The following is a 57671-nucleotide window of genomic DNA, read 5'->3' as shown; positions in this document are numbered from 1 at the left end:
CCGACATCGACGCGCTCGCCGGAACGGTCTCCGGCTGGGTGCGCAGGACGACGGACGCCGCCGATCTGAAGGTGGACGTGACCCTGGCGGTCATCGCCGCCTCGGGCTCGCCGGGCGCCGTCGCGACGCTCATCCTGCCCGCGGACGTGTCCTGGTCGGAGCCGGGGCCGTCCGCGACGGCCATCGCGATGGTGCACGACAGTGGTCCCGGGGCCGTGTCCGCGCAAGCCGTGACGGCCGCGGCCAAAGCGCTGCGGTCGGGCGAGACCGCCGCGATCCTGCTCGGCGGCGCGGCGACCCACGAGGCGGGACTCCGCGCCGCGTCCCGGATCGCGGAGGCCACTGGGGCGAATCTGCTCTGTGAGACCTTCCCGGCGCGGCTGGAACGCGGCGGGGATCTGCCGGAGGTCGAGCGGCTCGGCTATCTCGCCGATTTCGCCAGTGCCCAACTCGACGGCGTCAAGCATCTGATCCTGGCCGGCGCCCGCTCACCGGTGACGTTCTTCGCCTATCCCGGCAAGCGCGGCGACCTGGTGCCGGAGGGCTGCGAGGCACGGGAACTGGCCACCGGTTCCGAGGACGCCGCCGCCGCGCTCGCCCGGCTCGCCGACGAGGTGGCGCCCGGCAGCGTGGCATCCGACAGCGCGACAGGCGAGGTGGCAGCCGACGCCGTGACCCCGGCCGCCGTCACTCGCGCGCCGCGGCCGCAGCGTCCCACCGGATCGCTCACCGCCGAGTCCGCGTCCCAGGCGATCGGGGCGCTGCTGCCCGCCGGCGCCATCGTCGTGGACGAGGCGAACACCTCGGGGCTGTGGCTGCCCGGCGCCACCGCCAACGCGCCCCGGCACGACTGGCTGACCCTGACCGGCGGCGCGATCGGCCAGGGCCTGCCGGTGGCCACCGGCGCCGCGGTGGCCTGCCCCGGCAGGCCCGTGGTGTGCCTGGAGGCCGACGGCAGCGCCATGTACACGTTCCAGGCGCTGTGGACCCAGGCGCGCGAGGGGCTCGACGTGACCACTGTCGTGTTCAACAACAGCTCCTACGCGATCCTCAATCTGGAACTCCAGCAGGTCGGCGCCTCCGCGGCGGGCGAGCGGGCCCGGCAGCTGCTCGACCTGTCCCGGCCCGGCCTGGACTTCGTGGCCCTGGCCACCGGCATGGGCGTACCGGCTACCCGGGCCACCACCGCCGAGGAGTTCACCGCCCAGTTCGAGCGGGCGCTGGCCGAGCCCGGACCGCATCTGATCGACTGCGTCGTGCCGCCGATCTTCTAGGGCCGGACAGGCCCCAGCCGTTCCGGCTCTCCCGGCCCGCGTGCCGTCGGTGGCCGGGTACGTGCCGTCGCGCTCACCGGTGGTACGGGCCGGTGGTCAGCCGCGGTGGGCGCGCAGCCGTTCGTGGACGGCGTAGTCGGCGCCGTTCCCGGTTCCGGCGGCGGGCTCCGTGATGTGGGCGGCGCGTACCCGGGTACCGCCGTCGACCACGAGATCCGTACCGGTGATCCAGGAGGCGGCGCCGGAAACCAGCCACAGGACGGCGCGCGCGATGTCGTCCGGCTCGCCGATCCGGCCCATGGGCAGCCCGGCGGCGATCTGCGGCTCGGCGTTCTCCCAGACGAAGCGCGCCATCTCGGTGCGGACCAGGCCGGGGGAGACGGAGTTGACCCGTACGGTGGGGGCGAGCTCGCCGGCGAGCTGCCGGGTGAGATGGAGCAGAGCCGCCTTGCTGGTGCCGTAGGCGCCGATGTTGGGGCCGACGCCCTGGGCGCCCTCGGTGCAGATGTTCACCACCGTGCCGCCGTGCGCACGCATCCACGCGCGCCACGCGCACTGGACGAACCGCAGCGGGCCGTCGACATTGACGGCGAAGGCGTCCCGCCAGGCGTCCGGATCGATGTCGACGAGCGGGCCGAACGGGGTGTTGGCGGCGGCGTTGTTGACCAGGATGTCCACCCCGCCGAGCTCCTTGACCGTCAGCGCCACGCACGCCTCGATGTGCGCGGCGTCGCCGGCGGATCCCGCGTGGCCGGTGATCCGGCCGCGGAGGCCGCCCAGGCCGCGCAACTCCCCGACGGCGGCGCGCATTCCCCCTGGGTCGCGGGCCGTCAGACAGACCGAGGCACCGGCCTCCACCAGACCGCGCGCGACGGCCAGGCCGATACCCCGGGAGGCGCCGGTGACGATGGCCGTCCGGCCGAGGAGCGGGGGAGACGAGGGAGTCGGGGCCGGTGTGGTCATGGCCGCACCGTCTCATGATGATGCGTCAGTTCGTAAGGCCGCCGGCGGCGCGGAAGCGGCCGTTCCTGTGCGAAGTCTTGACGTGTCCAAGTCGCACGAGTTAACTCACGCCTCGAACTAAGCAGTAAATCAAGGTCTGAATTAAGTAGCGCGACTCCGAAACGCGCCTCCGTAGCGCACCTACGCGACGCACCTCCGTAACGCACCAGGGCAAGTGCCGTAGAAAGGCAACCGGACCCATGCGCTCACCCACCCGTCCCCACACGGGAAGTACCGGATTCCGCCGCACCGGATTCCGCCGTACCGTCACCGGCCTGCTGGCCGCGGCCGTCGCCGTTGTCACCCCCATGCTGGCCACGCCGCTCACCGCGCACGCGGCGGGCGAGAGCGTGCAGGTATGGCTGACCACCACCTCGGACTCGGGCGGCCGCAACGTCGTCAAGGGCCTGGAACAGCAGGCGCCGCTCGCCTTCACCTCCGGCAGTGGATCCGGCCAGTCGGTCACCGTCGATGAGAACACCCGCTACCAGCAGTTCGAGGGCGCCGGCGCGTCCTTCACCGACACCGCCGCCTGGCTCATGAACTCCAGCGGCGCGCTCACCGGAGCCACCCGCGACGCGGTGATGAAGAAGCTCTTCGACCCGGTGAACGGCATCGGCATCGACTTCCTGCGCAACCCCATGGGCGCCTCCGACCTGGCCCGCTTCAACTACACCTACGACGACCTCCCCAGCGGGCAGACCGACGCGAGCCTCGCCCACTTCTCGATCGCCCACGACCTCGCCGACGTGGTCCCCCTCACCAAGCAGGCCCGCCAGCTCAACCCCGCCGTCAAGGTGATGGGTGTGCCGTGGAGCGCCCCGGCCTGGATGAAGGACAACGGCAGCATGAGCCAGGGCTGGCTCCAGTCGCAGTTCTACGGCGCCTACGCCCAGTACTTCGCCAAGTATCTGCAGGCGTACCAGTCGGCCGGCGTCCCCGTCGACTACGTCTCGGCGCAGAACGAACCCACCTGCTGCGGCGGCTACCCGTCCATGCAGTGGAACGGCGCGGGGCTGGCGTCCTTCACCAAGAACAACCTGCTGCCCGCCCTGCACACGGCGGGGCTGTCCACCAAGGTCCTCGCCCTGGACTGGAACTGGGACCAGTACGACGCCTTCGCCGCCCCGACCCTCGACGACGCGGCCATCCGCAACGACCCGAACTTCGGCGGCATGGCCTGGCACGGCTACGGCGGCGACGTCGCCCAGCAGACGGCCGTCCACAACAAGTACCCGGGCGTGAACGCCTACGACACCGAGCACTCCGGCGGCACGTGGATCGCCAACCAGCAGAAGGAGGACATGCACAATCTGATCGACTACACCCGCAACTGGGGCCAGAGCTGGGTCAAGTGGAGCCTGGCCGTCGACCAGAACATGGGCCCGCACAACGGCGGCTGTGGTACCTGCACCGGCCTGGTCACCGTGCACAACGGCGACAGCCGCACCGGACAGGTCGACTACACCGTCGAGTACTACACGATGGGCCACCTCACCAAGTTCGTGAAGCCCGGCGCCTACCGGATCGCCTCCACCGCCAACACCTCGGTGCCCAACGTCGCCTGGCGCAACCCGGACGGCTCCAAGGCCCTCATCGCCTACAACGACACCGGCAGCGCCCAGAGCGTCCGCGTCAACTGGGGCAACCAGTCCTTCGCCTACACCCTGCCCGCCGGCGCCTCGGCCACCTTCACCTGGGCTGGCACTCCGGGATCCGGTGGAGGAAGCGGCGCCACCGGGCCGATCACCGGTATCGGCGGCAAGTGCGCGGACGTCGCCGCGGGCAGCAGCGCGAACGGCACCGCCGTACAGCTCTACGACTGCAACGGCAGCGCCGCCCAGCAGTGGACCGCCGCCTCCGGCACCTTCCAGGCACTGGGCAAGTGCCTGGACCTGGCCGCCGGCGGCACCGCCAACGGCACCAAGGCCCAGCTCTACGACTGCAACGGCACCGGCGCCCAGCAATGGCAGCCCGGCAGCGGCGGCACACTGGTGAACCCGGTGTCCGGCAGATGCCTGGACGCCACTGGGGTCAGCTCCGCCAACGGCACCCGGCTGCAGATCTGGGACTGCTCCGGCGGCGCCAACCAGAAGTGGACCGTCCCCACCGGCTGACCTGCACGTAGGCTTCCGGGTGTCACCACACACCCAGCAGGAGGAGGCCGCACCGTGTTCGCTCTGCATGCCCTGTGGAGAGCGGATCAGCGCCTCGCCCTGTGGGCCGAGGACTCCCGGCAGCCGCCTGTCCCCGCACCCGGGCACCCGCAGGCCGCCCCGGCTCCCGCCGTCGCCGAGCTGCTCGGCGACGGCGGATCCGCGCTCGGCTGGCTGGCGGGCCGAGCCCGCGAGGGCCGGACCGGTCTGCTGCTCCCCACCCGGAACGGCGCACCGCTGCCCTCCCCGGAACTCGGCGGTCCCACCACCGCCCCGGGTGCGCCCGTCATGCCGTGGAGCGTCACCTGCCTGCTCTTCGAGCCCGCGGAGGCCGCCCAGCTGCTCGGCGAGCTGTCCGCCGCCGGTCTGCCCGAGGCGCCCTACGGCGTCTCGCTGCGCTGGCTGATCGCGGCCCACGACCTGGCGTGGCGCACGGTCGGGTGCGGCCGCCTGCTTCCCGTGCTCGTCCGTGAGGACGGACAGCCGCACGCCCGCTGGCGTCCGGTCCGGGACGACGCGGGCTGGCAGGAGGCCGGCGTGCTCGCCGCCGCCGCACCGCCCGACTGCCGCTGCGAGCACCACGACGGACAGCCCGACGGCCGCACCGCCGCCACGATCCTCACCGGTCTGCTCGACGTCCTCACCGACCGTGAGGCACGCGCGATCCTGGACGACGAGCCCGAGCTGCTGCGCACCGCGCGCGGCCGCCGCCCCGCCACGACCGCCACCGAACTGTGGCTGCGGGCCCTCACCTCACCGACCGGACGCGTCGAGGCCGCCGACCCCGGTGAGCTGGCGGAGCTGGAGGACCGGCTCACGGCCTGGCACCGTTCCGAGCCGCCGGTCCACGGCCCCCTGCGCGTCTGCTTCCGGCTCGTCGAGCCGCTCGGCCCGGACCCCGCCGACCCGCGCGGTCATCCCTCCGACGACAACTGGCGGCTGGACTTCCTGCTCCAGGCCGCCGACGAGCCGTCACTGACGGTCCACGCCGACGACGTATGGAACCAGGGCCCCGCCCTCAGCGCCCTGGAACGCAAGACCGCGCGCCCCCAGGAAGCACTGCTGGCCGGCCTGGACCGGGCAGGACGCGCCTATCCCGAGCTGCTCCGCACCCTGCGCGGCAACCGGCCCGCCGCTCTGGACCTCGACCGCGCCGGAGCTCTGGGCTTCCTCCGGGACGCCGCCCCCGCACTGGCCGACGCGGGATTCGGCGTGCTGCTCCCCACCTGGTGGCAGCGCCCCCAGAAACTCGGCATGGCCCTGACCGCGCGCACCGCCCAGCCCGGCGCCGTGGACGTCCGCAGCCTGGCCGACCAGGACGCCATCGTGGCCTTCCGCTGGCAGGCCGCGATCGGCGACCAGCCGCTGACACCCGTCGAACTCGCCGAACTGGCCGCGGCCAAACAGCCCCTGGTGCGGATCCGGGGCCAGTGGACCGAGGTCGACCCGGACCGGATCGCCGCCGCTCTCGCCTTCCTCGAACGCGACGGCAGCGGCACGATGGCATCCGGCCGGATGCTGCGCATCGCGCTCGATCCGGACGCCACGGCGGGCGGACTGCCGGTCTCCGCCGTCAGCGCCGACGGCCGGCTCGGCGAACTGCTCTCCGGCCGCGCCGACCAGTGGCTGCGTCCGGTCCCGGTGCCCGCCGGCTTCGGCGCGACCCTGCGCCCCTACCAGGAACGCGGCCTGGCCTGGCTGATGTTCCTGACCGAGCTGGGGCTCGGGGCGGTCCTCGCCGACGACATGGGGCTCGGCAAGACCGCACAGGCGCTGGCGCTGCTCGCCGTGGAGCACACGGAACACGCGAAGCGCGCGGAACACACCAAGCGCGGGGAGGACACCAAGCGCGGGGAGGACGGCCCGGCGCGCCCCACCCTGCTGGTCTGCCCGATGTCGCTGGTCGGCAACTGGCAGCGCGAGACCGCCAAGTTCGCCCCGATGCTGCGGGTGTACGTCCACCACGGCGCCGGACGGCTGACCGGTGCGCAGCTGCGGCAGGCCGTCGCCGGCGCCGATCTGGTGATCACCACCTACGGGCTGGTGCAGCGCGACACCGAGGCGCTGGCCGAGACCGGCTGGCGGCGGATCATCATCGACGAGGCGCAGCACGTCAAGAACTCCGCCACCCGTCAGTACCGTGCGGTCAGGGAACTGACCGCCGACCACCGCATCGCACTCACCGGCACCCCGGTGGAGAACCGGCTGGCCGAACTGCACGCGATCCTGGACTTCGCCAATCCTGGTCTGTTCGGTTCGGCGACGCGCTTCAAGGAGCGCTATGCCGTGCCCATCGAGCGCGACGGCAGCGAGGCCGCCGCACTGGCACTCCAGCAGCGCACCCGGCCGTTCATCCTGCGGCGCCTCAAGAGCGACCCGGCCATCGCGCAGGACCTGCCGGAAAAGCAGGAGATGACCGTGCTGTGCAACCTCACCGCAGAACAGGCCGGCCTCTACCAGGCGGTCGTCACCGATCTGCTGGAACAGATCAAGGAGAGCCGCGGCATCGAGCGCAAGGGCTTGGTGCTGGCGTCGCTCAGCAAGCTCAAGCAGGTGTGCAACCACCCCGCGCAGTTCGCGCACGACGGCTCACCGCTGGCGGGCCGCTCGGGCAAGGTCGCCCGGCTGGAGGAGACGCTGGAGGAGGCCCTCGCCGAGGGCGACAAGACGCTCTGTTTCACGCAGTTCGCCGAGTTCGGCTCCATGCTCCAGGGCCATCTGGCCCGGCGGCTGGACACCGAGGTCCTCTTCCTGCACGGCGGCGTCTCCCAGCGGGCCCGCGACGAGATGATCGAACGCTTCCAGGACCCGGTAGGCCCTTCGGTGTTCCTGCTCTCCCTCAAGGCCGGCGGCACCGGGCTCAACCTGACCGCCGCCAACCAGGTCATCCATGTCGACCGGTGGTGGAACCCGGCGGTCGAGGAGCAGGCCACCGACCGGGCGTTCCGGATCGGCCAGCGCAGGAACGTCCAGGTCCGCAAATTCGTGTGCGTGGGCACCGTGGAGGAACGGATCGACGCCATGATCGAAGCGAAGCGGACGCTGGCCCGGGCGGCCGTCGGTTCCGGCGAGAGCTGGCTGACGGAGCTGTCCACCGAAGCGCTGTACGACCTGGTCGGCCTCGGCGCCGACGCGGTGAGCGAGTGAGCGAGTGAGCGAATGACGAGGATGCCGGGGGTACCGGGAATGCCCGGGATGGCACGTTCATGGTCCCAGCGGTTCGCCGACCGGCTGGACTCCTTCGGCACGGCCGTCCCGGCGGGCCCGCCCGCCGAGGGTGTTTCCGGGCTCGACGTGGAGCCAGGCGCCGTCACCGCCCGGGTCAGGGGAGAACGGCAGGCGCGCTACGACGTACGGATCGGACTGCCGGAGTTCTCTCCGGCCCAGTGGACCCGCGCCCAGCGGGCCATGGCCGCCGACCCCGACTGCCGTGCGCGGCTGCTCGACAACGAACTAGCCCCCGACACTGAGGACTTGTTCGCCCGGGCCGGTCTCCGGCTGTTTCCCGCACGGACCGGGGATCTCGTGATGGAGTGCTCATGCCCCGACTGGGCGCTGCCCTGCGCCCATCTCGCCGCGGTGCTGCGGAGCCTGGCCGACGCCTTCGACGCCGATCCGTATCTCGTACTGGTCTGGCGCGGGCGCACCCGCGATGAGCTGCTGGACCAGCTGCCGCCCGCCGTGCCCCGCCGCGAGCCCCCCGATTCCGCTCTGCTGCGGCTCGGCCGGCCCGGGATCACCGTCCGCGGCCGCGACCTGACGGAAGTGCTGGGGCCGGCCTATGAGGCGTTCACCGACTGGTGACGATCGGACACCGGCTGATAGGCCACGGCCACGGCCACAGGCTTTCGAGCATCGGCCGTCGAGCGTCGGCCTTAGCCCATCGGATATCCGATGTCCCGCTGCGCCTGCGGCTATTGGCCGCTGATCGAGCGGCCGTCCTAGAGTCGGATCATGGCATTCGAGATCGTCAAGGAACACATCAGCGTCCCCGTCGGTGACGGCTCCATGGGCGCGTATCTGGCCCGCCCGCAGGCTCCCGGCAGCTTCCCGGGAGTGGTCGTCGCCTTCGAGATCTTCGGGCTGACCGGCCACATCCGCGACGTCGCGGAGCGGATCGCCCGCCTCGGTTACACCGTCATCGCCCCGGACTTCTACCACCGGACGCGGCCCGGCATCGACTTCACCGCCGACCCCGACGGCCGCGTCAAGGGACTCGAACTGAGCGCGGGGCTGGTCCGCGAGGAGACCCTCGAGGACGTCCGCGCCGCCGTGGACCACCTGCGGGGCGCGGACCACGCCGCCCCGTCCGTCGGCATGATCGGCTTCAGCTTCGGCGGCCACATCGCCTATCTGGCCGCCACCCAGCTCGACCTGGCCGCGACCGCGGCCTTCTACCCCGGCTGGCTCAACAGCACCGACATCGGGCTCGGCCGCCCGGAACCGACGCTCCAGCTCACCGAGGGCATCGCCAAGCACCACGGCCGCCTCGCCGTCTTCGTCGGCGACGAGGACCACGCCGTCTCCGAGCAGGACCGCACCGCCCTCGCCACCCGGCTCGCGGAGACCGGAGTCCGCCACGAGATCACTGTCTACCCCGGGATCCCGCACGGCTTCTTCTGCGACGTCCGGGACACCTACCGCAAGGAGGCGGCGGACGACGCCTGGACCCGCGTCCAGGAACTCTTCGCGGCCGAGCTCGCACCGGCGCCGTAGGGCCTGTCCGGCGGATCACCGGTGCGGACGTGTTCCCTTGCCAACCGACGTGATCGCTTGCCCGACGGGCCTGGTCTCTGGCCCCAGCGGACGTGGTCCCTTGCCCAACGTGAGGGCGGCAGGCGAGACTTCAGGATCAGACGGGTGATCTTTCGGACGAGGGGGAGTCATGGGGCAGTCCGCACTGGTGCGCGCGGGGGAGACGGAGTTCTTCGTTGAAATCGCGGAGGGCAGCGGTCCGCAGACCGTCGGTATCGCGGACGCGCTGTCCTTCGACGGGGTCCGCGCCACCGTGGAAGCCATCGGCGATCAGCTCTCCGCCGCGTGGGACAGGGTGCGCCCGGATGAGGCGACCGTGGAATTCGGGCTGAACCTCACGGCGAAGACCGGGAAACTGACCGGAATGCTCATCGAGGGCGGGGGCGATGCGGCCCTGAAGATCACTCTCACCTGGAAGGCCGGCAACCGGCCCTGACCGGCTTGGACTCCGTGATGTACACACGAGTCGAGTCCCGGGAACTGCGCCGCTGCGTCGTCAGGATCGATACCGTGGACGGGCTGTTGTGCGGGACGGGATTCTTCGTCGCACCGGGCTGGGTGCTGACCTGCGCGCACGTGGTCAAGGACCAGCCGGCCGTCAGCGTGGTCCCGGACGCCGGTATCTGCGACGGCCCGCTGCGGGGGACGGTCGAGGCCCGTTCCGCGCCCAAGGGCGCCGGCGCGCTGTGGCCCTTCCCCGATCTCGCGCTGATCCGGCTCGACACCGAACTCGATCACCCGTGTGTCCTGCTCGACGCCAATGACCCGCTCGGCGAACAGGAGTGCCGGACCTGGGGATACCCGCCCCGGGAACACGGCCTGGACCCGCCCGGCTCCCCGGCCGGCTTCCGCTTCGAGGGAGTGGAGGGCGACGGCTATCTCCGGCTGAAGGCGGGTCAGGCCAAGCCCGGGCTGTCCGGAGCCCCGCTGCTGTGCCCCGCGCGCCGGGCGGTGGTCGGTGTCGTATCGGCCTCCAGGAACATCGACACGGATCTCGGCGGCTGGGCCTCCCCGGTGTCCGCGCTCTTCGACGGCGGCCCCGGAGTCCCGCTGGAACTGGTCGCCCTCGGCAGGAGGATCCGGCACCTCAACCGGGCCGCCGTCCTCGCCGACCGGACCGCCTGGCACCGCGTTCTGCCGGTCGAGGGCTCCGGGGCGGCGCTCGAACAGCCCTGGGCGCCCTTCGCACGCGGTCCCCGGTCCAGCCCCGCGGACCTGCTGCGTACGGACTTCGGCGTGGTCCCCTACCTGTTCCGCGACATGGAACTGCGGGCCATGGACGCCTGGTGCGCGGAGGAACGCCCGATGGCGGTGGTCCAGGTGGCGGCACGCGGCGGCGCGGGCAAGACCCGGTTCGGGCTCGAAGTGGCCGCCCGGCTGGCGGAGCGCGGCTGGGTCAGCGGGCTGTGGGACCACGAGGCCGGACACGCGACCCTCGCCGAACTGCCGGTGCCCCGCTTCGTGGTGATCGATTACGTCGAGTGGGTGGACACGCAGAAGCTCCGGCGGCTCCTGGAAGCCCTGCGCACCTCCGCCACCGACCTCGCGCCGGTCCGCGTCCTGCTGCTTACGAGAACGGGTACCGGCCCCTCCGCCGATCCGCTGATCCTGCTCGGTGAGGACGCGTCCGCGGCGTTGAAGACCATCCTGGACAAGGCCACCGACGGCGCGGACGCCGCAGGACACCTCACCCTCGGCCGTCGCCACACCCTCTTCACCGCGGCCGTCGCCGCGTTCACCCATGCGTGGTCCGCCCAGGACCGCCCGATGCCGTCCCCCGACCTCGGTGACGCACGGTACGCCCTGCCCCTGGAGGTGCTCTTCGAAGCCTTCGACCACGTACTGCGCGGCGACGCCGGACCGGATGCTCCGGACCTGCCGCCGGTGGAGCGGGTGCTGCGCCACGAACAGCGCTACTGGTCCGCCACCGCTCCCGCACTGCCCTGGCTCGACGACACCCTCCGCCGACGGTTCGTGGCAGCGGCGACGCTGGCGGGGGCGGCCGACGTCACACAGGCGCATGCCCTGATCGCCGCGGCCGCACCGGAGCGGGCCGGGACCCACGCGGAACGCCTCCCGGTCACGGCGTGGCTCGCCGGGCTCTACGACGGGCCGGGACATCTCACCCCGCTGCGCCCCGACCGGCTGGGCGAATCCCTGGTGGCCGCCGTACTCCGGGACGACCCGCACGGCACGCTTCTCGATGGCGTGCTCGGCCTGTCCGCCGACGGCCAGGTCGTCCACGCTCTCGACGTCATCGAGCGCCTGGGCACGGCGGACAGCGGGATCAACGCCACGGTGGCCCACGTCTTCGCCGTCCGTCTTCCCGCCCTCGCCGACCGGGCCGGGGACGCCGCCCGCGGGACGCAGGACCGGACCGCCGACCTCTCCCTGCTGCACGGTCTGCTGCGCCTGCTCACCGCCGGCCTGCTGGAGCGGGTGTCCACGGCCGCCCGGCACACCGCCGGCCACCGCCTGCCGGAACTCGCCGCGGCCTGCCTCCGGTTGGGTGATCTCGCGCGGGCGAGCGGACGTGGCGAGGAGGCCGGCCGGCTGTACCACCAGAGCGCGGCCCTCGGCCGGGATCTGACCCGCGCGGCACCGGAGAACGCCGCGTACCGCCGCGATCTGGGTGTCGCCTACAACCGTCTGGGCGACACCTCCCGGGCCAGAGGGGACCTGAACGAAGCCGCCGGCCGGCACCAGCAGGCCACGGCCATCGCCGAGGAACTGGTCCTGCGGACGCCTGCCAGCTCCCTCTACCGGCGGGACCTGGCCGTCTGCTACGACCGGCTCGGTGAACTCGCCCGGCTGGACGAGCGGTGGCCGGACGCCGAGCGGTTGTACCGCAAAGCGCTCGCCACGGCGCGGAAGCTCGCGCGTGCGGAGCCCGTCGACGCCGCGTACCAGCGTGATCTGCTGATCGCCTACAACCGGCTCGGGGATCTGCTCTCGGACACCGAACGGCCGCGCCAGGCAGCCGAGATGTACGAACACGCGGTCATGATCGGAGCGGAGCTGGCGCGGCGCGCACCCCACAGCACCGTGCATCTGCGGGATCTGGCGGTCTCCTACAACCGGCTGGGCGATCTGGCCCGCGAGAAGGGCGGTCTTGACGCTGCCGCCGCCCACTTCCGCCATTCCCTCGAGATCCGGGAGGAACTGGCGCGTGCCGAACCCGGAAGCGCCACCTGCCGCCGTGATCTGGGGCTGTGCTACGCGCGGTTGGGGGATATCGCGCATGCCGCGCGGGACGGCGGGGAGGCGGTGCGCCTCTACCGGAAATCCTGGGAACTGGCGTACACGCTGGTACGGGGAGAGCCGGATAACGCGGCCTACCAGAAGGACCTGACCGCCGTCAGGAAGCGGCTCGCGGCGGAGCTTCGTGACATGAGTGAGGCCGCGGAACGCGAAGAGTCCGACGACGGAGCCTTGCGCTGGAACGACCTCGTCGAACTGTTGCGGGAGGTTTTTGATGCAGACCTTGAAGGTGCGGCCCTGGACGGCGACGTCCAGGACGTCCCCTTCGTGGAACTGGGCATCGACTCGCTCGCGCTCCTCCAGGTCACGGGCCAGATCTGCCGTGAAACGGGTGCCAGTGTCAACGACGAGGACCTCTTCGACGCGGAGACTCCGCGCAACCTGCTCGCGCTGTTCAACACGGCTCCTGGCCTGCGGCGCCGGGCCCGACGAAGTCCGCGGCAGGACCCGCACCGGAAAGCCGGGCGTCCCATGGCGGCCTCCGCCGTCCGGTCCTGGGTGGTCGATTGGCTCACAGGGAACCTCGGGCTGACTCCGGCGCAGATCGACCTCGAGGGAACCTTCACCGCGTGTGTGGGATTCGACTCGATCAAGGCGCTCGATCTGCTGGACGACATCGAAATCGTCCATGGGATCTACTTCGCGTTCGATACGGGCTGGAACGAGCTCACCGTGCGCACGTTCGCCCGCGAACTGCACTCCGACCTGGTGAGGCGTCAGAAAGACGCGGCCCGAGGACAGTCGTGAGCCGGCCGAGCTGCCGGAGCTGCCGGAGCTGACGTCGGGGCCGGACAGCCAGATCCTGGTGGTGGCGCTGAAGATCGGACGGGTCGAATCCGTCCATCTCCGGACTCGGCTGGACAGCCACCCCGCGGGTATGCCAATCACCGTCCGCAGCAGGTCGATTGGTCCGATCTATTGACGCAATTGGAAGGTTTCTTTACCGTCCCACTCGTCAGTGGTTCGGCCCTTCCGTCGCAATCCGCAGTGCGGTTTGTCATGTCTAGAACAATTGTCCGGGTCGAGCACGGAACTCCTTAGGAGGACGCGTCATGCCGAGGCCCCCAACCTCCCCCCGCTTCACCCCGCGAGCCCTGATCGCGATCGGAGCGGTGACGGCGACGGCCGCAGGACTGCTCGTGGCCGTCGCCGGAACGGGCAATGCCGCGCCCGTGCTGCTCAGCCAGGGCAAGCCCGCCACCTCGTCGTCCGACGGCGGCGCCGGGTACGCCGCGAAGCTCGCGGTCGACGGCGATACCGCCACCCGCTGGGCGAGCGTCAAGAACGTCGACCCCCAGTGGATCAAGGTCGATCTGGGCGCGGCCGCCACGGTCAGCTCGGTCAAACTGGTCTGGGACCTGTCCTGTGCCACGGCGTACAAGGTCGAGTTCTCGACGGACGACAGCACCTGGGCGAGCGTCTACTCCACCACCACGGGCGACGGCGGCACCGACGACCTCGCCGTCAGCGGCACCGCCCGCTACGTACGGACCACCGGCTCCGCGCGCTGCCGGCCCACGATGGGCTACTCGCTGCAGGAGTTCCAGGTCTTCGGCGGCAGCGGTGGCGGCGACACCCAGCCGCCCAGCACCCCCGCCAATCTGCACTCCACCGGCTCGACGTCCAGCAGCGCCGCGCTCGCCTGGACCGCCTCGACCGACAATGTGGGCATCGCCGCGTACGACATCTACAACGACGGCAACAAGATCGCGGAGGCGGCCGGCAACGCCACCTCCAAGAACGTCACCGGCCTGGCTCCCAAGACCGCCTACCGCTTCACGGTCTTCGCGCGGGACGCGGCCGGCAATGTCTCCCCGGCCAGCAACCTGGCCACCGTCACCACCCCGCCCAGCTCCGACACCAAGCCGCCCACCGCGCCCACCGGACTGGCCGTCACCGGGACGACCTCCGCCAGTGCGGCGCTGAAGTGGACTGCGGCGACCGACGACAGGGGCGTCACCGGCTATGACGTCTACAACGGCGCGGACGTGATCCTCCCCGATGTCACCGGCACCACCGCCAATGTGACCGGACTCGCCGCCGACACCTCGTACACCTTCACCGTGAAGGCGAAGGACGCCGCGGGCAACGTCTCCCCGGCCAGCAACGCGGCCACCGCCAAGACCCTGCCCGACACCGGCGGCGCCAAGGTGCCCTCGAGCATCAAGACCGTCTCGACCGGCTGGACCATCCCCTGGGGCATGAGCTGGCTGCCCGACGGCTCCGCGCTCATCACCGAACGCGACTCGTTCAAGGTCTTCAAGCTCACCCAGTCCGGCACCAGGACCCAGATCGGCACCGTGCCGAACGCGGTCACCACCGGCGGCGAGGGCGGTCTGCTGGGCACCGCGGTCTCGCCGGACTGGAGCAGCGACCACTACGTCTACATCATGCACAGCGCCGCGGAGGGCAACCGGATCGTCCGGATGACCTACGACGGCTCGACCCTCACCGGCTACACCCAGCTCGTCGGCGGCATCAAGAAGAGCAAGTACCACAACGGCGGCCGCCTCAAGTTCGGCCCCGACAACTACCTCTACGCCACCACGGGCGAGGCCCAGACCCCGGACCTCGCACAGGACAAGAACTCCCTCAACGGCAAGATCCTGCGCATGACCACCGCGGGCAAGCCCGCCCCCGGCAATCCCTTCGGCACGCTCATCTACTCCTTCGGCCACCGCAACCCCCAGGGCATCACCTGGGACCCGCAGGGCCGGCTGTGGGAGGCCGAGTTCGGCAACAGCGCCTACGACGAGCTCAACCTGATCACGCCGGGCGCCAACTACGGCTGGCCCACCTGCGAGGGGAAGTGCTCCACCGCCGGCATGACCAACCCGAAGGCGCAGTGGCCCGTCGCGCAGGCGTCGCCCAGCGACATCGCCTACTCCGACGGCGCCATCTACATGGCGGCGCTCAAGGGTCAGCGGCTGTGGCGCATCCCGGTCAGCGGCACCACGGCCGGCACCCCGGCGGCCTACTACGTCAACGCCTACGGCCGGCTGCGGACCGTCGAGAAGATCCCCGGCAAGAGCGCGCTGTGGCTCTCCACGACCAACTGCGACAACAACGGCAACGCGGCCGACGGCGCGGACAAGGTCTTCCAGATCGAGCTGAAGTGACGACACTCCGCCGTAGCTGAAGTGACGCAACTGACGTAACTGCGCAAGGGAGTGGAGCCGGGGCCGGGAGGCTCCGGCCGAAGACCGCCGGGCGGGGAGCAGAGGCCCCGCCCGGCTTCGCCGTTTCCGCGCACGTCACCCCTTTGGCGGTGGGACCGGGAGCACTCCTTAACGGAGTGTTCGACCCCAGGTCTCCCGCCCTTTCCCTGTGCGGGGCATGGAGGGAGGCAGTGACGGGAACGCGTCCGCCCCCGCCTGGTGCCCGGCCGAGCCCGCTCCCTATCGCGGGGCAGGTCGTTACGCTGGGCGGACCGCCGCATCGCCTGTACCGAGGAGGAGCCGTGACGCTTGCCCGGACTGAACGGGTCACGTGGCAAGCCGGGTGGCAGCGGACCTCGGTGCGTTCGATGGCGGCCCTGATCCCCGTCCTCGCCCTCGCGGTGCTCGCGGGCCGGCGCTGGTCGCTGATCGATTCCAGCGCCGACCAGCTCGGCGCCGCCGACCGCCAGTGGCTGGCGGTCGCGGCTGCCGCCGCCGTCATGACGTGGGTCTGCTCGGCCACCGCCCAGCAGGGCGCGGTCGTGGAATCACTGCCGCCCGGACGGCTGCTCGCCACCCAGTTCGCCGCGTCCGCCGCCAACCACCTGCTGCCGGCCGGAGTCGGCGGCAACGCCGTCAACCTGCGGTTCCTGCTGCGCCGGGGACTGCCGCCCGGCCGCTCGGCCGCCGCGCTGGGCGTACGCGCCCTGGCCGCGGCGGTGGTACGGGTCGGCATGCTCCTGATACTGCTCGCCGCGTTTCCGCACGCCCTTCAGGTCGACCGGGTCGCTCCCGCCGGCCCCGCCGACCCGCTCGTCATCGTGGCGGTCGTGGTGGGCTGCGCCCTGGCTCTCGCCCTGCTGCTGCTCCTCGCCCGCAGAGTCCGCGACCGGGTGCGGTGCTTCTTCCGCACGGTGGCGGTCGATGTACGGGCCCTGCACTGCAAGTCGGCGCGCGTCGCCGCGCTGTGGGGCGGCTCTGTGGCCTTTCCCGTGATGCACGCCACCGTGCTGGTGGCGGTGATCCAGGCCCTGGACGCTCCCGTGCCGGTCAGCGGCGTCGTCCTCGCGTACCTCTTCGCGAGCACCGCCGCCGCCTGGCTGCCCGCGCCAGGCGGCCTCGGATCGCTCGACGCCGCGCTGGCCTTCGCCCTGGTGACAGCCGGCGCCTCGGCGGTCACGGCCACCTCGGCCGTTCTCGGCTACCGCCTCGTCACCGTCTGGCTGCCGCTGATCCCCGGGGTGCTGGTGCTGGCCGCGCTCATGCGGAGCCGGGTGCTCTGACGGGGCTGCGACGGGCGGCTCTGCGGGCGGGCTGGGCTACGGGCGGGTGGCCGGGCCCGCCGGAATCGAGCCGGTGGTCACGTGGATGCGGTTGAAGGCGTTGATGGTGAAGATGAGACCGATGAGGTGGGCGAGCTCGGCCTCCGCGAAGTGCTTCGCGGCCCGCTCGTACACTTTGTCGGACACACCGTTCGGCAGCAGCGTCACCGCTTCGGTGAGCGCCAGGGCGGCCTGCTCCCGCTCGGTGTAGTGCGCCGAGGCCTCTTCCCAGACGCTGAGCAGATGCATCCGGTCCTCGCTCTCGCCCAGCTTGCGCGCCGCCTTGATGTGCATGTCGAGGCAGTAGGCGCAGTGGTTGAGCTGCGACGATCGGGTCTGCACCAGCTCGATGAGGACCGGGTCAAGGCCCTCCGTCGTGGCAGTGTGCAGGGCTATCAGGGCCCGGAAGACCTTCGGCGCGGTCTTGGCGAAGTTCATCCGGGGGGTGTGTTCGTTGATCGTCATACAGACAACTCTAGACGGGTGATCGACCGGGAGTATGGTGCATTTCCATGGTGGAATCACGGGTCAATCCAGTGAGCCAGGGACGAGTCCTGGTCGTCGACGACGATGCGGCGATCCGGCGTTCGCTGAGCCGTGGCCTGCGCCTGGACGGCTTCCGCGTCACCGAGGCGGACGGCGGCCGGGCGGCCCTCGCCGGCATGCGCGACGAGCCGCCTGATGTGGTGGTGCTGGACATCTCCATGCCGGACATCAGCGGCATCGACGTGTGCCGGACGCTCCGCGAGGAGGGCAATGACGTACCGGTGCTGATGCTGTCGGCGCTGGACGAGGTGGCCGATCGCGTCGCCGGGTTGCAGGCGGGTGGTGACGACTACCTCGTCAAGCCGTTCGCACTCGAGGAGCTGGTGCTGCGGCTGCACGCGCTGCTGCGCCGCCGCCCGCCCCGGCGGACGGACCTGGTGCGTGCGGGGGGCCTGCTGCTCGACCCGGCGGCCCGCACCGCCCACCTGGACGGCGCCGAGCTGCACCTCACCCGGCGCGAATTCGAGTTGCTGGAGACCTTGGCGCGCAACGCGGGGATCGTGCTCACCCGCGACCAGCTGCTCGATCGCGTCTGGGGATACGACTTCGAGGTGCGGACCGATGCCGTCGACACGTTCGTGAGCTATCTGCGCCGCAAACTCGAGGCCGGCGGACGGCCGAGGATCGTGCACACGGTGCGCGGCGTCGGATTCGTCCTGCGGGATGATCCGGCGGAGGGCGCACGATGACCCGGAGCACGATGACCCGGAGCGCGACGGCCAGGGGCGGGACGGCCAGGGGTGCGACGATCAGAGGAGCGATGACGATGAAGCTGTCGACGCGGATCGCGATCGCCGTCGGCGTCCTCGTTCCGCTGCTGGTGCTCGCGTCGGGATGGCTGCTGGTGCGGCTGGTCGCGAATGATCTGCACTCCCAGGCCGACGCTCATCTGCGGGACCGTGCGGCGGCGATGGCACAGGACGCGCGCAATCTGCTGCGTGTCACGGCGGCCGATCGCTCCGCGGCCGTCGAACAGGCCAGGGAACGGCGGCTGTTCACGTCGGCACTGGATGTGGGCATCAGGCTCGTCGGCCCGGACGGCACGGTGACGGGCGGGCCGCAGCCCGGCGCGTCCGTCGCACTGCCCGCAGCGGCGGAACAGCCCGTCACCGTGCGCGACGGGCAGCGGAGCTGGCGGGTGCTGTCGGTGCCGGTGGTCTCCAAGCGGCCGGCGGCGGCCGGCACCCTGTGGCTGTTCTCGCCGGACACCGCGAGCCAGGCGCAGATCCAACTCGTCCGCAGGCGGGTGGTGATGGTGGCGCTGCTGGGCGCGCCGCTGGCCGCGGCCGTGACCTGGCTCGCCGCCACCGCCGCCGTGCGCCCGCTGCGCCGGCTCCAGCAGCGAACCGCCGGCCTCGACCCGGGGACCAGCGCGGCCCGGCTCGACCACGATCCGTCCAGGATCACCGAGGTCGACGACCTGGCGCGCACGCTGCGGACGGTCCTGTCCCGCTACGACGAGCAGGCCGCCCGTACGGCCGAGGCGCTCGCCACGGCGCGCTCGTTCTCCGCCGCGGCCTCGCACGAACTGCGGACACCCCTGATGAGCATGCGGATCAACCTCGACGTACTCGGCGGCCACCCCGGCCTCGACCCCGCGGAGCGCGCCGAGATCGTGGACGATCTGCGGCGTGAGCACGCCCGGCTGCTCGGCCTGCTGGTCATGCTGCGGGCGCTGGCGCAGGGCGACCTCGTGGAGGCCGACGCCTTCGGGGCCGTCGATCTGGCCGAGGTGGCGGAGGTCTCGGCCGCCGCACTGCGCGGCAGCCGGCCGGGGACGGAACTGACCGTGCGGAGCACGTCCGGGCTGATGGTCCACGGGTGGGAACCCGGGCTGCGCTCCGTGGTCGACAACCTGATCGTGAACGCGCTCACCCACGGTGGCGGCGTCGTCGAAGTGGCGCTGCGCGCCGAGGAGGAGCACGAGCGCGGCGGTGCGGGCGGCCCGGTCGTCGTGCTCACCGTCGACGACGACGGGCCCGGGGTACCCCCGGAGTCCCGGCAGCGGGTCTTCGAGCGGTTCCACCGCGGCCCGGACAGCCCGGGCTCCGGCCTCGGCCTCACCCTCGTCGCCCAGCAGACCGCTCTGCATCGGGGCACGGTACGGATCCTGGACCGGCCGGGCGGCGAGGGCCGGGGCATCCGGTTCGAGGTGCGGCTTCCGCTGGACGTGACCGGGCAGCCAGGAGCCGGACTCCCGGCGCGCAGGGACTGGTTGGCCGTCACCGGAGCGACGTCGGAAACGGCTCCGCAGGAGCCATCGGAAGCGCCATCGGCGTCGGAAACGGCGTCGGAAACGGCGTCGGAAACGGCGTCGGAATCTGCACCGGAAGCGACATCACAGGGTTTCCACAAAGACGGCTCCTAACGTCCTCCCGTGGCCGGGCACCCCGCCCGGACCGTCAAGGAGGACATCATGCGCACCACTCGCACGACCCGGACGGCCATCGCCTCGTGTGCCGCCCTCGCCGCCCTGCTCGGCGCGGCGGGAACCGCGGCCGCCGCTCCTCCGTCCGGGCCCCCGACCGGGGACGGCGCCAAGGCGGTCTGCAAGCGCGCGCCCAAGGCCGACGCGCGCATCGACAAAGCGCTCAGCCGGCTCAACGGCAATTCCAGCACCCCGGGATCCATCGCCCGGCTCACCCAGCGCGTCGCCAACGCCAAGACAGCGGGCCACACCGAGATCGCGACCCTGCTGAACGACCGGCTGACCTTCCGCACCTCACTCGTCCCGACGCTCCAGCAGCGTCAGAAGGACCTGAAGAAGGTCATCGTCTGGTGCCAGGCCAACAACAATGGCAATGACAAGGGCACAGGGACCCCGAAGTGACCACTGATACCGGCACTGGCACCGGCACTGGCGCTGGCACTGGCACTGGCACTGGGACCAGGACCAGGACCAGGACCAGGACCAGGACCCGGGTCCGGATCGCCGCGGCCACCGCGACGGCACTGCTCTGCGCCGCGCTCGCCACCGGCTGCGGTGGCAACAGCGGTGGCGGCAGCAGTGGCAACGGGGCGGCCACCGTTCCGGCGCCGTCCGGATCACAGGTCTCCCAGCTCGGCAAAGTTGTCGACAACGCCGAGTCCGCGGCGAGCGCGGCGGAATCCGACGCCGCGACCGACCGGTGACGTAGTCTGAGCGGCCATGGAGTCGATGGCACGGGCCCTCTGGCTGCGCACGGAACCACTGCACGCGGTGGTCTACTACGACACGCAGTGCCGCGAAATGGGGCGCTCCCTGGGCCTCAAGGGGTACTGGATGGGCTACTTCGCCACCCGGTCCGCCCCGCTGGGCCCTGCTCGTGCGTCCGTGGTGACCGCCGCGTTCGGTGTGTTCGCACCGGGCATGATCGCCCGCGCCCTGCCCGCGTCCTGGGACATCACCACCCCCGAGCGGGCTCTGGACCTGCGGGCCGACCGGACGGCGGCCGCCCTGCGCGCCCTCGACACCGAACTGCCCTACAGTGCAAGGCGGTTGACCGGACCGCTGCGGGAGATGGTGGAGGGCGCCCCCGCTCTCGCCCGGCCGGTGTTCGCCGCCAACCGTGAGCTCCCCGACCGTTCCGACCCCGTCGAGCAGGTGTGGCAACTCGTCACCGCCCTCCGTGAGTTCCGTGGCGACGCCCACCTCGCCGTACTCGCCGACCACGGTCTCGACGGATGCGAGGCGCTGCTGCTCGCCGCCGCCGACGGCCGGGTGCCCGCGGACTCGATGCGGCAGGACCGCGGCTGGACCGAGAAGGAATGGGCCGAGGCCGGGACTCGGCTGCACATCCGCGGGCTGCTTGGTGCGGACGGATCCCTTACCGAACACGGCCGCGACGAGCGCCAGTTGATCGAGGATCACACCGACCGCCTGGCCGCCCGCCTGCTGCGCCCACTGTCCGACGACCGCGCGCACGCGCTGTTCGCGGACCTCGACCCGGTGGTCCGCCGCATCCTGGCCGGACGCGTCCTGCCGTTCCCGAACCCGATCGGCCTGCCGCGGCCCTCGTAGTGCCGTGACCTGACCCTTCGGGTTCACCGGGTTACGCGTCCTTCGGCCGCGCTGTCCTCAAGCGCCGGACGGGCTGAATTCAAGGCCGTCCAGGGGGCACTCCCAGCGGTAGCTGGGGGAGATTGAGGACGACCGGCCGCCAGGCGGCCCCGGTCGACGCTGCGCTGCGCTGTTCGTGGCACTCCACCTGGCCCGCGGTGGCGGGCGAACCACGCTCCGGGCCGCGCCCGTCATCCCCCTGCGGGCCGCAGGCTACTTGGCGTCGGCGTAGCACTCGACGACGTTCGTCTCCAGGGGGAAGCGGACCGGGGTGTCGCCGAAGACCAGACGGCGGGCCTCCTCGGCTGCCTCGGCGATGGCGGATTCGACGGCGGCGGCAAGGGCAGTGGGGGTGTGCACGATGATCTCGTCGTGCTGAAAGAAGACGAGTTGCGGCTCGGTGTCGATCGCGGCGAGGCGGCGTCGGGTGGCGGCCAGCATCGCCAGCGCCCAGTCGGAGGCGCTGGCCTGGATGATGAAGTTGCGGGTGAAGCGCCCCCAGGAGCGGGCGGCTCGGCGGTCCGTCGACAAGCCGTCCTCGGAGTCCGAGCCGAAGCCGGAACCCGGGCCGGAGTCGGCGTCCTCCCCGTCCAGCCAGCCGGCGGACGGGGTGGGGGAGGTCCGGCCGAGCCGGGAGCGGACCACACCGCCCCCTTCGCCGATGCGGGCGGCGGATTCGACGAGGCCCATCGCGTCGGGGAACCGGCGGCGCAGCACCGCGAGCAGCTGGCCGGCCTCACCGCTGGTCTGGCCGTACATGGCGGCCAGTATGCCGATCTTGGCGCGGCCGCGGTCGCCGCCGAAGGCGGTGCGCGCGATGCCGGCGTAGAGATCGCCCTCGGCGGAAGCGGCGGCCAGCCCCGCGTCGGCCGACATGGCGGCCAGTACCCGGGGCTCCAGCTGCCCGGCGTCGGCGACGACCAGCCGGTACCCGGGGTCGGCGACAACGGCGGAGCGCAGCAGCCGGGGGATCTGCAGGGCCCCGCCGCCGCGGGTCGCCCAGCGGCCGGAGACCACGCCCCCGACGACGTACTCGGCGCGGAACCGGCCGCCGCGCACCCACGCCTCCCGCCAGGCCCAGCCGTGCGCGGCATGGATCCGGGACAGTTCCTTGTAGCGCAGCAGCAGCGCCGCCGCCGGGTGCTCGACCTCACGCAGTACGTGGGAGCGGGTCGACGGCAGCTGTACACCGATCCGGGCGAAGGCGGGCAGCACCTGGGCGGGGGAGTCGGGGTTGACCGAGCTGCCGAGGGCCTCCTGGACCCGGGCGGCGAGTTCGCCCAGCAGCTTGGGCCGGGCGCCGCCGGCCGGGCGGGGGCCCAGCAGTCCGGTCAGGAGTTCATCGTGCACCGCGGCGCTCCACGGCAGACCGCCCCGGCCCATCTCGGCGGCGGCCAGCGAGGCCGCCGACTCGGCGGCGCACAGCAGCCGCATCCGGGCCGGGTGCTCGCCCTCCGTGAGGCGGCGCTGCTGCTCGGCGTGGACGGCGACCACGGCGGCCAGCGGGTCGGCGTCCGGCGGCAGGTGGTGGCGGTCGGCCGCGAAGAGCACCGGCTGATCGTCGGCGGCGCCCTCCCGCGCGTCCTCGGGGACCGGCAGATCCTTGAGCCGTGCCCAGGCGGCGCCGAGCGACCGCGGCTGCCCGTGCCGGCCGTCGCGGCCGAGCAGCAGTGACTCGACGAGTTTCAGATCGTGGCAGCGGGCCGGCCGCACCGGCAGCCGGTCGAGCAGCCGCGGATACAGGTCCTCCGTGGCCGCCCACACCCAGCGCGGCGCTCCCGACGCCTCCCGGGCCCCGATGGCCGCGGCAAGGTCGCCCACCCGCTCGGCCGGCCCGGCCGCAGCCCCGTCCTCGCCCAGCGGCAGCAGCCGCCCCCCGAACCCCACAGGGTCGGGCGCGACGGCGACGCGCGGCACGGAGGTGAGAGGAGTGGTCACGGCTCGAGAGTAGAGGGAGCCACTGACAATGCCGCCGGTCAGCGGTCCAGGAGGGCGTCGCGGTTCTGTGCGCGGTACTGGTCGAGCAGGGTCAGCCGGTCCTCGGCGGTGAAGGGGCGGTACGCCGTGCCGCAGGGGCCGGCGTCCGGTGGGGACCACCAGACGGGGTCGTCGCAGCGGAAGCCCGTGCGGCGCAGGCCCACGCGGTGCACCTTGTTGGTGGCGGTGACCGGCATCCGGGCGGTGACGCGGACGAAGCGCGGCGGCATCTTGGTGCCGAGATCCGGCTGGGCGGCGAGGAAGGCGGCGAAGGCGGCCGGATCGAAGGCGGCGCCCTCGCGCAGGGCGACGGTGGCCATCACCTGGTCGCCGGCCACCGGGTCGGGAACGGCGTAGACGGCGGCGGAGGCTGCGTCCGGGTAGCGGGCGAGGATGTTCTCGATGACCGCGGCGGCGAGGTTCTCGCTGTCGACGCGCAGCCGGTCGTCGCTGCGTCCGGCGAAGTGGAAGAACCCGTCGGTGTCGCGGAAGAACAGGTCGCCGGTCCAGTACCAGTTGTCCCGCAGCCGGGCGGCGACCGCCTGTTCGTTCTTCCAGTAGCCCTCGAACAGGCTCCGGCCGCGATTCACCAGCTCGCCGATCGCCTCGTCGCCGTTGAGCAGGCGGCCGTCGGCGTCGAAGGCGGCGCGCGGGCGTTCCCGGCCGGTGCCGGGGTCCACGACGGCGAGGTCCGCGCCGGGGGCGGCGCGGCCGATGGCGCCGGGCGGCGTGCCGGGGGAGCGCTGGATGGCGGCGCCGCCTTCGGAGGAGCCGTAGCCCTCGATGAGGGGGGCGCCGAATCGGGCCGCGAAGCGGACGGCGTCGACGGCCCCGGCCTCGGTGCCGAAGCCGTGCCGCAGCGGGTGGTCGTGGTCGTCGGGGCGTTCGGGGGTGGAGAGCAGGAACTGCACGGCGCGGCCGACGTAGGTGAAGTACGTGGCGCCGTAAGCCCGTACGTCGGGCAGGAAGCCGGAGGCGGAGAATTTGCGGCGCAGTGCGATGGCGGCGCCTCCGGCCAGCGCGGGGGCCCAGTTGGCCATGACGGCGTTGCCGTGGAACAGCGGCATGCAGATGTAGTGGACGTCCTCGGGCACCACGTCCAGGAAGTCCACCAGGGCCTGGCCCGCGTGGGCCAGCCGTCCCTGTGAGCAGATCACCGCCTTCGGGGCGCCGGTCGAGCCGGAGGTGAAGTACAGCAGCATCCGGGTCCCGGGCGTGACGCCGGGCGCGGGTTCCGGCTCGGCGTCCGCGTAGGGGGCGAGCAGCGCGGTGTAGGCGGGGTCGTCGACGACGAGGATGCGGTCCGCGGAGAGCAGCGGGCCCAGGTCGAGGCCGTCGAGCAGCGGCAGATGGGCGCGCTCGGTGATCAGCAGGGCGCACTCGGTGTGGGTGATGTCGCGGGCCAGCTCCGGGCCGCGCCGGGTCGGGTTGACGCCGACCACGGCGGCTCCGGCTAGCGCGGCGGCGCCCAGCCACAGGGGGTATTCGGGGACGTTGTCCAGCAGGACGCCGATGTGCGGCGCCGCGCCGGGCGGCAGCAGGTCGTGCAGCAGCGCGGCGCGGGCCGCCGACCGGACGGCAGCCTCATGGTGGGTGAGGACCAGTTCGCCGGACTTGAGGCCCGGCCGGTGGTCCTTCCATCGCGCGCGCACCAGCTCCGCGACCGTGGTTCCGGCCGCACCGCCGGCGTCCGAGGCGGGTGTGGCCCCTGCCGCGTGCGTGCTCCCCATCGCCGCCTCCCGTCCGTGGACAGCAAGCGGCACCATAACTGACTATGCGTCAGGTAGGGAAGGGGTGGTCGGGCGCGGTCAGGAACCCTGCTGGGACTGCGCGACCGACTTGCGGACCTCGTCCATGTCCAGCGCGCGCGCCTGGCCGATCACATCGTCCAGCGCGGCCGCGGGCAGTGCACCGGGCTGCGCGAAGACGGCGACGCGGTCCCGCACGATCATCAGCGTCGGGATCGACTGGATGTCGAACGAGGCGGCCAGCTCGGGCTGCGCCTCCGTGTCGACCTTCGCGAAGACCAGGTCCGGGTTCGACGCGGCGGCCTTCTCGTAGACCGGGGCGAACATCCGGCACGGTCCGCACCAGGCGGCCCAGAAGTCGATGAGGACGAAGTCGTTCCCCGTCACGACCTCGTCGAAGTTTTCCTTGGTCAGCTCCACAGTGGCCAATGCTCACACTCTCCCTGATCAGCGGTCTCTCGGTCCAACGGACCCGGTGGGCCCGATATTCCAACCGTGTGGGGCGGCGGCCGGGGTGTCGTGACCTGTCATTCCCCCCCGTCCTGCCCCGTACAGCACAGCACAGCACAGCACGGAACGGGGCAGGACGGGTCGCGGTAGTGATCTTGCTGCGCATAACGGAGAGTGCCGGGGCGATATTCCGGCGGCTTCACTCATCCGGGTGGTGGGGAGGCCGGGTGCAGTGGCGATCCGCGGGCGGGTCTCGTTGACCGGGGCATGGGAACGACGGAGTGGACCTGGCACAGCGGCGGCGCGGCCGAGGAGACGCCCTGGCGCGGCGTCCGGGGTGGAACGGTTCTGCACGGGACGGATGTCCCGGTCTACGCCGCCCTGGCCGACCAGTGGCGGTCGGCCGGGCGGATGGTACCGGGACAGATCGATACGGAGTGGGCCGAGCTGGTCGGCCGCATCCCGCGGTTGACAGGCGTGTAACGGGGGGCGTAACGGCGGCGGGGGGCGCCGGGGGCGGCCCCCGTCAGCCCTCGTCGAAGACCAGGTCCTCGGGCGGCCGGTTCATGCGCACCGTCTGGCCGGAGACCTCCACCACCGTCTCGAAGCCGGTGTACTGGCCGCGGGACACGATCAGCACCCGGTCACCGCGCTGGTTCAGGTATGCGGAGAAGCCGGCCAGCGACGGGTCGCCCGCGCCCAGCGCCAGGTAGTCGGCCAGCCGGCGGAACAGCTTGGGCATGATCACGGACACCGAGGTGAGCGACTCCACCCCGTCGATCCGCGCCCCCGACTGGGTGACGTCCTGCGACCACAGCCCGGCGCCCTTGGACCTGGCCCCGTCCACCGCCGCGGTCAGCGCCTGCCGCAGGTCCACGTACAGGTTCCGGTAATACGTCGGATAGGCCATGCCCTCCGCGACCTGGTGGAAGTTGGCCGTTTCCTCCAGCAGCGCGGCCTCGACCCGGATCCGATGGCCGCTGGTGCCCGGCGCCGCGCCCTTGCCGAGCAGGGCCACGCACCGGCCGTACAGGTCCGCGCCCCGGGTGAGGAGGTAGCCGGGCAGCTGCGCGGGCTCGGCCGCGGTCACGGTGCCGCGCCCGTCGCGGGTGACCCCGGTGAAGCCCAGCCAGGACAGCAGCTCCGCCGCGGCCTGGTCGGCGTAGGGCGCGGGCTGGTGCAGTTCATGGCCGTGCACGGGTATGTAGTGGGTCTCCAGCGCGTCGATCGCGTCCAGCCGCAGCTGGGCACCGCCCGCATGGTTGCGCTGCACCTTGTGCAGCCCTTCGATCAGGTCCCATTGGGCCGGATCCGTGGGGTAGAAGCGGATGGAGTCCCCGTCGGGACGGGCTCCGGTGATCCGGTACGTGCCCTCGATGACGAGCATGGGCATGGCGACGCCTCCTCAGCGTGTCCACATGTCCGCCGAATCGGCGCGGCCTGGATCTGCCGCGGGCTGTCAGCGGATCTCAGCGGATGTCCCGCGCGGCCCCCTTGTTCCCAGCGTGACCCAAAAGGAGCTGCGGCACCGGAATGCGGTTGGTAACGGCAGGCTGAATTCTTCTCATCAACCCAGAGCGTGGACGGCCCCTTGAGCTGGATTCGAGGGCCGGTGCACATCCTCGGACGCATCGCCCGGAGTGACCCGGAAGACATCTCACGTGACTAAGAAGTCAAGCCGCAACGGCCGGTTCCGCTGATGGGGAGGTGAAAGCATGCTGCTCGTCGAAGAGCTGCCCGCTCTGGAGGCAGTGGTAGAGCTGGCCGAACATGCGGTTGAACAGGTTCCTCTGGGCCTGGGCATGCCAGTCGCCCCGCTCGCGCCGTCGGCGGTAGTGCGCGTCGGCTCCGGGCGAGGCCCGCAGGGCGGAGAAGGCCCACAGGAAGCCCGCGCTGATCAGCCGATCGTTCTTGATGAATCGACGTCCGACGAACCTCTTCTTCCCCGAGGCACGGGTGATAGGTGCCGAACCCGCGTATGCCTTCAGTCCGCGAGCGTCGGCGAAGCGGCTGCGGTCGTCTCCGATCTCGGCGAGCACCCGGGCGGCGAGTTGCACTCCCAGGCCGGGGAAGCTGAGGAGGATCTCAGCGTCCGGGTGCCGGCGAAAATGCTCCTCCACCGCCGTCGCGAGTTCCTCGGCGGCCAGGCAGGCAGCGTTCAACTGGCGTATCAATGCGAGAAGTTGCTGCCCCATGGCGTCCTCGACAGCTTGCGGCTGGTGGGCGTAGTCGCCGCGGAGGACCGCCCGCAGGCGGTCGGCCGCGGCGTCGATGCCGCGGGTGCGGCCGGCTCGTTTGAGCGCGGCCCGCAGCTGGGTCGGGGTCAGCCTTGCGGCTCTGGCCGGGGTCGGCGCCGTGGCCAGCACCGCGCGGGCCTCGGGACGGGCCAGACCGAACTGCTTTCCCAGGAAGGCGTCGAGGGCGGCGGGGTAGTACTCACGCAGCAGCGAGCGGACCTGGTTGACCAGTTGCTGACGCGCCCAGACCGCGTCCTGCTGGGCACGGGCGAGCACGGCGACGGCACGGGCAAGATCACTGTCGGCGGGCAGTCGGCGGTGCGCGTGCCGGTCGGTGCGCAGGATGTTCGCCAGGACCAGGGCGTCGCCGGGGTCGGACTTCTTGCGGGAGACGCTGTGCCGGTCGCGGTAACGTGCCGCCGCCAAGGGGTTGATGGCGTAGACCGGCCGCGTTCCGGTGGTCAGGACGGCGACGAGCAGGCCGCGTCCGGTCTCGATGGCCACCGGTATCGGTTCGTCGGCGTTGTCGCCGTGCTCGGCGAGCAGGTCCGGCAGCAGCTGGTAGCCGGCCGTGTCGTCGGTGATCCGGCGCTTGGCCAGCAGGTGTCCGGTGTCGTCGACCAGGGCCACGTCGTGGTGGGGTCGACGCGGAGCGCGGTACTGGGATTGCTCCCAGCCCGTTTCTCCACGCCGCCCTCCCGAACCGGACGTGCGAGTTGGCCCCGCATCCGGCTCTCCACAAGCCCCGTTGAGCAGGTGTTTTCCTCAGATCGTGCTGGGCCAGGGCGACGGAATGGTCGTCCCCCGAGGCCGGTATCGCGTGGTGACTACCGAGCCCGGGTTGAACAGGACGACGTCTCCGTCGTGCGGCCACCATCCGCCGTCGCAGTAGCGGCGACGGAGCTCTCTCCACCCGGTGCCGAGGTGTTTGCGCCGGAGCCACCCGAAGACCTGACGCCAGACGATCATGCGCAGGTATTGGAAGGCCCGGGCGGACACCCCGGGGCGGAAGTAGGCGGTCCAGCCCCGCAGCACCTGGTTGAGCCGGTGCAGCAGGACTGCCAGCGGCAGGCTGACGTTCATCCGGCAGAGCCCCTTCGTTCTGGCCTTGATGGACCGAAGTGCCTTCTTGGCCGGATAGTTGTAGACGTACTGCCGGTCGGTTCCCCGCTTCTTGTGACGCTGGATGCGCCAGCCGAGGAAGTCGAGGCCCTCGTCGATGTGCGTGATCAGTGTCTTCTCCTCCGAGAGCCGCAAGCCGACGGTGGAGAGGACTTCCGCCACTTCTGGAAGCAGTTCCTCGGTGTGGGCTCGGGTGCCCGACACCAGAATGACGAAGTCATCCGTGTATCGGATCAACCGGTAGTTGGACAGCCCCTTCTGGCGTCGTGTCCACCGTTGCTTCGTCGTGGACTGCGACCCGCCGGGAGCCTTGACGAAGTGCTCGTCCAGGACCGAGAGGGCCACATTGCTCAGCAATGGCGAAAGAATCCCGCCTTGTGGGGTGCCGGTGACGGTCTCCTTGGAGGTGCCAGCCTCGGTGAGGATGCCTGCCTTCAAGAACGCCTTCACCAGCGCGAGTACGCGCTTGTCTCCGATCCGAGCCCGGACCCGGTCCATCAGGGCCGAGTGCGAGATCTCGTCGAAGCAGGCCTTGATGTCGCCTTCCAGCACCCATTCGTATGTCTTGGATGCCAGAAAGCGCGTCTCGGCCATAGCGTCGTGCGCTCGCCGGTTGGGGCGGAAGCGTTACGAGCACGGCGCAAAGTCCGCCTCGAAAATCGGCTCCAGCACCAGCTTCAAGGACGCCTGGACCACCCGATCGGCCACAGAAGGAATCCCAAGACGCCGCCGCTTGCGCGACCCCGGCTTGGGGATCATCCGTTCCCTGACCGGCACCGGACGGAAACTGCGGGACTTCAACTGTTCCCGAAGCTCGGCGAGGAACTGCGCCTCACCGATCCGTTCCCGGTCGAAGGCGGCGGTCATCCCGTCGACTCCGGCCGAGCGTGCGCCCTTGTTCCCCGCAACCCGCTCCCAGGCCATGGCCAGGAACGCGGGGCTGTTCGCGCAGGTGGTGAGCCTGTGCGGGCCACGCGGCGACCTAATTCCAGGACTCTTCGGTCCGTCATCTCACTAGCCGTTCGCGGCACCAGCGCACCGCAGGGGCCTCCGTCTTGTGCAGAGCTCAAGGGCTCGGGACGAAGCAAAGAGATCACCCTGCGACGGGCTCACACCACGACTGTCAACGTTCGGGACGACCGGCTGAGTTTCGCGGTGGTCCGAAGACGCCGGGCGCCACCGTTCTTTCGTAAGGCCTCGACGGACCCGGAACCCATAGGGGTCAGCCCGGTGCCCACGGGACCACCACGAACCCAGCCAATCTCGATAGGCCAGCAGCCCACTCCGGGCCGAGCTGGAACCGCCTACTCACGAATTGGGAACCTGCTGTGAACGTACGAGCGACGTTCCACAAGCCGGGGCGGCGGCCATGGTGACGGTCCTGCGGCGCGCTGATGCCGGGGAAGGCGCCCAGGCGGTCCCCGAGCTGTGCCATCCGTCCTGGGAGCTGGCGGCCCGCTTCGACCGGGCGCTGGGTGATCCGGGCGACCCGGCCACCGTCTTCTCCTACCAGGAGGCGGTCCGGCTGGACGACGCCGAGGAGTTCCCCGACGAGGCGTGTGCCGCGCTCGACGCCTGGGGCCTGGCCGACTACTACGTGCCCGCCGGCTACGGCGGGAAGCTGACCGGCTTCGAGGACCTGCAGCAGCTCATCCGGATGCTGGCCCGGCGCGACCTGACGGTCGCCGTCGGACACGGCAAGACCTTCCTCGGCTCGGTGTCGGTGTGGGCGTCCGGCGACCACGCGGCGGCGGTCCGGCTCGGCGCGCTGGTCCGTGCCGGTGCCCGTGTCTCGCTCGGTCTCACCGAACGCACCCACGGCAGCGACATCATGGCGGGCGAGCTCACCGCAGAACCGGTCGGTCCCGGCTACCGTGTCAACGGCGAGAAGTGGCTGATCAACAACGCCACCCGCGGCCGGCTGCTCAGCCTGCTCGCCCGTACGTCACCGGTCGGCGGGCCGCGCGGCTTCACCCTGCTGCTCCTGGACAAGGAGGAGCTGCCCCAGGAGACCTATCGCTGCCTGCCCAAGGTGCCCACCCACGGCATCCGCGGCGCGGACATCAGCGGGGTCGTCATCCAGGACGCCGTGGTGGGCCCGGAGGCGGTGGTCGGCGGGGCCGGCGGCGGCGCGGAACTGCTGCTCAAGTCGCTGCAGCTCACCCGCACGCTGTGCCCGTCGCTCTCGCTCGGCGCCGCCGACCACGCGCTGCGGCTGGCCGTGGAGTTCGCCCATGAGCGGGTGCTCTACGGCAGACAGCTGACCGAACTCCCGCTGACCCGCCGCACGTTGGCCGAGGCCTACGCCGACCTGCTGGTCTGCGAGGCGCTCAGTACGGTGGCGACCCGCAGCATCCACGCCCTGCCGAGCGAGCTGAGCGTCACCTCCGCGGTCGCCAAGTACCTGGTGCCGACCATCATCGACGGGCAGGTCTCCGCGCTGGGATCCCTGCTGGGCGCGCGCTCCTTCCTGTCGGGCGAGTTCGCGCACGGCAGCTTCCAGAAGGTGGCCCGCGACCATCGCATCGTGGGCATCTTCGACGGCAACACGCTGGTCAACCAGTACTCGCTGGTGGCGCAGTTCCGCTCGCTGGCCCGCAACTACCTCGGGCCGCTGGACCACCGCCCGCGGCTGGGCACCCTGTTCAACCTCAGCCGGTCGCTCCCGCCGTTCGATCCTGAGCGGCTCAACCTGCTCTCCCGCTACGGCAGCAGCATCCTGGGCACCCTCCCGGTCTCCGTCACCCGGCTGGCGGACGCCGCCCTGCTCAACCCGGCGCTCGGCGGGGCCGCCCAGTGCGCCGCGGAACTGCGGGCCGAGGCCGACGCGCTGCACCGCCGGATCGCCCGCCGGATGGAAACGGTGGCGGCCGCGTCGCCGGAGAGCTTCAACGACGCCCGCAAGTACGGGCTCTGCTTCACCGGGGCCGCCTGCCTGGGCCTGTGGCTGCACAGCCACCGCGAGGCGGAGGCGGGCGGCACCGGCGGGCTCTGGCAGGACGGCCTGTGGCTCGAAGCCGTGCTGAACCGGTTGCTGGGCCGCCTGGAGGTGCGCGCGCCCGCGGGCGTCGCCGAGGACCCGCTGTTCGAGCGGCTCTACACACAGCTCACCCAGCAGTACCAGGACGGCAGTCTCTTCTCGTTGCTGCCCTGCCCGATAGCCGAGGGACCGCCATCATGCTGAAGGACAACAGCTCCCGCCCGCAGCCCGGGCTCGATCCGGGCTCCGCGCCGGCGCAGGAGGCAGGACTCCGGTCGGTGGACCCGGCCGAGGTGGCCATCCAGGCCAGGATCGCCGAACTGGAGCAACTGCTCGGCGATCCCCGGGACCCGGACAACCCCTTCGGGCACGACGCGCTGCTCGCCGCCGACGACCGCAGCGAGCTCCTCCCCTTGGCCGAGGACGCGCTCACCGGCTTCGGTCTGAACCACGAGTTCGTGCCCGAGGAGCTCGGCGGGCGGCTCGCCCGGGTGGACACCCTCGCCCGGGTGCTGCGCCCGGTCTTCCGCCGGGACGCCTCGCTGGCGCTTGGCTACGGGGTGACCTCCTTCCTCGCCGCGGTCGCGGTGTGGGCGGCGGGGACGCCGGAGCAGCGCCGCTGGACCGCCGATCTGCTGATGGGCGGCGGCCGCCTCGCCATCGCCTACCACGAGCTGGCGCACGGCAACGACTTCGTCCGCAACGAGTTCACCGCGCTCCCCGACGGCGCCGGCTTCCGGCTGGACGGCCGCAAGGAGGTCATCAACAACGCCGGACGCGCGGAGGCCCTCGTCCTGTTCAGCCGCACCGCGCAGGAGGCCGGCGCCCGCAGCCACTCCGTTCTGCTCGTCGACAAGAGCGTGCTGCCCGCCGACCGCTTCGAGCAACTGCCCCGCTACCGCACGGTCGGGGTCAAGGGCTGCGAGATCGGCGGCTTCGCCTTCCGCGACTGCCCGCTGCCCGGCGACGCGCTCGTCGGCGGCCTCGGCGAAGGGGTGGAGATCGCCCTGCGCTCGTTCCAGATCACCCGCAGCGCGATCCCCGCGATGGTGCTGGCGGGCGCCGACACGGCGCTGCGCACCGTGGTCGCCTTCGCCGTCGACCGGCAGCTGTACGGCCGCTCGGTGCTGGAGATCCCGCACGCCCGGTCCACCGTGGCGGGCGCCTTCACCGACCTGCTGATCTGCGACGCCCTTGCGCTGACCGCCACCCGCGCGGTCCACCTGCTGCCCGGCCAGACCAGCGTCTACGCGGCGGTGGTGAAGTACCTGGTGCCCAAGCTCCTGCAGGAGGCCACCTACGACCTGTCGATCGTGCTGGGCGCCAACTTCTACGTCCGCAACGGCGAGTACGGCATCTTCCAGAAGCATGTCCGCGACCTGCCGATGACCAGCCTCGGGCACGCAGGCACCGCCGCCTGCCAGGCCACGATCATTCCCCAACTGCCCCGGCTGGCACGCAAGTCGTGGTTCGCGGGCGAACCGGCTCCGGCCTCGCTGTTCCGCAGCTGGGAGGGGCTGCCGCCGCTCGACACGAGCCGGCTGTCGCTGGCGGCGGACGGCGACGCGCTCGCCGCCTCCTTGGTGTCCGGGTACGAATGGCTGACGGCCACCGGCAGCGGGGGAGCGGACGCGGCCGCCCTGGCCCAGCTCGTCCGCTCCCTCGTCGAGGAACTGCGCGAACTGCAGGGCGAGTGCACGGAGATGCCGCCCGAGGACCGCACCGTACTGGCCAGCCCGCACGCGTACGCGCTCGCCGACCGGTACGCCCTGGTGCTCGCCGGCTCCGCCTGCCTGAACGTATGGCGCGAACAGCTGGGCGGCGGCTCGCCGTTCCTGGCCGACCCGGCCTGGCCGACGGCGGCGCTCGCCCGGATCGCCCGGCGGCTGGGGCTGCCCGTGCCGGAACGAACCAGGGACGAGGTGGACTGGCTGCTCGGGGAGGTCCTCGACCGGTACCACGGCGAACGCAGCTACGACCTCTACGACAGTCCGCTGGCCGGTTGAGCGGCACCGAGACATACGAGGAGTCGGACATGGTGGTTCCCGGCAGCGCCGTCCAGGAGCGGGAGTTTCGCGGATGGCTCCTGGAGAAGCTCGGCCAGTATCTGCGCCGCCCCCCGGCGGACATCGACATCAGCGTGCCCTTCGCCGAGTACGGCATCGACTCGGTCGCCGCGCTCAGCATCTTCGGCGACATCGAGGACGCGTTCGGGCTCTATCTGGAGCCGACGGTGGCCTGGGACCACCCCACGGTCCAGTCGCTCGCCCGCTATCTGGCCTCCGAGTCCGCCCGCAGTGTCACCGGACCGCTGGCGCAGGACGCGCCGTACGGCGGCCCCGCGCGCGGTGACCCGGCGGGCGGCGACCCGAGCGACCCCCGCGACAACCCCGGGACGGCGGGCTGGACGCGGACGGCACCGGGAGGTGGACCGCGGTGAACCCCATCGCCGTCCTCGGCCTGGACTGCCGCTTCCCCGGAGCCCCCGACCCGGGGGCGTACTGGGACCTGCTCGCCGCCGGCGCGGACGGGGTCGGACCCCGGCCCGCCTCCCGCCGGGTCGGGGACACCCGGCGGGCGAGCGGGCCGGCGGCCCGCCCCGACGGCGGATTCATCGACGACGCCGACGCGTTCGACCACGCGTTCTTCGGTATCGGCCGCGCCGAGGCCGCCGCCATGGACCCGCAGCAGCGGTTGCTGCTGCAGACCGCCTGGCGCGCCCTGGAGGACTCCGGCATCAACCCCAGGGACCTGGCCGGCAGCGGCACCGGGATCTACGTGGGCGCCATGGCCGACGACTGGTCACGGCTGCGGCTGGCCGACGACGCGGCGATCACCCCGCGCACCGGCACCGGTGCCGGCCGGGCGATCCTCGCCAACCGGCTCTCGTACCAGTTGGACCTGCGCGGCCCCAGCCTCACCGTCGACTCCGCCTGCTCCTCCGCGCTGATCGCCGTGCACCTCGCGGCGGGCGCCCTGCTGTCCGGCGAATGCGACATCGCGCTGGCCTGCGGGGTCAACCTCGTGATGTCCGACGTCCTGGACGAGATCTACGGGCAGTCGGGACTGGCCGCCCCGGACGGCCGCTGCAAGCCCTTCGGGGCGCAGGCGGACGGGATCGGCCGGGCCGAAGGGGTCGGCGCCGTCGTGCTGCAGCGCCTGGACGGCGCCCGCGCGGCGGGCCGTCCGGTGCGGGCGTTGCTGCTCGGCAGCGCCGTCAACCAGGACGGCCGCAGCAACGGCATCATGGCCCCGTCCCGGCGCGCCCAGCGCGAGGTCATCCAGGCCGCCTGCCGCCGGGCCGGTGTCGATCCGCAGCGGATCGGCTGGGTCGAGGCGCACGGCACCGGCACCCCGGTCGGCGACCTCATCGAGGCCCGCGCGCTGGGGGATGTGTACGGCGGACTGCGGCCGGAGCCGTGCGCGATCAGCTCGGTGAAGGGGAACATCGGCCACGCCGAGGGCGCGGCCGGCATCGCCGGCCTGATCAAGGCCGTACTGGCCCTGGAACACCGGCTGGTCCCGCCGGTCAGGACCGCGGGCGGCGAGCACCCGGGACTCGAACTGTCGGCGCACGGCCTGCGGCTGCTGACCGACCCCCTGCCACTGCCCGACGGCGAGATGCTCGCCGCCGTCTCCAGCTTCGGCATGGGCGGCAGCAACGCCCATGTCGTCCTGGCCACCGCCCCCCGGCCGCCCGCCCCCGCCCCGCAGGGCGAGTACGGCGAGGCTCCTGGAGTGTTCACGCTCACCGCGCCCACGGCCGAGGCGCTGCGCCGCAACCTCGCGGTGCAGGCCGGATCGCTCGCCGCCCGCACCCAGGAGCCGGTCACCCCGCTGTGCTGGACCAGCAACCTGACCCGTACCGGCATGGCGTACCGGATCGCGATCCCCGCCGAGGACACCGCCGGGCTCGCCGCCGCCCTGGACGCCGCCGCCGAGGCGGGCGAAGGCGTGGCGGAACCGCCGGAACCCCCCGTGGTGGCGTTCCTGTTTACCGGGCAGGGCGCCCAGTACCCGGGGATGACCACCCGGCTGTACCGCGAGTCGCCGCTCTACCGGCGCCACCTCGACGACGCCTCCCGCGCCCTGGAACCGCATCTCGGCGGCTCCGTCACCGAACTGCTGCTCAGCCGCGACGAACGGGTGCACCGTACCGGCTGGACCCAGCCCGCCGTCTTCGCCGTGCAGTACGCGCTGGCCGGCTATCTGGAGGAGCTGGGAGTGCGGCCCGGCGCCGTACTCGGCCACAGCATCGGCGAGTTCGCGGCCGCCGTCACCGCCGGCGCGCTCGGTCTGGAGGACGCCGCGGCCCTCGTCGCGGTCCGCGGGACCTCCATGGAGGCGCTGCCGGAGGGCGGCGGCATGCTCGCGGTGCGGGCCCATCCCGACGATCTGCGCGAAGTCCTGGCGGGCGAAACGCTGGTGGGTCTCGGCGCGGCCAACGGCGCCGCCGCGTCGGTCCTCTCCGGTGATCTGGAGGCGCTCGCCCGGATCCGCGAGCAGCTCGCCGCCCGCGGCGTCGGCTGCACCCCGCTCAAGGTCTCGCACGCCTTCCACTCCGTGCTGATGGACCCGGTGGTGCCCGGCTTCCGCGCGACGGCGGACCGGATTACCGCAGGGGAGCCGCGTCTGCCGTTCTTCTCGACCGTCCGCGGCGGTCTGCTCGCCGGACGGCCGCTGGACGCCGACTACTGGTGCGAGCACATCACCGGGACCGTACGGTTCGCCGATGCCGCGGCCGCGCTGCTCGGCTCCGGCGTCACCCACCTCGTCGAACTCGGCCCCAAGCCCGTGCTGCTGCCGCTCGCCCGGCGGCTGCCCGGCGGCAGTGGCCTGCCCGGCATCTCGGTGGTCCGCGACGCCCACAGCGGCGCGCTGACCGCCGTCGAGGCGGCGGCCGCGCTCTACACGGCCGGGGTCGACATCGACTGGGCACGGCTCTACCGCCCCGAGGACCAGCGCTACGCCCGGCTGGCGCCGCAGAGCTTCGACACCACGGCCCGGTTCTGGCACGAGCCCCCCAGGCCGCCGGCGGCACCCGCCGGGGAGCCGGGGAGCCCGGTGCTGTCGTTGGTGCGCGCCGGCTCCGGCCCGCGGCCGCCCGAGCGGGACGGCGGCGGGCTGGCCGAGGCGGTGCGCGAGACGATCGCCGGGATCATCGGCGCCGACGAGGGCGCGCTGCGCGACGACGACCGCTTCTACGACGATCTGGGATTCGACTCGGTGATGTTCATGGAGCTCAAGTACCGGCTCGAAGAGGCGGTACCGGCCCTGGGCGAGCTGTCGATCCCGGAGATGATGTCGAGCCTGGTGTCGCTGGCGACCCTCACCGGCTATCTGCGCGAGCAGCTCGCCCGGGTCCCCGCCTGATGACCGGGCGCCTGCCGTCCGGGCCCGGCATGCACCTGCTCGCGGCGGCCACCGCGCTGCCCGGCCCGGCGATCGGCAACGAGGTGCTGGCCGGGCGGCTCGGGCTGTCCGCCGAGTGGGTGGAGATGTTCATCGGCACCCGCACCCGGCACTTCGCCGTGGACCTCGGCGGCGGCGTCGGCTGCCTGCTGGCCGACCTGTGCGAGCAGGCCGCCGTCCGGTGCCTGGAGCGGGCCGGACTCACCGTGCGGGATCTCGCCTTCGTGGTGCTGGCCACCGCGACCCCGGACGCCCTGATGCCCACCACGGCCGCCGTGGTCGCGGACCGGCTGGGCGGCGTGGGCATCCCGGTCTACCAGCTGCAGTCGGGCTGCTCCGGCGCCGTTCAGGCGTTCACGCTCGCCGAGGCCCTGCTCGCCCGCGAACCCGCGCGGCCGGGAAGGGAATCGGGAGAGGGAAAGGGGCCGGGGCCGTACGGGCTGGTGCTGGGCGGCGACGTCTGCGCCAAACACCTGGACCTGCAGCAGGACTTCCGCCGGATGCCGCCCGCCCAGCTCGTCAACTACGTGATCTTCGGTGACGGCGCGGGCGCCGCCGTGGTGAGCGCCGCACCGGCCCCCGGCAGCGCCGCCTTCCTCGGGCTCGGCCACCGGCTCGCCCTGCCGGGGCAGCCGCCGGGCCAGCACGTCGAGTGGTACGGGGCCGCCGACCGCGACAGCGCGCTGCCGCCGGTCTCCGAGGACTACAAGGCCGTCGAATGCCTGGTCCCCGAACTCGCCCAGCAGGTCTGTGCCGAGCTGCTGGACGCACTCGGCTGGTCCCCGCAGGACCTCGGCTATCTGCTGCCACCACAGCTCGGCGGCCTGATGACCCGGCGGATCACCGCCGCACTGCGCTCCGGCCTCGGGGTGGAGAAAGCCGTCGAGATCTCCTGCGTCGCCGACACCGGCAACACCGGGAACGCCCTGGTCCTGAGCCAGTTGGAACAGTTGCTGCCGCTGCTGACCCCCGGGGCGCGGGCGCTGTGCGCCTGTGTCGAGTCCAGCCGCTGGATCTCGGCCGGCTTCGCCCTGGAGGCCTCATGAGAGACCGCGAACAGGACGCGCACCTGCGCCGGCTGCGCCAGCTGCACACCGACGGCACCCTCGCCGCCGCCTACCCGGCGGTACGCGGTCTGCTGGCCCCGATGGACGGCGCCGGGCTGGCCGCCGCCGGCGCGCTGCTGTCCCGGCTCGACCCCGGCGAGGTGCTGGAGCACCACCCCGGCACCCCCGTGGTGCGGGTGACGATCTCCGCGGGACGCGCCGTCACCGGCCCCGTCGTCGCCCCGCTGGCCGCCGAACTCGCCCGCCACGGACTGCTGCTGCACGCGGAACTCGGCGAGTTCAACGGCTGGATCAGCGAACTCGCCGACCCCGCGGCACCGCTGCGCGCGCACCGCCCCGACCTCGCGCTGTGCCTGCTCGACCCCTTCACCGTCCTGGAGGGCCTGCCCGCGCCCTGGCGGCTGGCCGACGCCGAACACGCCCTGTCAGAACGGCTGGAGCTGCTCACCGGCCTCACCGCGGGCTACTCCGGGCAGGGGCCCGGCACCCTGGTCCTCAACACGGTGCCCCTGCTGCGCCGCTTCTCCCACCAGCTCGTCGACCTCGCCTCGCGGGCCGCCTTCGGCGCCGCCTGGCGGGAGTTCAACGCCGGACTGCTGCGGCTGTCGCGGCCCGGCGACGGCGTGGCCGTCCTCGACCTCGACCCGGTGGCGGCCTCCGGCGCCCGCGCCGACGACCCCCGGCTGAGCCTGTACACCAGCGCCCCGTACGGCGCGGGGCTGCTGGCCGGCTACGCCCGCGAGGTCGCCCACCTGGCGCGCACGCTGCGCGGTGACACGAAGAAATGCCTGGTCCTGGACCTCGACGGGACGCTGTGGGACGGCGTGCTGGACGAGGGGGACGGCGTACGGGTCGGCGGTTCGACCGGTGGCGCCCAGGATCTGCGCGGCCGGGCCTTCGGTGAACTGCAGGGCGCCGTCAAGCAGTTGTCCGATCAGGGCGTGCTGCTCGCGGTGAGCAGCAAGAACGATGAGCAGCCGGTCCGTACCGTGCTGCGCGAGCACCCCGGGATGCTGCTGCGCGAGGCGGACTTCGCCGCGATCCGGGCGGGCTGGGGCCCCAAGCACGAGAGCCTGGCGCAGATCGCCGACGGTCTCGGCCTGGGCTCCGCCGCCCTGGTCTTCGCCGACGACAGCCCGGCGGAACGCGCCCTGGTCACCGCCGCGCTGCCCGGCACGGCGGTGCTGCCCTTCGACGCTGAGCCCGCTCTGCACGTGGACCGGCTGCTGGCCGACGGCTGGTTCGACACCCTGCAGCTGACCGAGGACGACCGCGAGCGTCCCGCCCGCTACCGGGGCCGCCAGGAGCGCACCGAGCTGCGCGAGCGGCTGCTGGACCACCGCGCCTATCTGCACTCCCTGGAGGTCGTGGTGCGGCTGTCGCCCGCCACCGCCCAGGAGCTGCCGAGGATCGCGCAGCTGACATTGCGCACCAACCGGCTCAACGCCACCGGCGGCCGCTGGACGACGGCCGAGGTACGCGAACGCGCCGCCTCCGGGCGCGTCCTGGCGATCAGGGCCGCCGACCGCTTCGGCGACGAGGGACTGGCCGGAGTCCTCTTCGTCAGCACCGGTCCCGACACCTGGACGCTCGACAACCTCGTCCTCAGCTGCCGCGTCCTGGGCCGTGAGGTCGAGGACGCCTGCCTGACCGATTTCGTCGACGCGGCGTACCGCGCCGGAGCCGGCGAGGTACGGGCCCGCTGGCGCCCGACCCGCTCCAACTCCGCGGTGCGCGAGCTGTATCTGCGTCACGGCTTCGTACCGCGCGGCGGCCCGGCGGACGGCGACAGCGGCAGCGGCAGCGTTGACGTGTTGCTGTGCCGTGCCCCGGCGCGGCACGGGCCACCGGGTCACATCCGGCTGGAACGGGAAGGCGCATGGTGACGGACGGCAGGGACGGCCACGCACATTCGGACATGAAGGACCGGACATGAAGGAGGAGGCACAGTGACAGGCGTCGAGGACATGATCACCCTGCTCAACCGGGAACTGGGCCTGTTCCTGCGGCCGGAGGACGCCCGGGCGCCGCTGGACGCGCTGCCGGGCTGGGACTCGCTGCTGCTGTTCCGGCTCGTCGCGGTACTGGAGGAGGAGGCCGGGCGGCCGCTGCCGGTCGCCGAGGTCGTCACTGCGGGCAGCCTCGCCGAGATCCACGCGCTGGCGGCGGGACTGTGACGGCCACGGGCACGGCAGGAGCCGACCGGGCCCGCCGTCACACCCGGTACTTCCTGCGGTGGGCACGTGCCGCCGCGCCGGTGCACCTGGCCGCGGACATCGACATGTCCGGGGTGCGGGAGCACCGGGCCGCCGCCCGGGAGGAGGGCAGGCGCTACTCGGTGGTGAGCTATCTGCTGTACGCGGCCGGCCAGGTACTGGCCGCCCACCCGGAGGCCAACGCGACGACGGCCGGCGGGCTCGTGCCGCGGACCGTCCGCTACGACCGGGTGCACGCGAAGCTGGCCATCGACAGCGGCGACGCCGACGAGGGCCGGCGCGCGGTGCGCGTGGCGGTCCTGCCGGATGTGGACCGGCTCGACCTGGACGGCATCCAGCGGCTGGTGGACCGTTACCGGGACGGATCCGCCGAAGACCTGCCGGGAGCGGCGGGGGTGCGCCGGCTCGGCCGGCTGCCACCGCCGCTCGGGCACCTCGCCTTCCGGGCGGCCGTGAGCAGCGGTGCCCGCCGCGCCGAGCTGCTCGGGACCGTGGCGGTCAGCTCTCTCGGCCACCGCAGGGTGGACACCTTCCACTCCTACGGTGGCACCGCGGTCACCCTGACCGCGGGCCGGATCGCCGAGGTTCCGGTGGCCCGTGCGGCGCGGGTCGCCGTGGCGCCGGTGATGCGGCTGGGTCTGACCTTCGACCACCGTGTGCTCGACGGCGCGGCGGCCGCTGACGTACTGGACGACCTGGCACTACTCCTGGAGGCATGCGATGCCGCTCTTCCCGGGGGGTGGGACGCCCCCCAACGCCGTTCCGGTGATCGGCCGGCCCATCAGGGTCACCAGTCCGGAAGGCCCGTGGCACCGCGTGGTTGAAGCGCTGAACGAGCGCGGCAGCGTCATGGTCCACGCCCTGCTGTCGGACTGGGTGCCCGAGAACCTCGACGACCCCGAACTGCGTCCGGTACTCGGGCGGGACTGGCACCGCTACCAGGCGATGCGCCACCACCACGTACGGGAACGCTTCGCGGCCTCCCGGCTGCTGCTCAAACACGTGGCGGCACAGGCGATCCAGGCCCCGCCGGCCACCGTGGAGCTGGCCTACAAGCCCGGCGGGCGCCCCTATCTGCGCGGCTGCGATCAGATCGACATCAGCCTCAGCCACACCGAGGAGCTGCTGCTGGTCGGGATCACCCGGCGCGGCTGGATCGGGGTGGACGCCGAACTGGAGGACCGCTCCATGCTGGTCTCCGGCATCGAGCGGCAGGTCTGCACCCCGTACGAGCGCACCATGCTCTCCCAGGTCCGTGAGAGCGACCGCAACCAGGAGATGGTGCGGCTGTGGACGCTCAAGGAGGCGTACAGCAAGGCCATCGGCCAGGGCATGCGCTTCCGGTTCAACGAGTTCGGCTTCGGCCCCAGCGGCCATCCGGTCCAGGTGCTCCGGCCGGACGGCTCACCCGGCACCGGTGAGGAGTGGGCCTTCGGCACCTGCCGCGTCGAGGGGCGCTACACCGCGAGCTGGGCGCTGTACGACGCGGGATTCGGCGACACCGACGACACCCGGGCCGGCACCATGCTCGACGAGGGCCTGGTCACCGCGCTGCTGCACCAGCCGTCCGAGGTTCCGGAGCCGGCCGCGGAGACCACCGCGACCGACACTCCGCTGACCGGAGCCGGAGTCGCCGCGTGACCGGCCCGCCGCCCGCCGAGACCGATGTCGTCGTGGTCGGTGGCGGGCCGGCCGGTCTCGCGCTGGCCCTCGCGCTGGCCCGGCTCGCGGTGCGGGTGACCGTACTGGAACGCTCCGCCGGCGGCCGCCGCGACTTCCGCGGCGAATCGCTGTCCCCGGACGGGGTACGGCTGCTGGACCGCAGCGGCGTCCTGGAACCGCTGCGGTCCATCGCCCTGCCGGTCCGCCGGCTGGAGGTCGCCGACGGCGGCAGGACCGTGCTCGACGTCGGCTTCGAGAGCTTCCCGTACCCGTACCGCTTTCCCCTGGAGATCCCGCAGTCCCGGCTGCTCGCCGGGATCGAGGCCGGGGCGGCGGGTCTGGAGACCTTCCGGATGCTGCGCGGCTGGACCGCCAAGGGCCTGCTGCACCAGGACGGCAGGACCACCGGAGTGCGGGCCGCGGGACCCGGCGGGAAGGAGTACGAGATCCGCGCCCGGCTCACCGTCGGCGCGGACGGCCGCTACGGCAAAGTCCGCAAGCTCGCCCAACTGGACGCACGGGTCAGGCCGTTGGAGCGGGACGTGATCTGGATGCGGCTGCCGCGACCCGTCGAGTGGACCGACGCGGCTTACCGGATACGCATCCGGGGCGACCGGCACGCACTGCTGCTGCCCGACTCCGGCGGCACTGTCCGGGTCGGCCTCAACATCCCCAAGGGTGGCCTGCGCGAGCTGCGCAGGACCGGCCTCGACGCGCTGCACGAGCGGCTCGGCGAGCTCGCCCCCGAACTGGCGGCGCCCGCCCGCGAGACACTGCGGGACTGGTCCGACACCGCGCTGCTGGACATCTTCAGCACCACGGTGCCGCGCTGGTCGGCGCCGGGGGTGGTGCTGATGGGCGACGCCGCCCACACCCTGTCGCCCGTTCTCGGGCAGGGCGTCAACCACGCCCTCGCCGACGCCGCGGCCCTCGCGCCGCTCGCCGCCGCCGCGCTCCACAGCGGGGAACCAGCCGGACTCGACCGCGCCACGGCACAGTTCCAGCGACAGCGGTCCCGCGAGGTGGCCCGCTCCCGGCGGCTGCAACTGCGCCAGGAACGGATCTTCACCTGGTCGTCCCCGGCCGCCGTGGCGGTGCGCCGCGGCGTCTACCGGGCACTGGACACCTCGGCCCGGCTGCGCGCCCGGATGCTGGAACCGGCTTACTTTTCCGATCAGCGGGCCGACCGGGAGCGGGCCGGCCGGGCGCCAGCCGGGCGGCGCGCGGACCACGGCGAGCACGAGCACGAGCAGGAGGCACGGACATGACCGTACGGCTCGGTGCCGACGACGCCATCGGCCTGGACGAACTGCGGGGGCTGTCCCTGCTGCACGCGCAGGCCCAGGGCATCGAACCCGGTGACTGCCACGACCTGCTGGCCCGGATCACCGAGCCGTGGGGGGACCGGCCGTGCTCCTGGGGACGCGTCTGGTGCGCGGAGGGCGACCGGCTCACCGGCCGGGGACTGCACCTGGAGGCCTCCCGCCACTACGCCATGGCCCGCTTCCCCTACCCCGGCGACGCTCCCCGCCAGGAGGCCCAGCGGCGGTGCGTCGCCGCGTTCGACACCTGGCGTTCCGGTCAGGACGCCGGCATCGAGCGGCTGGAGGTCCCGCTGGAGGACGGCACCGCGGTCTGCTGGACCGCGGGACTGTCGGCCGCGGACCCGAAACCGCTGATCGTCGTCATGGGCGGCATCGTCAGCGTCAAGGAGCAGTGGGCACCGCTGCTGGTGCACGCCGACGCCCTGGGCGTCGCGCTCGCCGTCACCGAACTGCCCGGCGTGGGCGAGAACACCCTGCCGTACGGGCCGCGCGCCCCGCGCATGCTCTCCGCGATCCTGGACGCGCTGTCGGGCCGGGCGGACGTCCGCCGCACCGCGGCCATCGCGCTCAGCTTCGGCGGCCATCTCGCGCTGCGCTGCGCCCTGGTGGACTCCCGGCTGGCCTGCGTGGCCACCGTCGGCGCCCCCCTGCGGCTCTTCTTCGAGGACGAGGCCTGGCAGCGCCAGGTGCCCCGCACCACCCTCGCCGCCCTGGCCCACACCACCGGGGTGCCGCCCTCCCTGGTCTTCGGGTACACCCGCGGCTGGGGCCTCACCGACCAGGAACTCGCCGCGCTGCGCATCCCGGTGCACTACATCGCCGCCCTGCGCGACGAGATCGTGCCGCTGGGCGAGGCCGCCGTGCTCCGCAGGGCGGCCGTGCCCGGCGAGGTTACGGTCCTCGACGACGTGCACGGCGCGCCCGCCCACCTCGACCGCACCCGCGGCCTGCTGCTGGGCGCCGCGCTGGCCGCCGCCGCACCCGGCGGCGCGGTGCCGGAAGCCGCCTGATGCCCCTGAACCCCGGCGGCCGGCCCGGCCCGCCGGCCGCGTACACCGTTCCGCGCGATCCGCTCCCCGCCGCCGCGCCCCGCTGGAGCGGCGATCCCGCCACCTGGGGCCACCGCCACCCGGCCGGGCGCGCGGTGAGCCTGGTGGTGGGTCTGGGCGCGCTCGGCGCGGCGGTGGCGCTGGGCGGTGCCCGCGACAAGGTGGTGTGGATCTGCGCGGTCGCGCCGGACACCGCGCTGCTGATCGGCATCGCCGGAGCGCCCACCTGGCACCGTATGCCGTCCTACGCCGTGCGCCCGTACAACCTGCTGCACTCGCCCGCGGTCCCGGCCGTACTGCTGGCGGCGGCGGCGCTCACCGGGCGCCGCCGCCTCACGGTCGCGGGCCTGGCGTGGCTGGGACACATCGGCTGGGACCGCGCCCTCGGCTACGGACCGCGGGACGCGGCGGGTTACGTCACCAGGTGACCGGCAGTGCCGTCAGCCGGTTCACCAGCAGCCCGGTGTGCATGGTGATGTCCTGCTCGGGAACGGCCAGCCGCAGCTTCGGCAGCGCGCGCGCCAGCGTCGTCAGGGCGATCTCCAGTTCGGCGCGGGCCAGCGGGGCGCCCAGGCAGTGATGCACGCCGTGACCGAACGCCAGATGGGACGGGCCGGGCCGCCCGGGGTGGAAGCCGTCCGCCTCGGGGAAGACCTTCTCGTCGCGGTTCGCGGAGCAGATCGAGGCGATGACGGCGCTGTTGGCCGGGATCGGTACGCCCGCGATCTCGATGTCCCGCACCGTGACGCGCAGCGGACCGCCGTCGCCCATCGGGTTGTAGCGCAGCAGTTCTTCCACCACCGCGGCGGGCCGGCGCAGCAGCGCCGCGAAGCCGTCCGGCTCGCGCAGCAGGGTGAACACGCAGGTGCCGATCATCCCGGCGGTCGTCTCGTGCCCGGCGACCAGCAGCGTCATCGCCATCGTGAGCAGTTCCGGATGGCTGAGCCTGCCGTGCTCGTCGTGCGCCTCCACCAGCGCGCTGAGCAGGTCGTCGCCGGGCTCCCGGCGCTTGGCGCCGACCAGGTCCGCGAGATAGCCCACCAGCTCGTCGCGGTTGGCTCGCATCACCTCGGGCGAGTGCGCGGTGAGCGACAGCAGCGCGTCGGACCAGCCGCGGAAGCGGTCCCGGTCCTCGTAGGGCACGCCCAGCAGCTCGCAGATGACGAAGGCCGGCAGCGGGAAGGCGTAGGCGCCGATGAGGTCGGCGCCCTCGCCCGCGGTGGTCATCTCCCCGACCAGCCGCTCGGCGGCCTGCTCGATCCGCGGCCGCAGCGCGCGCACCCGGCCCGCGGTGAACTCGGCGGTGACCAGGGCGCGCAGCCGGGTGTGCTCGGGCGGGTCCAGGGTGAACAGCCCGCCGGCGTCGAAGGGCATCACGGTCAGTTTCGGGGCCTGCGGGAGCACAGTGGCCGCGCGGCTGAAGGCGGGGCCGGAGAGCACTTCGCGGACGTCCTCGTAGCGGCTCACCAGATACCCCGGGTCGCCGCTGGGCAGGGTCACCCGGGCGACCGGGCAGCCCGAGCGGAGTTCCTCGTAGGCCGGCGGCACCTGCGTCGCGGACGGCCTGGGCGGCGGGTAGGTGGTCACAGTGACTCCTCGGGGGCGGCGGAGCGCCGGAGCGCGCCCCGGCCCGAGCGTCCGTCGATGGGCTCGTGATCCGGTCGACGTCCCGTCAAGGAGAGCCGGTGGAAACGGATCAGAGCCTCCATGACTCGTGCTGGAGCCGTCCTTGAGCGGCTGCGGCCACCATGGATCCAGCGCCCGAGGGAGGCGCGGAATCCCACGGAGGCCTTAGATGAGCCAGCTCGCCAAGTGGTCAGTCACCTACTTCCTGGGCCCGGTCTATCGGGCGTTGGTGACCTACGGGACGTTCTATGTGCCGATCACTCCGTACCTCTACCCTTCGGGCCGGACCGCGGGCCTGGGGCGGCCGAAGAGCAGCCCCGTCCAGCAGTACGCGGGCCCGGCCGCAGGGCACCCGGAGGCGCTCCGTCCGGACGTTCCGCTGAGCTCTTTCGAACGCGAGGCGGCCCGTCAGCTGGGCCTTGTGCACGGTTTCGAACGGCGCTGACCACCCAGGTTCGAGGCGGGTTTGAGGCGACGCGCCCATTCTGACCCCGTACGGCGACGCCAACGGGGGAGTAGCCTTGTCTGGACAAGCGGACTTCGCAGAATTGGTTCGGCAGCAGGCGCAGGCACGGACCGGCCAGGAGGCTTTCGCCTTCATCGGGGAGGCACGGGACGGGGCCGCGAGTGTCGACCGGATGACGTATGGCCGGCTCGACCGGGAGGCCCGTCGGCTGGGCGCCTGGCTGCAGGACCATCACGCGGCCGGACGGCGGGTGTTGATCCTCCAGGAACAGGGACCGCTGTTCATCGCCTGTTTCCTCGGCTGCCTGTACGCCGGGGCGGTCGCGGTGCCGGCCCCGCCGCCCGGCGGTACCCGCCGGCACATCGAGCGGGTGGTCGGCATCGTCAAGGACTCCGCCGCGTCGATCGCCCTCACCGATTCGCGGCACGCGCCGGTCATCTCCCAGCTGCTGGCCGAGGCCGGTTACGGCGACGTGGTCTGTCTGGCCACCGACGCTCTGCCGTCCGATGAGCTGGCGCCGGCCGATCCGGACGACTGGCGGCGCCCCGACCTCTCGCTGGACGACATCGCCTTCCTGCAGTACACCTCGGGTTCCACCAGCGAGCCCAAGGGCGTGATGATCTCGCACCGCAATCTGCTCGCCAACCAGCGGGCGATCCAGCGGGCGATGGGAACCGGCGCCAGGTCCAGGATCGGGGGCTGGCTGCCCTTCCACCACGACATGGGACTGGTCGGCCATCTGCTGCACCCGCTGTGGCTGGGCGCGCAGGGCGTGATCATGCCGGCGATGAGCTTCGTGCGGCGTCCGGTGCGCTGGCTGCAGATGGTCTCCGAGTACGGGATCACCACCGGCGGCGGACCCAACTTCGCCTATGAGCTGTGCGTCCAGCGCGTCACCGACGAGCAGGTGGCAGAACTGGACCTGTCCCGCTGGGAGAACGCCGTCAACGGGGCGGAGCCGGTGCGCGCGGAGACCCTGTGCGCCTTCGCGGAGAAGTTCAAGCCCGCCGGTCTCGACCCGTCAGCCCTCTACCCCTGCTATGGGATGGCGGAGGCGACGCTGCTGGTGGCCGGCGGGATCCCCGGGAGCCGGGCGCCCCAACTGCCGGTGGACTCGGCCGCGCTGGAGCGGCACCGGCTCGAGGACCCCGTTCCCGGCCGGCCGTCCCGCACCCTGGTCGGCTGCGGGCTGGTCCGGGACTTCGACCTGCGGATCGTCGACCCGGAGAGCGGGCGGCCGCGGCCGCCCGGGACGATCGGGGAGATCTGGATACGCGGCGACAGCGTCGCCCAGGGCTACTGGAACCGTCCGTCCGAGACCGCGTACGCCTTCCAGGCGGTCACCGCGAGCGGCGAGAGCGGATTCCTGCGCACCGGGGACCTCGGGGTTGTGCGGGACGGGGAACTGTTCGTCACCGGCAGGCTGAAGGACGTCATGATCGTCGCCGGGCGCAACCTCTACCCGCAGGACGTGGAACGCACCGTGCAGCGGGTGAGCGCCCTGTTCAGCTCCACGGTGGTCTTCGCCGTCGACTCCGACCGCGAGCATGTGGTGGTCGTCCAGGAGGTACGGTCCGGGCGCACCTTCGACGCCGACCTGCCCGGTCTGGTGTCGGCCGTGCAGCAGAAGGTGTCACGGGAGTTCGCGATGCCGGTACGGAACGTGGTGCTGGTCCGGCCCGGGACCGTCCGCCGGACCACCAGCGGAAAACTGCAGCGCGCCGCCATGCGCCAGCTGTTCCTCACCGACCGGCTCCGGCCGCTGCACGAGGTGGTGGACCCGGATCTCAAGCGCCTCGTCCGGAACGGTTCGTGACGGCCCGGACGTCGAATCCTGCGCTCTTCGGTACCGGCCCTCCACGTAATCTGCTCATCCGTGTGCTTAACGTGGCTGAATCTGCGATCCTATGACCCGGTAGTTGGCAGTTGGGAGCCGGGAGGCGCGACGCATGATTCACGTTCTCCTCGCGGAGGACATGCACATGGTCCGCGGTGCGCTGGTCGCCCTGCTGAACCTCGAGGTCGACATCAAGGTCATCGCGGAGGTCGAGTCGGGCGACGAGATCGTGCCAACCTCCGTACGGGTGAGGCCTGATGTGGCAGTGATCGATATCGACCTGCCCGGCATCGACGGCCTGACCGCCGCCGCGGAGCTGCATCATCAGATGCCGGCCTGCCGGACGCTGATCCTCACGAGCCTCGGACGGCCCGGCAATCTCCGGCGGGCGCTGGACGCGCATGTCTCCGGATTCATACTGAAGGACGCTCCGCCGGCCAAGCTGGCCCAGGCGATCCGCAGCGTGCGGGCGGGTGAGCGGGTGATCGACTCCCATCTCGCACTGGCCGCCTGGGACACCGGCGAGAACCCGCTCACCCGGCGGGAGGTCGAGGTGCTCCGGCTCACCGCCAACGGCGCGGAGGCGGTGGAGATAGCCGCCCGGCTGTTCCTCTCGGTGGGTACCGTGCGCAACTATCTGACGACCATTCTCGCCAAGCTCAACGCGCGCAACAAGGTCGACGCCATCCGGATCGCGCGGGACGCCGGCTGGCTGTGAGCGGGGGACCGGACGGCCTCCCGGGAGCTATCCGGGCCCTCGGCCTGTCCGGGTTCTGAGCCGGTCCGATCGCTGAGCCTGGGCCTGGACCTAGACCGTGGCGCCGCTCAGCGGGACCAGGGCGACCAGCCGGAACCAGCCATCCTCGGCGGCCGCGGCGTTGAGCGTGCCGCCCAGCTCGCCGAGGCGTGTACACAAGTTGTCGAGTCCCCTGCCGTCGCGCCGGACGGAGACGGGCGGGGCGTTGTTCAGGCCGTCGTTCTCCAGCCGCAGGCGCACCGCGCCCTTGTCCAGGACCACTTCGATGACGCAGTGCTGCGCCTTGCTGTGCCGCAGCAGGTTCGCGACACCCTCGCGCAGCACGGTGGACAGCACCGTGTTGACCCGGTCCTCCAGTGGGCCGCAGTCGACGGTGACCGCGGTGGCGATATCGGCGGAGACCAGCACGGCCCGGGTGGCGGCTATCTCGGCGGCCAGCGACATGTCGCGGTACCTGCTGGCCACCATGCGCACATCGGACAGCGCCTGGCGGGAGATGGCCAGCATCGTGGAGATCTCCTCACAGGCGCGTTCCGGCTGGCTGTTGACCAGCCGGTAGACGAGTTCGCCCTTGAGGGTGATCGCCGAGAGGCTGTAGCCGAGCAGGTCGTGGAGGTCCCTGGCGACCCGGTCGCGCTCCTGGGCCACCGCCAGCCGGGCGAGTTCGGCACGGGCGGACTGTACCTCCACCAGCAGGTCTGCCAGCCGGGTGAGCCCGAAGACGGACAGGGCGATGGTGCAGACACCGCACGCATAGTAGAAGGCGGTGAATGCGTCCGCTCCGAGGTGCTGTTCGATGAAGAACATGCTGATCGCCACGGCCGACGCGCTGAGCCAGGAGGCGCTACCGCGAAGGAACAACAGGAGTGATCCGGCGAAGTAGCCCGGCATCCCCACCCAGCTGTCCTTGAGCATCAAGAACGGGATATACGTGAGCAGCCCCTGGACCGCCAGGGTCCAGATCCAGTAACGGGGTCTGTCGCCACCCCGGTTGGGGAGCGAATGAAGGTTCTGCAGCAGAAAAAGAGCAATGAGTATGCTCGTCCCCCATGCCAAGGCCGAGGTTGGTACCTGGCGGGCCAGCATGCTGACGATTCCCAGCAGCAGATATCCGAACATGGTCACGGCCACGATCACCCGGCCGAGCCGTGGCACAGGAATGTCGCCACCTGTCAGATCGTGCTCTACCTGCCCCCGTACACCGACCATTACTTGTCTCCCCTGCAGCAATGGATCAGCGGTCATCGTGCTGAGCACCAGGCCGTGCCGGAAGACTACTCGCTACAGGGTGAACATGACTTGCTGTTGCCGCGCATCGATCACCCCAATCATTGTCATTGACGGGATAGCCCATGGAACTTTCTGCCGCCGCGGAGCCGTTGTCCGGTGCCAGCGGACCAAGGAGGAGCTCCCCGATGCTGGATTCCTCGCGCCAGTCCAGCCCGAAAGCCTGGGCGGACGTTTCGATGTCACCGCTGCCGAGAGGCAGCGGAGCGAGCCGCATCGCGGTGGCGACCAGGCACATCGTCTGCTGCACCACACCCACATGCTTGAGCGCGAGCGCGTACCACATGCCGCTGTATTTCCACGACAGCCTGCGGAAGCGGGCGGTGATGGTGATGAGAACCTGCGGCGTCGTAGTCATGCCCGCCGCGGCCCCGGCGTGTGCCAGCAGTTCACCCGCGGAGTTGCACGGGTCGTCCAGCCGAACGAGACAGTGGCCGTAGGGGTCGTAGTAGTAATTGCCGGGTGCCAGGCCCGCGCAGCGGCTGAGAGTGATATAGCACTCCAGCTCATAGGCCGACCCGCCACTTGGATAGGGGCGGCTCGTCGCGGGATAGGAGGCCGGCTCCAGACCGATGCTGCTGTAGAGGGAGCGGATCCGCGCTATCCGATAGAGGAACTCACCCAACTGAAGGTCACTGAGCGGCTGTTCTGCGTAAGTAGCGATCGACCGCCGGGTCTCCAGTACCGCTGTCAGCGGGGGGTCCGCCGCCAGGACCGCCTCGAGATCCGGCCGGTACAGCGGAATGCGTTCACCCTCCGGAGCGCTCTTGACGGCTGGTTCGGGGGACAGCTGACCCAGGTACGGGAACGTGGCCCCGAAGTCGCCGTCATGGCGGCCGAGCCGGGTACGGGTGTGGAAGAGCAGTTCGTTGGGGGTCCAGGTCATGAGCGAGGGATCGTGGTCCTCGGGAAAGACCGCCACGCCGTTCTCGTCGTGTTCGCCGAGGGTGACCATTCCGGCGGCGGCGAGGTAGGCCACGATATCCGCCACGACTCCCGCCGCCACCGGCAGCGCGGCCGTGGCGGCCTTCAGCGTGGTCGTCCTGCCGAGCACCCCGATCACCCAGGCGGCCTCCGGCCGGTGGAACTGCGCCCGGTGCAGGGACAGCGCCGATTCCAGGACCAGCAACTCGTCCTTGGTCTGCAGTACCGCGAACCTGGAGAGCCGCAACGGCTGGTCGGGTGCCACGGCCTGGATGTCCAGCCGTGCGCCCCGGGCGATCGGGACCATGTCCAGCAACTGGGGTTCGGTGTCGTCCAGGCCCAGTGAGCGGACGACCAGGTACGAGATGCTGTCGAGGAGGCTCAGCAGCCGGGCCCGGTCGGTCGCGGTGATCTCGCCGTGCGGCCGGGGGGTGGCGCGCAGGATGTTCTCCAGATCCACGGGTCCGAAGCTCATCCTGCGCAGTGATTCGTAGACCAGCTCATCGGGGCCGGCCACGATCACATCACCCCACCGGCTGTGCAGCACAGCTCCGCCGGCGGCAGACGCCCGTTCCAGATGGACGTCCTCCCGGAGTGACCACAAGGAGACCCTGCGCAGGTCGGTGCCTACGGCCGGGCGTGGATCGGAATGCACAGGGGGTCTCCTTCGGCTGCGGTGGTACGGACGCGATGTCAGAGGAAGAGAGGAACCGGATTGAGGTTCTCGTACCCCAGTGGTGTCGTGCGACGGCCGAGCAGAACCGGGACGTCGTACAGGCGGCCCGGTGCGAAGCGGGCCCAGAAGTGGCGCAGCCCCGGCACGATGACCTTGACGACGGGGAGCCCTATATCGGGCCTCGTCTGGTCGAGGACGAGCAATTCCATTCCGTTGGCCTCCACCATCCGCTGGATGGCCATGACGTCATCGAGCAGATCCGGTCCTGCCGTGTAGGCGTAGTCGTCCGGAGTGCGCAGCGGAATCGCTGGATCGGGCAGCAGATAGGGCTGGTTGGCGACGGTGGCGGTGCGGCACCAGTCGAGGATGTCGCCAGCCGTGCACTCGTAACCCTGGCCGTCAGGGCGGGCGTTCATGACGTAGGGCAGCATCTGGTCGAGTTCGGTGAGCGCCCGGCGCAGGGCGACTCGTATGTCGAAGTGCGCGCCGAGCCCGAGCACGATGTCCTCGTCCTCCTTGTCCGTACGCCGGGACAGGGCCGCCACCGTGGGTATCCCGAAATCGGCGGTGAGGTCCAGGGCCCAGACTTCGCGGTTCCGGTCGGTGTACAGCGCGCGCCGCTCGGCGATCCAGGGCTCCTCGAACGCGCTCAGGCTGAGCCCCGGATGGCGGGTGCGGTTGTACCACCACAGGGCTGTCGAATCGCGTTCCACGAGTTCGAGGAACCCCTGCACGATGGCGTCCTCCAGGCTGCTGCCCGCCGCGCAGCCGTTGGAGTCGGCCGAACAGAAGCGGCGGCCGGCCGACTGGGGGGTGTTGTAGTACAGCAGGCTGGTGGGCAGCAGCCGCTGCCGCCGCTCGGTGAGCGACCAGACCGGTGTCCAGTCCACTTCGGCCGTGACGTCGAAGGGCTGGTTCACCTGCTGGAAGTCACCGTGCGACGCGTTCCAGCCGTCCCGGTCCGCGTACTGGCGCTCATGGAAGAGCTGGCAGCGGTTCGGGTGGATGGCACGGTCGCCGAGGCTCCGGAAGGAATCGCGTACGCACAGTTCCTCGCCGGTGTAGACACCGGAGAACCTCTCGAGCGCCTCGCAGAGGGCCCCGACCTCGGCCTCCACCGAGGTCACGCCCTTGCCGGCGCTCATACCGCGGAAGCCCTGCCGCAGGGACCGCAGCCCGGGCGTCCCCAGCGCCATGTTGTGGCCGGCCCGGAACACCTGGAGTCCGGGCGGGGCGGCCGGGTCGGGGCCGAGCTGGCTCACCACTCCGGTCACCGGGCTGACCTGCGACCGGTAGCGGGCCAGGACGTTCTCGGGGGAAGCGGACCGGTCGCCGCTGCCGTTCGCGTACGCCTTGGTGCGCGACCGCAGGGGCAGCGGCAGACCGATCCGTTCCGTACTGCGGGCCGGATCCCCGCAATGGGCGCACTGGGGCCGTAGCTGTACCGCGTGATGACGGGCCGTCATCGTGAAATTGTCCAGCGTGAGCACCGACTGCTGCCCGTGATAGCGGTGTCCGGCCATCCATTTCGCCGCTTCGAGAGCGACCATGTGCAGTCCCACCCCCTGGCTCGGCGGGATGGACGCCTGCGGAATCAGCAGCGGGCCGGAGCGCCCCAGCGTGCGCTGGACGTGATTCTCCACTTCCCGGTGGCCGCGCAGGCGGTGGGCGAGACAGTTCCAGCACGGGCCCGCACCCGGCTGGAATACGGGGCCGACCCAGATATCGGCCCCGTGGGGTTTCGCCAGCAGCCACGGGCGTCCGGCCGCGCGGTGAGTCGCGTCCACCGCGGCCAGTTCACTTGCCAGATAGTCGTCGCAGACGACGACGGACAGGTCGGAGCGGGGTGGCTCGCAGTCCGGGCCCGCTTGCGGGGACGCGGCGCCGACCGACAGTCCCGTGGCCTGGAGCGCGGCCCGCACCGCGCTTCCGTCGACCGCGCCGACCGTGAGAATACGGACGGAACCGTCGGCGAGCCGGGCGGCGGTCCGTGCGCCGTCGAGTCCGGCCAGTTCCCAGAAGGCCAGACCGGTTCTCCCCGGCGTCTCCAAGAGCTGTGCGGTACGCCGGAAATCGACCAGCGCGGCATTGGCGAGTTGCGCCAATACATAGCCGATTTGTTCCGGAGCGAGTTCCCGTGAGGCGTCCCGGAGTAGTTCATTGAATCCCCGGCGACCGTCCATGAGTGGAGCCATGAGCTCCAGTTGCGGACAGTCGATCATCTTCACGTCGCGTTCGGAGAACAGATATGTCCCTTCCCCAGGTACTACTTCGGCACGCAAATGAGCCTTGAACTCGGTCATAGCAGCATTTCCCCCTGTGCCAGCCCGGTTTTGGTGGATCAGCCCTTGCCGCAGAAACACAGTACGGACCCGCGGGCGCTCGCTGCTCCCGTGAAGTCCTCGATCACCAGAGCCAGTTCCGGTGCGGGTGGCAGGTCAGGGGTGCTGCTGCCCCCGTCGATGTGCAGGCCGAACTCGGCGAGCACCTGTGAGGGGTTCTGTGCGTACCGGTCGCTTAAATCCGGCTCGATCCAGCTAAGCGCTACCAGCTCCGCGAAGCGCCAGTCCTGCTCTATTGCGTCCATTCCGGTTCTCCAGTTTCGAGGTCCGTTGATGCGTTCCTGGCCGTACACCGAGGAGTGTGCGGCTGGAAATCTCGTATCGAACAGTGGGTCGGTCACGGAACTCATGTGAAGATTTCATGATCTCGGATTCGGCCCCTCCTCCTGAAACCCGTGAAGATCTCACTGTTCAGGCCAATCCCCTAGGTGGGAACCTTTGCTCGTGCTCCTATGTGCGCAGCGATCGCCGGGTCGAGACGACACAACGGCGGCGTGGAACGGGGAGAGGACGGCACCTATGGAGATCAACGTCTTGGGACCATTGACGGCGAGTGAAGCCGGCAGCTCGATTGTGCCCAGCGCCGCCAAGCCGCGGCAGATCCTGGCTGTTCTCGCTCTCAACGCCAACCACGTGGTGACAGTCGCCCGGTTGATGGAGGAGCTGTGGGGAGCCGATCTGCCGCGCAGCGCGCCGACGACGCTGCAGACCTACATCCTGCAACTGCGCCGGAAACTGAGCGCGGCACTCGGGTCGGTGACCGGAGCGAAGGATGTGCTGGCCACCCGGCACAGCGGCTACCAGCTCAGCATGGATGCCTCCGCCGTCGATGCCTGGCAGTTCGACCAGCTGACGGTGGCGGGATACGCGGCCTACGAGTCAGGTGACGCCGAGCGGGCGTCCCGGCGGCTGACCGAGGCACTGAACCTGTGGCGGGGTCCCGCGCTGGTCGACCTGCAGCACGGGACGCTGCTCGAAGTCGAGGTGATGCGGCTGAGGGAGAGCCGCCTCGCGGCGCTGGAGCGCCGGCTCGACGCCGATCTGGCCATGAGCAGACACCACGAACTCCTGGGTGAACTGGCAGGTCTCACCGCCGAATTTCCGCTGCACGAGAACCTGCATGCCCAATTCATGCTGGCGCTTTACCGGTGCGGCCGCCCTTCGCAGGCACTGGAGGCCTTTCGCCGGCTGCGGTCGGGTCTGGTGGACGAGTTGGGCCTGGAGCCTTCGGCCCGGGTGCAGCGGCTGCAGCGGGCGATTCTCTCGGCGGACCCGGTGCTCGACGGGGTTCTTCCGGGTGCCGTGGTCGGGATGTCGAGTATCGGCCGATAGCGGCCGCCACACTGCCTCCAGCCTGCGTCAAGTCGCTTTCCAGGCGGCCTGTGGACGATCGCGGCATCCGTCCGGAAGTGGGCGGGACGAGTCCAGGAGGCGGTCAGCTGTGGGTGGATATCTGGCGGTGAGGCCCAAACCGGCCGCCAGGCTGCGGCTTTTCTGTTTCCACCATGCGGGGGGCGGCGCTCTGTCGTTCGCCCGCTGGCAGAATCGTTTCGGCCCTGATATTTCCGTCATTCCGGTGCGGCTTCCCGGACGCGAGACGCGATTACGCGAAGAACGCGTCATCGACGGGGAGCAACTGTCGCGCGAACTGCAAGCCGAACTGGGTCCGCATCTCGACCGGCCGTATGCCTTCTACGGGCACAGCCTCGGCGCCCTGGTGGCGTATGCGTTCGCGCTCCACCACCACAGGACCGGTGGACGCCCGCCGGAAGTGCTGGCCGTCGGAGCCTGCTCCGCGCCGCATCTGGGGATGCCGGTGCTCGAGGGTGCGGAGGTCTCCGAGGAGGGGGTGCTCTCGGTGATGCGGGCGTCCGGTGGCATCTCCAGTCAGCTGCTCGACCGGCCGCAGTGGCTGCGGCTGACCATGACGATCATGCGCGACGATCTGCTGCTCGCCCGCAGCCTGCGGGCCGCGGCGGGTGATCCGCTCCCGTGCCCGGTGCTGGCCGTGTCCGGCCGGGACGACCTGCTGGTATCGCCCGGTGCGGTGCACGCCTGGTCCCGCTACGCCCCCGAGGGATTCCGGACCGGTTCGGTGCCCGGGGACCACCTGTTCGTGAGGGACGCCGACCTGGCCGAACTCCTGCGCGCCGTGCTCGATGAACGGCGTCCGCTGGAACCGGCCGTCTGACGCTCGAGAGGAGCCGAGAAGATGGACATTGGTGTACTTGGCCCCTGCCGGGTGACGCAGGCGGGACAATCCGTCGTCCCGACCGCGATCAAACCGCGCAAGGTGCTCGCCCTGCTCGCCCTCCAGCCGGACCGGGTGGTCTCGGTGAGCTCTCTGATCGAAGAGTTGTGGGGCGGGAATCCGCCCCGCAGTGTGCAGACCACCCTGCAGACCTACATCCTGCAGATCCGGAACCTGATCACGAGATCGCTCTCCGGGCAGGAGCAGCCGGACCTGCCGCTGGGCGCCAAGAGCGTCCTGGTCACCGAGGCCGGCGGCTATCTGCTCGACACCCAGGGCGGCGTCGTGGACTCCGTGGAGTATGAGCGACTGGCGGGTGCCGGCCACCGTGCACTGGAGACCGGCGACCACGCGGGAGCCGCGCTGCTGTTCCAGCAGGCACTCGCGCTGTGGCGCGGTCCCGCGCTGGTGGACGTCCAGGTCGGCCCGTTGCTGGAGGCGGAGGTGACCCGGCTGGAGGAATCGCGGATGAGCATCCTCAGCCAGCGCATCGAGGCGGATCTGCGGCTCGGCCGGCACCACGAGATCCTGGGCGAACTGGCCGGGCTGGCCGCCCAGCACCCCACCCACGAGCGGCTGCAGGGGCAGTTGATGCTGGCCCTGTACCGGGCAGGCCGCCGGGGCGGTGCCCTCGAGGCCTACCACCGGATGCGGGTGGTGCTCGGCAGGGAACTGGGACTCGACCCGTCCTCGGCACTGCAGGAACTGCAGCAGGCGATGCTCGCGTCGGACCCGGGACTCGAATGC

General features: G+C 71.7%; 46 protein-coding genes and 2 pseudogenes (1 of these 48 running past the window's edge). 33 read left to right on the top strand and 15 right to left on the bottom strand.

Annotation, left to right across the window (positions count from 1 at the left end; all coding sequences use genetic code 11):
- Positions 1 to 1274, top strand: partial view of an acetolactate synthase large subunit gene (locus QMK24_RS09925; RefSeq protein WP_283465013.1) — the 3' portion only. 340 nt of this gene lie to the left of the window's left edge; only the last 1274 of its 1614 coding nucleotides appear in the window; its start codon lies off the left edge, out of view; the stop codon is at positions 1272 to 1274.
- Positions 1275 to 1370: 96 nt separating this feature from the next.
- Here QMK24_RS09925 and QMK24_RS09920 read toward each other — a convergent pair whose 3' ends face one another.
- Positions 1371 to 2237, bottom strand: coding sequence for an SDR family oxidoreductase (locus QMK24_RS09920; protein ID WP_283465012.1), 867 nt, complete (start codon positions 2235 to 2237; stop codon positions 1371 to 1373).
- Positions 2238 to 2476: 239 nt separating this feature from the next.
- Between QMK24_RS09920 and QMK24_RS09915 the strand changes: the two genes are divergently transcribed.
- From QMK24_RS09915 to QMK24_RS09875, 8 genes are all read left to right on the top strand, one after another.
- Entirely contained in the window at positions 2477 to 4393 is a 1917-nt protein-coding gene (locus tag QMK24_RS09915; RefSeq protein WP_502962503.1) for an RICIN domain-containing protein, read from the top strand.
- A 54-nt stretch (positions 4394 to 4447) separates the two neighbouring features.
- Positions 4448 to 7579: a DEAD/DEAH box helicase gene (locus tag QMK24_RS09910; RefSeq protein ID WP_283465010.1), complete on the top strand. Its 3132-nt coding sequence runs from the start codon at positions 4448 to 4450 to the stop codon at positions 7577 to 7579.
- Positions 7580 to 7627: 48 nt separating this feature from the next.
- A complete protein-coding gene (locus QMK24_RS09905; RefSeq protein WP_283465008.1) occupies positions 7628 to 8236 on the top strand; it encodes an SWIM zinc finger family protein in 609 nt (202 codons plus the stop codon).
- Positions 8237 to 8386: 150 nt separating this feature from the next.
- Positions 8387 to 9148, top strand: coding sequence for a dienelactone hydrolase family protein (locus QMK24_RS09900; RefSeq protein WP_283465006.1), 762 nt, complete (start codon positions 8387 to 8389; stop codon positions 9146 to 9148).
- A gap of 169 nt (positions 9149 to 9317) precedes the next feature.
- Positions 9318 to 9623 carry a CU044_2847 family protein gene (locus QMK24_RS09895; RefSeq protein ID WP_283465004.1) on the top strand — a complete coding sequence of 102 codons (306 nt, stop codon included), beginning with the start codon at positions 9318 to 9320 and terminating at the stop codon, positions 9621 to 9623.
- 17 nt (positions 9624 to 9640) lie between these two features.
- Positions 9641 to 13195, top strand: a complete 3555-nt coding sequence (locus tag QMK24_RS09890) for a tetratricopeptide repeat protein (RefSeq protein ID WP_349307841.1) — start codon at positions 9641 to 9643, stop codon at positions 13193 to 13195.
- Between the two features lie 305 nt (positions 13196 to 13500).
- The gene (locus QMK24_RS09880) at positions 13501 to 15567 is read left to right on the top strand and encodes a PQQ-dependent sugar dehydrogenase (protein WP_283465001.1); all 2067 of its coding nucleotides are present in this window, start codon (positions 13501 to 13503) and stop codon (positions 15565 to 15567) included.
- Positions 15568 to 15974: 407 nt separating this feature from the next.
- A complete protein-coding gene (locus tag QMK24_RS09875; protein WP_502962505.1) occupies positions 15975 to 16889 on the top strand; it encodes a lysylphosphatidylglycerol synthase transmembrane domain-containing protein in 915 nt (304 codons plus the stop codon).
- 36 nt (positions 16890 to 16925) lie between these two features.
- Here the strand turns inward: QMK24_RS09875 and QMK24_RS09870 are convergent, their stop codons facing one another.
- Positions 16926 to 17393: a carboxymuconolactone decarboxylase family protein gene (locus QMK24_RS09870; RefSeq protein ID WP_283464999.1), complete on the bottom strand. Its 468-nt coding sequence runs from the start codon at positions 17391 to 17393 to the stop codon at positions 16926 to 16928.
- A 47-nt stretch (positions 17394 to 17440) separates the two neighbouring features.
- Between QMK24_RS09870 and QMK24_RS09865 the strand changes: the two genes are divergently transcribed.
- The 5 genes from QMK24_RS09865 (at position 17441) to QMK24_RS09845 (ending at position 21474) form a co-directional block, all read left to right on the top strand.
- A complete protein-coding gene (locus tag QMK24_RS09865) occupies positions 17441 to 18163 on the top strand; it encodes a response regulator transcription factor (RefSeq protein WP_283464998.1) in 723 nt (240 codons plus the stop codon).
- Positions 18164 to 18240: 77 nt separating this feature from the next.
- Complete coding sequence (locus QMK24_RS09860) at positions 18241 to 19842, top strand: sensor histidine kinase (protein WP_283464995.1); 1602 nt, start codon at positions 18241 to 18243, stop codon at positions 19840 to 19842.
- A gap of 48 nt (positions 19843 to 19890) precedes the next feature.
- Positions 19891 to 20304, top strand: a complete 414-nt coding sequence (locus QMK24_RS09855; protein WP_283464993.1) for a hypothetical protein — start codon at positions 19891 to 19893, stop codon at positions 20302 to 20304.
- Positions 20301 to 20606, top strand: a complete 306-nt coding sequence (locus QMK24_RS09850; RefSeq protein ID WP_283464991.1) for a hypothetical protein — start codon at positions 20301 to 20303, stop codon at positions 20604 to 20606. Before QMK24_RS09855 ends, QMK24_RS09850 begins: the two co-directional genes overlap by 4 nt.
- 16 nt (positions 20607 to 20622) lie before the next feature.
- Positions 20623 to 21474: an SCO6745 family protein gene (locus QMK24_RS09845; protein ID WP_283464990.1), complete on the top strand. Its 852-nt coding sequence runs from the start codon at positions 20623 to 20625 to the stop codon at positions 21472 to 21474.
- A 252-nt stretch (positions 21475 to 21726) separates the two neighbouring features.
- On the opposite strand, the gene QMK24_RS09840 is transcribed toward QMK24_RS09845, so the two are convergent.
- From QMK24_RS09840 to trxA, 3 genes are all read right to left on the bottom strand, one after another.
- On the bottom strand, positions 21727 to 23451 hold the full coding sequence (locus QMK24_RS09840) for a bifunctional 3'-5' exonuclease/DNA polymerase (protein WP_283464988.1): 1725 nt from the start codon (positions 23449 to 23451) through the stop codon (positions 21727 to 21729).
- A 38-nt stretch (positions 23452 to 23489) separates the two neighbouring features.
- Entirely contained in the window at positions 23490 to 25220 is a 1731-nt protein-coding gene (locus QMK24_RS09835) for an AMP-binding protein (RefSeq protein WP_283464987.1), read from the bottom strand.
- 78 nt (positions 25221 to 25298) lie between these two features.
- Positions 25299 to 25667 carry a thioredoxin gene (trxA, locus tag QMK24_RS09830; protein ID WP_283464986.1) on the bottom strand — a complete coding sequence of 123 codons (369 nt, stop codon included), beginning with the start codon at positions 25665 to 25667 and terminating at the stop codon, positions 25299 to 25301.
- Positions 25668 to 25955: 288 nt separating this feature from the next.
- Between trxA and QMK24_RS09825 the strand changes: the two genes are divergently transcribed.
- A complete protein-coding gene (locus tag QMK24_RS09825; RefSeq protein ID WP_283464985.1) occupies positions 25956 to 26171 on the top strand; it encodes a hypothetical protein in 216 nt (71 codons plus the stop codon).
- 43 nt (positions 26172 to 26214) lie between these two features.
- Here QMK24_RS09825 and QMK24_RS09820 read toward each other — a convergent pair whose 3' ends face one another.
- From QMK24_RS09820 to QMK24_RS09805, 5 genes and pseudogenes are all read right to left on the bottom strand, one after another.
- Positions 26215 to 27081 (bottom strand): nuclease, encoded by an 867-nt coding sequence (locus QMK24_RS09820; RefSeq protein WP_283464984.1) that lies wholly within the window; start codon positions 27079 to 27081, stop codon positions 26215 to 26217.
- Positions 27082 to 27361: 280 nt separating this feature from the next.
- Positions 27362 to 28555 (bottom strand): IS110 family RNA-guided transposase, encoded by a 1194-nt coding sequence (locus QMK24_RS09815; RefSeq protein WP_283464983.1) that lies wholly within the window; start codon positions 28553 to 28555, stop codon positions 27362 to 27364.
- A 135-nt stretch (positions 28556 to 28690) separates the two neighbouring features.
- On the bottom strand, positions 28691 to 29038 hold the full coding sequence (locus QMK24_RS41755; RefSeq protein WP_502989143.1) for a group II intron maturase-specific domain-containing protein: 348 nt from the start codon (positions 29036 to 29038) through the stop codon (positions 28691 to 28693).
- A gap of 84 nt (positions 29039 to 29122) precedes the next feature.
- Positions 29123 to 29659 (bottom strand): annotated as a pseudogene (locus QMK24_RS41750) (reverse transcriptase/maturase family protein); the annotation flags it as partial.
- 15 nt (positions 29660 to 29674) lie between these two features.
- Entirely contained in the window at positions 29675 to 29914 is a 240-nt protein-coding gene (locus tag QMK24_RS09805; protein ID WP_283464981.1) for a hypothetical protein, read from the bottom strand.
- A gap of 502 nt (positions 29915 to 30416) precedes the next feature.
- Between QMK24_RS09805 and QMK24_RS09800 the strand changes: the two genes are divergently transcribed.
- The 12 genes and pseudogenes from QMK24_RS09800 to QMK24_RS09745 all read left to right on the top strand — a co-directional run bounded on the left by QMK24_RS09800 (position 30417) and on the right by QMK24_RS09745 (position 45186).
- Positions 30417 to 32231 carry an acyl-CoA dehydrogenase family protein gene (locus QMK24_RS09800; protein ID WP_283464980.1) on the top strand — a complete coding sequence of 605 codons (1815 nt, stop codon included), beginning with the start codon at positions 30417 to 30419 and terminating at the stop codon, positions 32229 to 32231.
- Positions 32225 to 34033 (top strand): acyl-CoA dehydrogenase family protein, encoded by a 1809-nt coding sequence (locus QMK24_RS09795; RefSeq protein ID WP_283464978.1) that lies wholly within the window; start codon positions 32225 to 32227, stop codon positions 34031 to 34033. Before QMK24_RS09800 ends, QMK24_RS09795 begins: the two co-directional genes overlap by 7 nt.
- Positions 34034 to 34062: 29 nt before the next feature.
- Positions 34063 to 34467 carry an acyl carrier protein gene (locus tag QMK24_RS09790; protein WP_283464976.1) on the top strand — a complete coding sequence of 135 codons (405 nt, stop codon included), beginning with the start codon at positions 34063 to 34065 and terminating at the stop codon, positions 34465 to 34467.
- Positions 34464 to 37400 (top strand): type I polyketide synthase, encoded by a 2937-nt coding sequence (locus tag QMK24_RS09785; protein WP_283464975.1) that lies wholly within the window; start codon positions 34464 to 34466, stop codon positions 37398 to 37400. Before QMK24_RS09790 ends, QMK24_RS09785 begins: the two co-directional genes overlap by 4 nt.
- Positions 37400 to 38485: a 3-oxoacyl-ACP synthase III family protein gene (locus tag QMK24_RS09780; RefSeq protein ID WP_283464974.1), complete on the top strand. Its 1086-nt coding sequence runs from the start codon at positions 37400 to 37402 to the stop codon at positions 38483 to 38485. The genes QMK24_RS09785 and QMK24_RS09780 overlap by 1 nt, the downstream gene beginning before the upstream one ends.
- Positions 38482 to 40392, top strand: coding sequence for an HAD-IIIC family phosphatase (locus tag QMK24_RS09775; RefSeq protein WP_283464971.1), 1911 nt, complete (start codon positions 38482 to 38484; stop codon positions 40390 to 40392). Before QMK24_RS09780 ends, QMK24_RS09775 begins: the two co-directional genes overlap by 4 nt.
- A 63-nt stretch (positions 40393 to 40455) precedes the next feature.
- Positions 40456 to 40683, top strand: a complete 228-nt coding sequence (locus QMK24_RS09770) for a phosphopantetheine-binding protein (RefSeq protein WP_283464970.1) — start codon at positions 40456 to 40458, stop codon at positions 40681 to 40683.
- Positions 40680 to 41546: a 2-oxo acid dehydrogenase subunit E2 gene (locus tag QMK24_RS09765; protein ID WP_283464968.1), complete on the top strand. Its 867-nt coding sequence runs from the start codon at positions 40680 to 40682 to the stop codon at positions 41544 to 41546. Before QMK24_RS09770 ends, QMK24_RS09765 begins: the two co-directional genes overlap by 4 nt.
- Positions 41539 to 42363 carry a 4'-phosphopantetheinyl transferase family protein gene (locus tag QMK24_RS09760; RefSeq protein ID WP_349307842.1) on the top strand — a complete coding sequence of 275 codons (825 nt, stop codon included), beginning with the start codon at positions 41539 to 41541 and terminating at the stop codon, positions 42361 to 42363. Before QMK24_RS09765 ends, QMK24_RS09760 begins: the two co-directional genes overlap by 8 nt.
- Positions 42324 to 43652: pseudogene (locus QMK24_RS09755) on the top strand (FAD-dependent monooxygenase); the annotation flags it as partial. The gene QMK24_RS09760 and the pseudogene QMK24_RS09755, both read left to right, overlap by 40 nt.
- A complete protein-coding gene (locus QMK24_RS09750; protein ID WP_283464966.1) occupies positions 43649 to 44719 on the top strand; it encodes an alpha/beta hydrolase in 1071 nt (356 codons plus the stop codon). The pseudogene QMK24_RS09755 and the gene QMK24_RS09750, both read left to right, overlap by 4 nt.
- Positions 44719 to 45186: a DUF4260 family protein gene (locus tag QMK24_RS09745; protein ID WP_283464965.1), complete on the top strand. Its 468-nt coding sequence runs from the start codon at positions 44719 to 44721 to the stop codon at positions 45184 to 45186. Before QMK24_RS09750 ends, QMK24_RS09745 begins: the two co-directional genes overlap by 1 nt.
- Here QMK24_RS09745 and QMK24_RS09740 read toward each other — a convergent pair.
- On the bottom strand, positions 45176 to 46345 hold the full coding sequence (locus QMK24_RS09740; RefSeq protein WP_283464964.1) for a cytochrome P450: 1170 nt from the start codon (positions 46343 to 46345) through the stop codon (positions 45176 to 45178). The two genes, QMK24_RS09745 and QMK24_RS09740, sit on opposite strands and share 11 nt — an antisense overlap.
- 208 nt (positions 46346 to 46553) lie before the next feature.
- Here QMK24_RS09740 and QMK24_RS09735 point away from each other — a divergent pair, with 208 nt between their 5' ends.
- From QMK24_RS09735 to QMK24_RS09725, 3 genes are all read left to right on the top strand, one after another.
- Positions 46554 to 46829 (top strand): DUF6059 family protein, encoded by a 276-nt coding sequence (locus QMK24_RS09735; RefSeq protein ID WP_283464963.1) that lies wholly within the window; start codon positions 46554 to 46556, stop codon positions 46827 to 46829.
- Between the two features lie 76 nt (positions 46830 to 46905).
- On the top strand, positions 46906 to 48666 hold the full coding sequence (locus QMK24_RS09730; protein WP_283464961.1) for a fatty acyl-AMP ligase: 1761 nt from the start codon (positions 46906 to 46908) through the stop codon (positions 48664 to 48666).
- Positions 48667 to 48799: 133 nt separating this feature from the next.
- Positions 48800 to 49405 carry a response regulator transcription factor gene (locus QMK24_RS09725; protein WP_283464960.1) on the top strand — a complete coding sequence of 202 codons (606 nt, stop codon included), beginning with the start codon at positions 48800 to 48802 and terminating at the stop codon, positions 49403 to 49405.
- Positions 49406 to 49495: 90 nt separating this feature from the next.
- Here QMK24_RS09725 and QMK24_RS09720 read toward each other — a convergent pair whose 3' ends face one another.
- From QMK24_RS09720 to QMK24_RS09705, 4 genes are read right to left on the bottom strand one after another with little or no spacing between them, the layout of a single operon-like run.
- A complete protein-coding gene (locus tag QMK24_RS09720) occupies positions 49496 to 50653 on the bottom strand; it encodes a sensor histidine kinase (protein ID WP_283464959.1) in 1158 nt (385 codons plus the stop codon).
- A 25-nt stretch (positions 50654 to 50678) separates the two neighbouring features.
- Positions 50679 to 52310: a SagB family peptide dehydrogenase gene (locus tag QMK24_RS09715; RefSeq protein WP_283464958.1), complete on the bottom strand. Its 1632-nt coding sequence runs from the start codon at positions 52308 to 52310 to the stop codon at positions 50679 to 50681.
- Positions 52311 to 52348: 38 nt separating this feature from the next.
- Positions 52349 to 54634, bottom strand: coding sequence for a TOMM precursor leader peptide-binding protein (locus QMK24_RS09710; protein WP_283464957.1), 2286 nt, complete (start codon positions 54632 to 54634; stop codon positions 52349 to 52351).
- Between the two features lie 38 nt (positions 54635 to 54672).
- Entirely contained in the window at positions 54673 to 54918 is a 246-nt protein-coding gene (locus tag QMK24_RS09705; protein ID WP_283464955.1) for a hypothetical protein, read from the bottom strand.
- 274 nt (positions 54919 to 55192) lie between these two features.
- Here QMK24_RS09705 and QMK24_RS09700 point away from each other — a divergent pair, with 274 nt between their 5' ends.
- The 3 genes from QMK24_RS09700 to QMK24_RS09690 form a co-directional block, all read left to right on the top strand.
- Positions 55193 to 56005 (top strand): AfsR/SARP family transcriptional regulator, encoded by an 813-nt coding sequence (locus QMK24_RS09700; RefSeq protein WP_283464954.1) that lies wholly within the window; start codon positions 55193 to 55195, stop codon positions 56003 to 56005.
- Positions 55971 to 56864 carry a thioesterase II family protein gene (locus QMK24_RS09695; RefSeq protein WP_283464952.1) on the top strand — a complete coding sequence of 298 codons (894 nt, stop codon included), beginning with the start codon at positions 55971 to 55973 and terminating at the stop codon, positions 56862 to 56864. The genes QMK24_RS09700 and QMK24_RS09695 overlap by 35 nt, the downstream gene beginning before the upstream one ends.
- 21 nt (positions 56865 to 56885) lie before the next feature.
- Positions 56886 to 57671, top strand: a 786-nt coding sequence (locus tag QMK24_RS09690) for an AfsR/SARP family transcriptional regulator (RefSeq protein WP_283464950.1), incomplete at its 3' end; no start/stop codon positions are given.

It is taken from the genome of Streptomyces sp. PH10-H1 (assembly GCF_030063355.1).
Classification (GTDB): domain Bacteria; phylum Actinomycetota; class Actinomycetes; order Streptomycetales; family Streptomycetaceae; genus Actinacidiphila.
Note: the sequence above shows the minus strand (reverse complement) of the source record. Positions and strands in the feature narration are given on the sequence as shown.

Coding starts and splice junctions, on each gene's coding strand:
- QMK24_RS09915 (WP_502962503.1), top strand. CDS start 2,477: ATGCGCTCACCCACCCGTCCCCACACGGGAAGTACCGGATTCCGCCGC.
- QMK24_RS09835 (WP_283464987.1), bottom strand. CDS start 25,220: ATGGGGAGCACGCACGCGGCAGGGGCCACACCCGCCTCGGACGCCGGC.
- QMK24_RS09725 (WP_283464960.1), top strand. CDS start 48,800: ATGATTCACGTTCTCCTCGCGGAGGACATGCACATGGTCCGCGGTGCG.
- QMK24_RS09800 (WP_283464980.1), top strand. CDS start 30,417: ATGGTGACGGTCCTGCGGCGCGCTGATGCCGGGGAAGGCGCCCAGGCG.
- QMK24_RS09900 (WP_283465006.1), top strand. CDS start 8,387: ATGGCATTCGAGATCGTCAAGGAACACATCAGCGTCCCCGTCGGTGAC.
- QMK24_RS09700 (WP_283464954.1), top strand. CDS start 55,193: ATGGAGATCAACGTCTTGGGACCATTGACGGCGAGTGAAGCCGGCAGC.
- QMK24_RS09870 (WP_283464999.1), bottom strand. CDS start 17,393: ATGACGATCAACGAACACACCCCCCGGATGAACTTCGCCAAGACCGCG.
- QMK24_RS09775 (WP_283464971.1), top strand. CDS start 38,482: ATGAGAGACCGCGAACAGGACGCGCACCTGCGCCGGCTGCGCCAGCTG.
- QMK24_RS09805 (WP_283464981.1), bottom strand. CDS start 29,914: ATGACCGCCGCCTTCGACCGGGAACGGATCGGTGAGGCGCAGTTCCTC.
- QMK24_RS09880 (WP_283465001.1), top strand. CDS start 13,501: ATGCCGAGGCCCCCAACCTCCCCCCGCTTCACCCCGCGAGCCCTGATC.
- QMK24_RS09790 (WP_283464976.1), top strand. CDS start 34,063: ATGGTGGTTCCCGGCAGCGCCGTCCAGGAGCGGGAGTTTCGCGGATGG.
- QMK24_RS09855 (WP_283464993.1), top strand. CDS start 19,891: ATGCGCACCACTCGCACGACCCGGACGGCCATCGCCTCGTGTGCCGCC.
- QMK24_RS09745 (WP_283464965.1), top strand. CDS start 44,719: ATGCCCCTGAACCCCGGCGGCCGGCCCGGCCCGCCGGCCGCGTACACC.
- QMK24_RS09865 (WP_283464998.1), top strand. CDS start 17,441: ATGGTGGAATCACGGGTCAATCCAGTGAGCCAGGGACGAGTCCTGGTC.
- QMK24_RS09825 (WP_283464985.1), top strand. CDS start 25,956: ATGGGAACGACGGAGTGGACCTGGCACAGCGGCGGCGCGGCCGAGGAG.
- QMK24_RS09875 (WP_502962505.1), top strand. CDS start 15,975: ATGGCGGCCCTGATCCCCGTCCTCGCCCTCGCGGTGCTCGCGGGCCGG.
- QMK24_RS09780 (WP_283464974.1), top strand. CDS start 37,400: ATGACCGGGCGCCTGCCGTCCGGGCCCGGCATGCACCTGCTCGCGGCG.
- QMK24_RS09820 (WP_283464984.1), bottom strand. CDS start 27,081: ATGCCCATGCTCGTCATCGAGGGCACGTACCGGATCACCGGAGCCCGT.
- QMK24_RS09845 (WP_283464990.1), top strand. CDS start 20,623: ATGGAGTCGATGGCACGGGCCCTCTGGCTGCGCACGGAACCACTGCAC.
- QMK24_RS09890 (WP_349307841.1), top strand. CDS start 9,641: ATGTACACACGAGTCGAGTCCCGGGAACTGCGCCGCTGCGTCGTCAGG.
- QMK24_RS09720 (WP_283464959.1), bottom strand. CDS start 50,653: ATGGTCGGTGTACGGGGGCAGGTAGAGCACGATCTGACAGGTGGCGAC.
- QMK24_RS09705 (WP_283464955.1), bottom strand. CDS start 54,918: ATGGACGCAATAGAGCAGGACTGGCGCTTCGCGGAGCTGGTAGCGCTT.
- QMK24_RS09735 (WP_283464963.1), top strand. CDS start 46,554: ATGAGCCAGCTCGCCAAGTGGTCAGTCACCTACTTCCTGGGCCCGGTC.
- QMK24_RS09710 (WP_283464957.1), bottom strand. CDS start 54,634: ATGACCGAGTTCAAGGCTCATTTGCGTGCCGAAGTAGTACCTGGGGAA.
- QMK24_RS09920 (WP_283465012.1), bottom strand. CDS start 2,237: ATGACCACACCGGCCCCGACTCCCTCGTCTCCCCCGCTCCTCGGCCGG.
- QMK24_RS09795 (WP_283464978.1), top strand. CDS start 32,225: ATGCTGAAGGACAACAGCTCCCGCCCGCAGCCCGGGCTCGATCCGGGC.
- QMK24_RS09860 (WP_283464995.1), top strand. CDS start 18,241: ATGAAGCTGTCGACGCGGATCGCGATCGCCGTCGGCGTCCTCGTTCCG.
- QMK24_RS09895 (WP_283465004.1), top strand. CDS start 9,318: ATGGGGCAGTCCGCACTGGTGCGCGCGGGGGAGACGGAGTTCTTCGTT.
- QMK24_RS09750 (WP_283464966.1), top strand. CDS start 43,649: ATGACCGTACGGCTCGGTGCCGACGACGCCATCGGCCTGGACGAACTG.
- QMK24_RS09905 (WP_283465008.1), top strand. CDS start 7,628: ATGGCACGTTCATGGTCCCAGCGGTTCGCCGACCGGCTGGACTCCTTC.